Source organism: Microvirga tunisiensis (assembly GCF_009296175.1).
Taxonomy (GTDB): Bacteria; Pseudomonadota; Alphaproteobacteria; order Rhizobiales; family Beijerinckiaceae; genus Microvirga; species Microvirga tunisiensis.
Window position 1 is genome coordinate 1 of sequence record NZ_VOSK01000028.1, and the last position, 47148, is coordinate 47148.

A 47148-nucleotide genomic window follows, 5' to 3' on the forward strand; every position below is an offset into this window, starting at 1 on the left:
TGCTCAAGGGCTTCAATCAGGCTTACAACAGGAGACGTCAGCGCGTGCTGAAGGGGCGAGCACCGGATGAGGTGGTGCGCAGCCGCCTGGCCGCCGAGCCGAAGCTCGCCAACCGCCGCTACAAGCCGCCCGATTCAGACGCGTTGCCGCCCGCCCTCCAGGTCATCGCTGCCGCCAAGGAGGTCTCGCATCCAGACAACTAGGCGACGGGGGCATCGACGGTACAAACGACTCCCGTTGGTGCAAATGTAATTTCCACTTGGCCATCCAGATCGTGTGCGAGGCTGCGCTCGATAAGGCGCGATCCGAAGCCTCGTCGGCGGGGAGCGACTACGGGCGGTCCTCCGACCTCAATCCAACTCAAGGTCAGCTGGGGCGGCATAGCCCCGTTTCTCACCTTCCATGACACCTCGATCGTGCCGGTCTTGTTCGATAGAGCACCGTACTTCACCGCGTTGGTTGCCAATTCATGCAGCGCCATCGCAAGAGCGAGCGACATGCGGGGCGTTACGCGCACGTGCGGACCCTTGATGTGAAATCGGCTCTCACCCGAGATCTGATAAGGCTCAAGAGCTTTTTCGACGACTTCCACCAAGTCGGCCCCGTCCCAGCTCTCGCGGGTGAGCACGTCGTGTGCCCGGGAGAGGGCGAGAAGCCGCCTCTCCAGCGCATCGCGCGCATCCTCCTTCGTCTCCGCCGTACGCAGAGTTTGGGCCGAGATGGATTGTACGGTCGCGAGCGTGTTCTTCACCCGGTGGTTCAACTCGTCGATGAGCAAACGTTGATGCTCGGCGGCGCGCTTTTCCTTGTCGAGACCGGCTCTCAGGCGCTCCTCGCCTTGATGGAGGTCCTCCAGCCGGGCTCGTGCCTCATATTGCCTTCGACGCCCCCGCAAAGCCGACCGCGCGACGCTCACCAATGTGCCGGGGTGGAAGGGGCGCTCCAGGAAGACGACGTTGCCAAGAATCTCGGAGAGACGTGCCAGGGCTGGATTGCGTTCAATTCCTCCGCCGCGAAGAGTGAGCAACACGAAAGCAAAGTCCGACCAGGGAGGCTGTTCCGAGAGCCAGCGGGAGAGGTCCTTCAGATCCGCCGTACGCAGAGACTCATCCGTGACGAGCGCGAAGCCTGCACCCTGCGCCATTTCACGCACGAGCGCCGGCATGTCAGGGCAGACCTCCGCCGCGATCTCCACACTCCTCAGAATGTCTGCCGCGATAGTCGCGTCCCGTCCATGAGGCGCCAGGATGATCGCGCGCTCCGAATGCGGGTGGAGAATGGCGTTCATGCTCAGCGGTCTTTGAGCAGCTGCGCGCGATGGCGGTCTGCAAAAACCGGCGTGCCTCGCAGAACGCCCTGGAAGCCCTCCAGAGGCTCCCCAAGGGCAATTCCCTTGCTGGTGATGCGCATCTCGCGAATGGTGTTCTCGTGTGAGCCGAACCGCTTCTTGATGATCGAAATCGCCCGCCGGACTTGCCCGAACGCCTCGAAGTAGCGCAGCAGGATCACTGTGTCGGCGAGATAGGTGACATCGACAGGGGACTTCATGTCGCCCACGAGCCCGTGCTGGGCAACGGTCAGGAAGGTCGAGACGCCCTGGCGGTTCAGGTATTGCAGCAGCTCATGGATGTGGAGTGTCAGAAACTGCTCTTCCGGCATGGCGGCCTGATAGCCGTTGAGGCCATCGATCACGACCGTTTTCACACCGTGACGATGAATCTTGGTGCGCACCCTTTCGGTGAATTCGCCGGGCGAGAGCTCTGCTGCGTCAACCTGCTCGATAAACAGATTGCCAGCAGCGCACAGTGCATCCAGGTCGATGCCGATCAATTTGGCCCGATCGATCAGGAGGCCGAGTTCCTCGTCGAAGATGAATAAAGCCGCCTTCTCGCCGCGTCCGGCCGCAGAGACGGCGAATTGCACGGTCAGGAGGGACTTGCCGGTCCCGGCAGGTCCCATCACCAATGTGCTCGAGCCCTGCTCGACGCCGCCGCCGAGGAGTGCGTCGAGCTCGCCGATTCCACTCGTGAGGACGTCGCGGGCAAAGCCTGTCTTATGCTCGCTGGAAACGAGACGCGGAAAGACCCGGACGCCGCCTTCCACGATGTTGAAGTCATGAAACCCGCCCCGGAACGACTGGCCGCGATACTTGACCACCCGCAGGCGGCGGCGCTCGGCGCCGTAATTCGGCGTGAGCTCCTCCAGGCGCACCACCCCGTGGGCGAGGCTGTGAACGGTCTTGTCGTTCACGTCCGTGGTCAGATCGTCCAGCAGGAGAACGGTCGCGCCCTGCCTGGCGAAGTAATGCTTCATCGCCAGGATCTGGCGGCGGTAGCGCAGGGAGCTTTGCGCCAGAAGGCGAATCTCCGACAGGCTGTCGATCACGATGCGGACCGGCTTGGTCCGGTCGATCGCGTCGAATACCGCCTTGGTGGTTTCGCCAAGCTCGAGATCGGACGAGTAGAGCAGGCTCTGCTGGTGCTCATCGTCGAGGAGGCTCTCCGGAGGGACGAGTTCGAATACATGAACTCCATCGCCAATGGCCCAGCCATGAGAGGCCGCGCCGTCGCGCAGCTCCTTCTCGGTCTCGGACATGGTGATGTAGAGGCCGATTTCTCCAGATTTTGCCCCTTCGAGCAAGAATTGGAGAGCGATGGTGGTCTTGCCAGTGCCCGGGCTGCCCTCCAGAAGGTAGACGTGCCCGGGCGACAGGCCTCCCACGAGGATGTCATCGAGACCCGCAACCCCGGTCCGTGCTTTGGGGATGGCCTGAGGCTTAGCGGTCATGGGGAAGTCCAATCTCAGCCTGAAGAGCGGCCGGAAGGGTGTGAGTTGGGATCAGCCCGAGCAAACCTGAGAGCGCCTGCTCCGCATGCCAGAGGTCATGCTGCTGCTGCCGCTCCAGCCAGAAGCGGGGCATCGTGCCCGAGAGACGGGCGAGGCGGGTCGCCATTTCAGGACTAACCGCAGCCTTGCCGGCAAGAATCCGGTGGAGCGTCTGGCGGGCGATGCGAAGCTCCCGTGCAGCCTGGCTGACGGACAGGCCAAGGCCGGGCAGGACTCGGTCGCGCAGGATCCAACCCGGATGGGGCGGAGCTACCGGGAGAGCCTCTCGGGAGCAGGGCATGGTCCTTACCTTGGTTAAGCCGACTGTAGCGTTATGGGTTACAGGTCAGGAAAGACAAGGGCTCGAGCAGACCTGAGTCCGGGTTATCGGTACGGTGGCCAGAGACAGCTGAGGGCAGCTCGGTCCCCATGAACGTCTTTAGAGATGGACCGTAGCTGCGCTGGCAGGCGGGGACTCCGGAAGACCCGGCCGATTGAATTAATCCCGATGATCTTAACCGATCTGTTCGAGAATAATCGCTCTGACTTCTTCTCGGGTAAGACTGGTTTGCTGTGGCTGCCACGTCGAGATGGACTTGCGTGGCTGCTTCTTCGGCGAGGGCTGAGAGAGCACCTTTACCGGCTTTGTATAGGGAATTGTGTACATAGTGTCCTTGAGCGACTTCGGCGGCGAGCCGTGCCACTGCTGTTGATTGTTGATGAAGTCGAGTGCAGAGCAAAACGACGGATCCACCGCGTAGTTCCACGCAGCGACCAAGCTTCAAAGGTGAGGAAAGCAGGCTCGGCGCTCAATCATGAGCTTCAGAGAGCAGGCCGAACGTATCGGTTGGATTGGTACAATATGAACTACTTTCCAGAGAATTACAAGACGGAACGGGAAAATAATGACAAAACCGCGAGATGAGAGCTATTGAGGAGTGCTGCTGGCCGACACTTCACTTCCAAAAAACCAGGATCGGACATATAGTTCTGGATTATGATCGCGATTGACCTGGAAAATTACTACGCAAACATGCCTTGTATTCGCCGCAAGTGGGCGCTAGATAACCCTCTATCGACATTTGGCCGGACAATCGGGCCGTTACGCCTTGGCCTTCCAGGCGCACGTTCAGACACTCTTCCAAACATCGAGGAACCCGAGCGTGAGGTCGTGCGAAGGCACGTCCTTTGCTCACGTGCACTTCTAGCCTAACCAAGGATACTCCCATGATTACGGGCACCGTTAAGTTCTACAACGATCAAAAAGGCTTCGGCTTCATCCAGCCGGACGATGGCAGCAAGGACGTGTTCGTCCACGCCACCGCGCTCGAGCGTGCCGGCATCCGCGGCCTGCGCGAAGGCCAGAAGGTGTCCTTCGACACCGCCGAAGACCGCCGCTCCGGCAAGGTCGCCGTCAACAACATCCAGGCCGACTGAGAATGCTAAGGCACTTCACATAAGTGCAGCCTATGGAGCCGCTCCCGGGTGGGGCGGCTTTTTCTTTTCAATGGCCAACGACCCAATGGCCGGACTGGTGAGAAAACGATGTATACGTTTCGAAAAACTCCCGCCAAATCGGTGATGTTCGTGGTGGACTATGACGATGCTCGCCGCGCTTATCTCTGGATCGACAATCCAGAAAAAGCCTCCAACACGCGCATTGTCGAAATGACGGCCCGGGCCCAACAGGAGCAGGGTACCCTTCCTGAAGGCACCATCACCAGCATCAGGCGTGTCCGATAACCGGCACAGGACAGGGTTGGCAGCTTCCATAAGATCGACAGGTGACATGAAGCAAAAAGATTTCGACGAGCGGCTCCAGGCTTCTCAGAGCGCGAAGGAGGCCATGATGGCAAAGTTCCGTCAGCGGCCCGGACCCGACGACCCGGCTGTTTCCGAACGGCGGGTGGCCCGGGCTGCTTTGAGCGCGGCGCGCGACGTTCGCGTGGCTGAACGCGAGACCAAGCGCCTTGCGGACGAAGCCGACCTCGCCACGAGGCGTGAGGCCCGTGCGGCGGATCAGGCGGCGCAAGAACAGCGCGCAGCAGCCGAAAAGGAAGCGAGCGATGTCCGACTCGAGGCGGAGCGTAAGGCGGCACGCGATGCTCGTTACGCTGCCCGCAAGGCACGAAAGTAACTGTGCCTGATCCAGTCTACCCAGCCGCGAGGAGATTTACTGATGTCTCATAAGTTCAAAGTCCGACAGATGGTTCGCTTGGCGCAGCCGGGATTCTCTGACGCCAGAACGAGCGCCGCCAGCATTTACGAGGTCGTGCGGCTTATGCCGGCTGACCAGAGCGGAGAGGTTTCATACCGGATTAAATCCGGAGTGATCGAGAGAGCGGTGCGCGAGAGCGAAATTCGGAGCACATAGCCCCTCTCAAGCGCATCGTTCGTCGATCCATCAACCATATCATGGCGGAATGACGCCATCGAATATAGAAGGGACATACCTTGCAAGTTCTAGTACGCGACAACAATGTCGATCAGGCTCTCAGAGTTCTCAAGAAAAAGATGCAGCGCGAAGGAATTTTTCGCGAGATGAAAGCGCGGAAGTCTTACGAGAAGCCCTCTGAGCGAAAGACCCGCGAGAAAGCGGAAGCGGTCCGCCGCAGCCGCAAACTGGCCCGCAAGCAGGCTATCCGAGAAGGATTGATTGCAGCTCCGAAGCCCAAGCCCCGTTTCGCCGGGCCGCGCAAGCCCGCTGCAGCTCCCAATACGGGCCCGCGCACCGAGGCGACAGAGGCGAAGGTCTAGCGGGATCAGAGCATCGGAGTCGCTCTCAGGCGGACAAGCGGCGCAGCATCGATCTGGCGCCGCTTCGTGCTCTGTACTCAAGCTGATCCAGCACAGTCACTCGGCAACCTGGACTATCTGCCGAGAGCACTGGATCAATGAGTTCTCATTCCTCATTCATATGGCAACCCACTTAAAGAAGTAACTTTGCCGTGCAGCGCGTCCGTTCAACTCTGTTCGATATTCTGCTGACCATCTGGACCGGCCTCTTCGCACCCGTTTTGGCAGTCTTGTGGCTGATTGGCTCTCCTGAGCGTGGAGTCCGGCTGACCTCCCGGTTGTGGGCTCGCGGTGTCCTCGTCGGCCTTAAATGGCTTGTCGGTCTGACCTACGCCGAACGGGGTCGGCACAACATTCCCGACGAACCATGCCTGATCATCGCCAACCACCAATCGACATGGGAGACTCTGGCGTTCCTGACGCTCTTCCCGGATGTGGCGATCATCGCAAAGCGGGAACTACTCACGATACCTGTCTTCTCGTGGTTCCTCCGCAAGTCGCCAATGATCCTGATCGATCGGGAGAGCGGCTCGAAAGCGGTCCGGAAGATGATCGACGAAAGCCAGGCGGCGCTTGCCGAAGGCCGCTCCGTGCTGATCTTTCCGGAAGGCACTCGAAAGTCGGCGTCCGTGCCAATCGAATTCAAGCGCGGGGTGGAGTTGCTCTATACAAGGCTCGGCCGGGTGGTACTGCCGGTGGCTTTGAATTCGGGCCTGTTCTGGGGTCCTGATCGTGCCTATAAACGGGCCGGCACGATTTCGGTCTCCTATCTCGATCCGATCGAGCCAGGGCTCTCGGGAAGCGAATTCACCCGTAAAGCGGAGCAACTCCTCGAAACCGAGAGGAGACAATCGTGGCTGCAGGCGGCGTGAAGCAGATTGCCATTGAGTCCGACAACCATGGGTGTTGTCGGACCTGCCAATGACCAGCGCAGTCGACCGGTTGCGAGACCGCCTTTGCCGATCCGGACCTAACGATCAGTCACCAACTCGATGACGGGTTCGAGGCTTGCATAGGGTAACGTGAACTTCTCGCCCCGAAAAAGCATCGGCACATCCTGCCCGCCTGCGAAACCAGACGTCAGCTTGCTACGAACCGTGAAGGTCTCACCCGCCTTAACAGTCCCCCAGGGCTCATCGAGATGGTCGATGACGCCAAGTTCGCTCAGCTTGGCCTCCACCGTTTGCGTTCGAACATAGGAAGGCAGTTGTCGGAGGCCGCTCTCGATATCATCGCGCACGGCGGCATAAGCTGGATTTCGAACCTTGTAGCGAAGCTCCGTATCTTCGGTAAACCGCCATACGGATCCCGTGACCATCTGTTGTTGCTTGGTGGGAGATTTCTTCTCAGGAGCATCGAGTTTCTTTCCAGCCTTGGCCCGAGCGGGAGCCTCTGCTGGCTGAAGACCGGCAATCAATGCCCATTTGGTCGACCATTCGACAGCCCGGTAATCACCTTTCGTCAAACGGTCCGCAAATTCCAGAATGTCAGGGTCGATGGGGCGCTTGCTACCACTAGCGAAATACCGCAGCCGCATCTCGTCAGGGAGAAGCAGGTAGAAACTATCACTCTTGACGTCCACGTCGAAGATTCTGGCGACCTTCACCACCTGATCGCGGGTGGACGGAGCCTCTACGCCATCGCCCGTCGGGTAAACTATGGTCCCTTTCGGAACCCGGACGTAGCCGTTCACTTGGATCTCCGACATTTCAATTGGGTCTTTCTTTCGTATGAAGCAGCGCTTTCGCAAGAAGCTGCAGGCAGCTAAAAATGGGAACGGCACCCGAAGGTGCCGTTTCTGTTGCTAGGCTATCCCGAGCCCCGGATGGTTACGCCGCGAGGCGCACCGCACCCATGTCAACGTTGTCGTTGGCATTTGTGAATTTGCACTGTTAAGGCCGTAGCTCAGCCTAATCGCAGCCTAGCCTTTATCGCGCCCAGTCGAACCCATGTCGCCCCCATCACAAACACACCGGGACAGCGGCCTGATCCCAATAAAAGACCGGTCGCCCAAAACCCGCCTTGCGGCACCTGGACGGCCGGTGTGTTTGTGGTGGAGGCGGCGGGAATCGAACCCGCGTCCTAAACGCCTATTCCACTCTGCCTCTACGATCATAGTCAGGCGAACCTGACATCCTTGATATAGGCATAACCTGACCTGATTTCCAGGCTTCATTGCGATTCCGCCTCCTGTATATGTCGAGAAACCGAAGCTGCCTGTAGAATCGCCTCTGTCATTGGCTGACAAGGATGTCGTCACTGCAACGTGTAGAGATAGGCCGCGACATGCCTCGCCTCGGCTCGGGAGATGCCAGTCACGGGCATGGCCGTCTTCGGATCGATGGAGCGTGGGTTCTCGATCCATTGAATGAGAGTATCCGGTGAGTTGGTGGCGACGCCTCCGATATAGACCCGAGCCGCAAATCCCTGGAGGCTTGGCCCCACCATGCCCTGAGCTCCGGGAACACCGGGGATGTTATGGCAGCCGGCACAGCCATAGCGCTTTGCAAGGCGACGCCCGAGGTCCGGGTCGCCCATGGTGAGAGCCGTCGCGCGGATGCGGGCATCCTGGTCGAACTTTACCTGATATCCCGCATAGATGCCTGTTCCAATCAGCAGAAGCAGAATGAGCACCAGATAGACCGAGCGAGAACGGAAGCGGGTCGGTTCGGCAATGCGCATTCCCCGCAGATGAGCATCAGGATTGAAGGGAGCACGTTGTCTTGGTCTGGAGCGCAATGTGGAGCCTGCGCGCGGGACGCCAAGAAGGAGCCCTGCCGCTCCGATGGCCAGTGTGGCTGCCAATGGTAGCAGGGCCCTAGCGCGCGGCATGAGCGTGCCTTCCTCTCTGTTGCCGAGGCCCAGAACGGGCAATCCACAAGCCGGCCAGGATCAGAGCCGCTCCGGCATAGACCATCCCGGCAGGGATCCACATGAAGAGGCCGGCAAGTTGCTGATCCTCAAGCGGGGTGAGCCCCCACTCCGCAGCCTGGGAGGTCTGTATCGGATAGATCGGCCTGCGGAAGAAAGCGAGCAGGATGCCGAGGAAGCCCGTATGAAGCGAGGTAATGAACAGGTAGAACACCGACGCTCCATAGGTACGCTCCCGTCCCATGAGGAGCGCACGCCAGAACAGAAGAGCCGTCACGAAGAAACTGAGATGCTGCAGCCAGTGGATCCAGGGATCAGCCAGAGCCGCCTCGTAAAGGCCTGGAGCATGCCAGATCCAGAGTGCCACTGCATGGAGCATGGTGGCGGTCAGAGGGGTGGTGAGCCAAAGCCATGCTCTTGCGATCCAAGGCGATTGCCCCCATCCGCCAATGCGGGAGCGGACGCGCCCTGGGAGCGCCCAGACCATAGCCACCGGGCGGCCTACGATGAGAAGCGGTGCCGCGGCCGTCATGAGGATCTCATGCTCGATCATATGAGCGACGAAGAGGCGCTCGCCCAGCCAGTGGAGCGGCGTAACGAGCGCGAGGACAAGCAGGAGCCAGCCGGAGGCGAAGCACAGAGCCTGCCATATCCTGACGCCCCGTCCGATGCCGGCCCGGCTCCAGAGCTGCACTGTTCCGATCATGTACAGCGAGCCCGAAACCGCGAGAGGAACGGTGACCCATGGGTTCCAGGTCCAGGTGGTGCTTGTGTCACTCCAATGCACATGGCCCGCATGGGCCTGCGCCTCGCTGGCCCACATGAGCAGCAGCAGGACGGCGGCCGCTCTCATCGCTCGCACCCATGAAAGACGAGCCCGGCTGCACCGTGGAGCAGAATGACGACTGTAAACAGAAGTGCGATGGCGATTCCCATGAGGGACATGAAGCGGTGCGGGCGGCCCGCCCCGGTGGAGTCTGGCATCGGTGTCGGTGCCGCACTGGCATAGCCGCGCCACGACAGGAAGCCGCCAAAGAGACTCAGGGCCGCCATGGCAAGGGCGAAGATGGGAATGAGCGGCATCTGATGGGCGCAGACCCACGGCACTGCAGCGTAGTTGAACTGCGTGTCGATGAGCCATGACACCGGTCCGACATAGATGCCTGCGGATGGAACGCCTCGGGAGAGCCATGCCGCCATGATCTCACCACCACCTTGGGAACCAATAGATGACCACGTAGATCGGCAGCCATGAGGCGACGACGAAATACCAGTAGAACGCGTTGTCACCCACGTCGGAAAAGCGCTTGCCATGGCCGTGGCGGGTGAACATCAGCACCGTAAGAACAATGGTGTCACCCAGATCCGTGAGAAGGTGCAGTGTGTGCAGGCCGAGAAGGAGCCAAACCACGGATCCGTAAGCATTCTGGTCCCAGCGCACGTGAAGCGTGCCGAACTCGAACACGCGGATACCCAGCAGGGCGACGCCGATCAGGCTCATGAGCACGAGATTGCGGCGGGTTCGCGCAAGGCCCTCCCGCTCCCCATCCCTCTTGGCGCGTTGGTTCGGCCAGATGCTGATGAGCAGGAGGGTAGTAAAGATGCTCGACCAGAGGAGATCGGGCGGCGGCGCACTCAGCGGCCAGTTTCCATTGATGAAGACGAGATAGAAATACATACCCACAGCAAGGGCAAAGCCCATGCCTTCGGCCGCGGCGAAGCCCACCGTTCCCCACCAAATCGGGCTGCGTGGGCCATATGCATAGCCCGGCATCTGCCTGGCGTTCAGCACGACCCGATGCGGCAGCATGTTACTGCTAGAGTGAGAGCCCAGGGTCATCTCTCGTCCTCCATGCTTGGCTTTGGCCAGAACCAGCCCATGAGAGCGACGGCAAGCGGAATGCTGCCCCACACCAACGCCCAAGGGGTGAACATGGAGCCGACAAAGAGGATCGTCGTCGCAATCGCCGCCATGAAGGGCCAGATCGAAGGCTCGGGCGAGGTTTCCCTCAGATCCGCCCTCCCATGCGTAATCGTCGAGACGATCTGTTCCCGGTTTTCGACGCTCAATCCTGCCACGACGGGCAGGCTGTCGCGGTTGGCCCAGAGCGGCTCGCGATTCGTCACGACGGGAATGCGATCAAAGTTCTGCGGCATGGGCGGCGACGCTGTCGCCCATTCGAGTGTCCCGGCCTCCCAGGGGTTAGCGCCTGCCAAGGGACCGCGGCGAGCGCTGGACACGATGTTGTAGAGGAAGAGGACGAAACTCCCGAAAAACAGGACCGCGCCGATGGACGAGACGAGGTTCAGGTTCGCCCAGCCCATCTCCGGCAGATAGGTATAGACCCGACGCGGCATGCCCATCAGTCCCGTGATGTGCATGGGGAAGAAGGTGACGTTGAACCCGATAAAGGCGAGCCAGAAGTGCCATTTGCCCAGCCGCTCGCTCATCATGCGACCGGTGAATTTCGGGAACCAATAATACACCGCGGCGATCAGCGGAAACACGTTGCCGCCGATCAGCACATAGTGGAAATGGGCAACCACGAAGAAGGTGTCATGGACCTGGGTATCGAGCGGCACGGAGGCAAGCATGATCCCCGACAATCCGCCGGCCACGAAGATGAAGAAGAAGCCGATGATGAAGAGCAGCGGCGTGCGGAATACCGGCCGGCCGTCCCAAAGAGTCGCGATCCAGCAGAAGATCTGAATGCCGTTCGGGATGGCGATCAGCATGCTCGAGGCCGTGAAGAAGCTGGCGCCGAGTTGCGGAAGGCCGGTGGTGAACATGTGATGCACCCATAGGCCGAAGGACAGGAACCCGGTTGCGATGAGCGACAGCACGAGGGCGATGTAGCCGAAGGCCTGACGGCGGGCGAAGGTGACCACGATGGCCGATACCCAGCCTGTGGCCGGCAGAAAGATGATATAGACCTCCGGATGTCCGAAGAACCAGAACAGGTGCTGATAGAGCAGCGCGTCGCCGCCTTCCGCCGGATTGAAGAAATGCGTGCCGACGAGACGGTCCATCATCAGTGTGGCCGAGGCCGTGACCACCGCCGGCAGTGCGAAGATGATGACGAAGGAATTGACGAGTTCCGCCCAGACGAAGAGCGGAATACGATCCAGCGTCATGCCCGGCGCGCGCAGCTTGAAGACCGTCACGATGACGGAGATCGCCACCGCGATGCCCGATACTTCCGTGAAGGTGATCATCTGCGCCCAGAAGTCCGCCCGTTTGCCCGGCGAGAATTCCGGACCCGAGAGCGGAACATAGGCGAACCAACCGACATCCGGCCCGATGTTGAGCATGAAGGCGACCCAGATCATGAGGCCGCCGAAGAGATAGACGTAATACGAATAGGCATTCAGGCGGGGGAAGGCGATGTTGCGGGTGCCCACCATGAGCGGCACGAGATAGACAGCGAAGGCTTCGCCGATCGGCACGCCGAAGAGAAACATCATCGTGGTGCCGTGCATGGTGAAGAGCTGGTTGTAGAGGTCCGGCCCGATCAACCTGTTCTCGGGAAGGGCCAACTGCATGCGCATGGCAACAGCGGACAGGCCCCCTAGAAACAGGAAGATGATGGCCGTGACGATGAAGCGGCGGCCTATGATCTTATGATCCACGGTGGACAGGGTGCCGATGAGACCCTTGTCCGTGCCCCAGGTCTTGGCCAGACGAGCCGTCAGTTCAGGACCGTCCACCTGATCGTCGCGCAACTCGTCGGGGCTCGGAGGCGCATCCGCTTCGCTCTGGATGCCCGGGACACCACCACGCTCCCCTGTCGCGAGACGCGAGACTTCAGGAACGGCATCGAGGTCGTGGGATGTGATCGCCCGAGTCACTTCAACCCCTCCAGATAAGTTGCGAGAGGCTGAACCTCATCCGGTTCGAGCTGGATCGTCGGCATGTTCACCCCGGGCTTGATGCCATGAGGATCAACGATCCAGGCCGCGATGTTTCCCCGCGTCGTCTCCAGGGTCCCGGCCCCGATGTACCGCCGGCTTCCCACATGGGTGAGGTCCGGAGCGACCTTGCCGCCGGCATCCGTGCCGCGGATCTGGTGGCACATGACGCAGGGCTTGGAGAGAAGGATCTCCATGCCGCGCTGACGCTCGTCATCGTTTGGCGGAATGGCAGAAGAGATTTGGTGTTCCCGCCAGCGCTCGAAATCCTCTTTGCTCTCCGCAATCACGAGCAAACCCATATGGGCATGCTGAAGACCGCAATATTCCGCACATTGTCCGCGATACACGCCAGGACGATCCGCCTGAATCTGAATTAGGTTTTGACGCCCGGTGATCGCGTCCATCTTTCCGGTGAGGCTCGGGACCCAGAAAGAGTGGATCACATCGGATGATTCAAGCTTGATCAGCACCGGCTCGCCGACCGGAATGTGGATTTCGTTGGCCGTGGTGAAGACGCGGTTCGGCTGGGGGTCTTCGTAGGTGACCTCCCACCACCATTGCTGCCCGGTGACCAGCAGCGTCAACGCTCCGTCCTTGTGGGCGAACAGCACCTTCTGAGCCGCATAGCTTAGGCCCGTCAGGGAAACGACCGTCACAAGCGTCAGACCGATGGCAACGGAGATCGTGATGGTCATCCGCCGTTCGGTTCGGGGATCCGTCGCCAGCGGATCCGTGTCGGCGGGGCGCCTCCTGCGCAGTGCGAGGAGGAGAGTGATCATGGTCAGGACCCAGACCGTAGCCAGAACGGCGACGAAGATCCAGAACATGTCGGCAAGCGAGCGCGCCGACGGCCCATGTGCGTCGAGTGCCGATTGCCAGCCCTGACAGCCTCCGAGAGGCAGAGCGGCGAACAGTGCGAATGGGCCGACCCTTCTCATGCCCGCCTCACTGCGGCATCTGAGCGGAAGGTGGAATCTGCCCTCCGTCGATCACTTCGCCCGGGGGCCTGCGTTGCTCGGCCGGGACAGAACTCATGTCATCCCTGCGGCTCGGAGCTGCCGGCTTCGGCACATTGCGCCCCATCGAGCGGATATATGCCGCAATCTGCCAGATCTGATCGTCGGGGATCTTACCCCGGAACGACGGCATGCCGTTCGGCCGGCCCTCACGGATCGTCTGCACGATGTTCTCGATCTGCCCGCCATAGATCCAGCGATCATCCATGAGCGCGGGCCCGGAATCACCGCCCCCATTGGCATGGCAGCCGTTGCAGTTGAACCACGTGTAGAGCCGCTGACCCTGAGAGATGTGATAGGCGTTCTCCTCGTATTGCTGACCCAGCCCCGATCGTTGTTCGCTCGGGCTGCCAGGCCCGGCGGACAGAGGCGAGAGCGCAATCTTTTCGTTCGTCTCGGCTGTGACCGGATTGGAGCGGTATTCACGATCCTCCCTCTCGCAGGCGGCGAGGCTGAAAGCAGCGAGGGACAGGATCAGGAGCCATCTCATGGTACGCGCCCCGCCTGTTTCAGGCCTGTGTCAAGACGCGGAACCCCATAAGCTGCAAGGATCGCATCCACTTCCGGCAGCCGCCGGGCAAGCGCCGCATCGACCTCCTGGCGCAACGTATCATTCTCTTTCCTCACAGCCATGGATATATCGAAGATCATAGGCAGCTGCGGGCCGTCGAAGATCGGCCGCACGGGCGTCACTTTGAGCGGAACGCCCTCGCGCTCTGCGAAATAGCCGCCAAAGGGCCCCCAGACGATGGCCACATCGATCTCGCCTTTTCCTAACGCCTCGATAATTCGCGCTGGGGGGTTGGGATCGTTGTAGTCTCCATAAATCATGAATCCGCGCACGTTATCGATGATGCCACGGCGGGACAGCGCATGGGCGGGAGGCGTGTTCGAGCCATCGTCGCCGATGAGGTGAACGCCGATCTTCACCTGATGGAGAACCGGATCGTTGAAGGATTGAACGTCGGGACCGTCGGTCCGAGTCACAAAGACATACGACGAGCGGTAATAGGGCGTGGTCGTACGCACGCCTTCGAGATTGGCAGGAAGGCCCGTCACCAGATCGCAGGTCTCAGCCTTGAGCGTGTTGCGGAGGAAGCCCCGGCGCTGCGCCCACCAAGTGTAGCGAATCTCCGCATTGAGTTCTTGTGCAACCAAGGAGACGATCTTGTTCTCGAACCCCTCGCCCGCTTCATTGGAGAACGGCAGGTTGTTGGGATCGGCGCAGACGCGAAGCTCGCGCGCCTGAACGCCGCTGGCGATCACCAGCAGACCGGCAAAAGCCGCCCCCCTAAGGAAGCTTGAACACATAGAGCGTTCCTCCCTTGGTGGTGACGTTCTTGAGCTCCCGCATGGCATTGACAAACCCCTTGGCCGCCGAGCCATCACGAGGGTCGAGATCATTGGAGACGATGGCTCCAGCCCAGCCGCCGACGCCGGAGAGAATGGCGACGTATTGCTTGCCGTCAGGCCCGCGATAGGTGGTCGGTTGGCCGATGATCCCGGAATCGAGTTTGAACTGCCAGAGCACTTCGCCCGACCGGGCGTGAACGGCTTTGAACCACCCATCCATGGTGCCGTAGAAGACGACATCGCCCGCGGTTGCGAGCGCGCCGCTCCAGAGCGGAAAGCGCTCATTGATGGTCCAGAGTTCCTTGCCTTCCCTGAGGTCCCAGGCGGTGAACTCGCCCATGTGGCCACCGGGGCCGGGATACATGCGGACTTCGGCGCCCACATAAGGCGTGCCGGCGATGTAGTTCGGCTCGACACTCTCCCAATCCATACACATGTTCATGTGGGGGATGTAGAGTAGACCGGTTTTGTGGGAGAATGCGCTCGGGTTCCAGTCCTTCGCGCCAGGCGCGGTCGGGCAGATGTCGCGCACTACGCGATTGTTCACCGGCTCCTTCTCGGAATTGTACTGGATGCGCCCTGATTTGAGGTCGACGCCCGTTACGGCGGTCAAGGCATGGAACGGCTTTGCGGACAGTACCTCTCCTGTTGCCCGGTCGATGACATAGAGGAAGCCTGTCCGTCCCGGATGGACGAGCACCTTGCGGGGCTTTCCCTCCCAGTCCATGTCGAGCAGGATCAACTCGTTGATGTTATCCCAGTCATGAAGATCGTGCGGGGCTGTCTGGTAGAACCATCGGGCCTCGCCCGTATCAGCATCGCGGGCGAAGATGCCGGCGGTCCACTTGTTGTCACCGGGGCGCTGGTTGGGGTTCCAAGGACCTGGATTACCGGTCCCGTGATAGAGAAGGTTGAGATCTGGATCGTATGATAGCCATCCCCAGACCGTTCCCCCGCCCTGCTGCCAGGCATCCGCCGGCCAGGTGGTCACGCCGAGATCCTTGCCTTTGTCACTGTCGTAGAAAGGCTTGAAGTTCGGACCGATCTTCACGTCCTGGTCCGGACCGGTGTTGTACGCCTTCCAGACGCTCTGCCCGGAATTGATATCGAGAGCCTGGATCCAGCCCCTCACCCCGTACTCGCCACCCGAGATGCCGACGAACACCTTATCTTTCACGACCAAGGGTGCCATCGTCATGGTCTCACCCCGGTTGATGTCACCGAGCTTCGTCTTCCAGACCTCCTCCCCCGTCTCCGCATCCACCGCCACCACATGGGCATCCAGGGTCGTGAAGAAGATCCGACCGTTGGCAAAGGTGGGACCACGGTTGACCACGTCGCAGCAGGCCACACCCTGCGCGGCCGCGGCCGGCTTCGGGTTGTACTGCCACTTCATTGGGGCGCCGGGCTGTGTCAGGTCGAGAGCATAGAGGATGTTTGGATAGGGAGAGAGCACGTACATCGTGCCGCCGATGACGAGCGGCGCAGATTCTTGCCCTTTGTTGACCCCGGTCGAGAAAGTGAAGGCCACCTGAAGGTTTTTGACAGTCTCGGCGTTGATCTCGGACAGATCGCTGTAGCGCGTGGAAGCATAGTTCTTCTGTGGAATCGTCCATTGCCCATCCTCGGGTGCCGAGGCAAAGGACGGCGCAGAAGGCTGAGGCGGCGCCGATTGGGCCAGAATCGGGGAACTAGGCTGAAAGATCAGCGAAATGGCCAGAACGAGGGCAAGACGAGCTCCACCCAAGATAGGTTCTCCGGAACACTTGGACGCACCGCATCAGCAGCGGCTCGACTCTAACCGTTCAGCTTTTGCTATGTTCCCGAAAATGTGATCCTGACCTTAGAATCTTGTCGAAATTGAAACAGATTTGGACGATTTGGTCGTGCTGTTGTGGAATGGCGTGTCCATCGGCAAAAGAGGACAAGACAAACGCCTCTCGTAGCCGATAGGGTATCGGAAACGATACGCTGGGGTATAGCTATGGCCGGACGCGGCCTTCATCACGTCACGCTGATATCGAGCGACGCTGAGCGGAGCTGCCGCTTCTACGCGTGTTTCCTCGGAATGAGGCTCGTGAAGCGGACCGTCTCTCACGAGGATCCGGGCACATTCCACCTCTGCTTCGGGGACGAAGCCGGTCGGCCTGGCACGTTGTTCACCTTGTTTCCATGGCAGCGCGTGCCTCGTGGGAGGCGCGGGGCTTGCGAAGCATGGCAGACATCGTTCCGCATTCCATCGGGCTCTCTGGACTGGTGGTCGCGGCGCCTCAGTGAGGCAGATGTTCCCCATCGTTTGGATCAGACGGCGTTTGGCGAAAATTGCTTGACCTTTGAAGATCCGGACGGGGCAATGCTTGCTCTCGTGGAGGCAAATCCATTCACTCAGCCCGCAGTTTGGAATTCATCTGAAGTTCCGGCCGCCCATGCTCTCCAGGGACTTCACGATCTTGTGTTGAAAGTGCGCGAGGCTGATCCGCTGAGCGAGTTGTTTCGGGAGGTCCTAGGCTTTACCGAAATAGGCCGTAACGGCAAACTCGTTCGGCTCGCAACCCATGATGGAGCGGGCGGCACCATCACGCTGGACGAAACAGGGCGCCTCGCACGGGGGCAGCTTGGAGCAGGAAGCATTCATCATGTTGCAATCCGCGCGCGTGACGCTGCAGACCAGGATGCTCTGGTTCAAGCACTTCATGATCGGTACGGGATTGTCACGACGGAGCCCAAGGACCGGATCTATTACCGATCCGTCAATTTTCGATCGACCTGCGGTCTTCTCCTGGAGATTGCGACGGATGGACCGGGCGTCGACGTGGATGAGAGCTTCGAGGCGCTGGGTATGGGCTTGAAGCTGCCTTCCTCCCTTGAGGAGCGACGGGGCGAGCTTGAACTGCTCCTGCCTTCGCTGCCGATCCCGACATGCAATAGACATGTATTTGAGGAGATAACATAAGCGCCAACACCTCCGTCGTGCAGAAAGCGTGGGCTGCGGCGGGTCCAAAAAGAAGGCCACGGCTCCAATCGATTGAAGCGAGTTGACATGACAACCGTTCAGGAAAACACACAATCCGGGTTGTTCGGCCAACGGCTTGGAAACCATCTTGAGATGGTCAGTCAGAGCATTCTACACGTCTCGAAGAAGGATCGTCTTTCACTCGCCGTGACTCGGCTGACCTGTACCCGTCGGGATCGGGACAGAACAGCCTCGATCGAGCCCGAGACGGCGTTCAGTGTTACCTACAAACTGAATGACGTTGAAGAGCACGAGTTCTGGTCGGAAGGTCGCATGCGGTATGCGCGAGGCTTCGGGGCAGGGACGGTGAACGCCATCGATCTCTCGGAGGATCCCCGAAGTCGCGTCCGTGGGCCATTTGATACGTTACAATTCTACCTGCGTAAGGAGGCGTTGGACGAACTGGCCTACGAGCGCGGGGCTTCGCCTGTCTCGGCTCTGCGCTCGTCACCGGATGCTAAGGACCCAATCCTCGGCGCAATGTGCGGGTTCCTCCTGTCGACGCCGCCGGAACTGGCTCAAACCAATCAGCTTTTCGTCGATCAGATGGCGCTGAGCCTGCTGACCTACTTCGCTGAAGGTTATGGGGGCATGCATATTCCCCCGATCACTACCAGTGGCGGCCTCGCGCCATGGCAGGAGCGCCGCGCCAAGGAGATCATGCATTCTCGTCTTGCAGCTCGCCTTGCAATTGCCGATATCGCGCGTGAATGCCGTCTCACACCTAGTTATTTTGCCAAGGCCTTCCGCCGCACGACGGGAATGAGCCCGCACCAGTATTTGACACATATTCGCGTGCAAGAGGCCAAGAGCCTTCTCTTGTCCTCAACCTTGCCTTTGGCCGACATTGCACTCATCGGTGGTTTCGGAGATCAGAGCTATTTCACTCGCGTCTTCACCCGCTCCGTTGGCGCGAGCCCTGGCGTTTGGCGAAGGGCGATGCTCCGCTAACTGCATATGATGCAGACATCTGATCCCGGAACCGGCGGTAAGGTCATGCGATCGCGAAGACAGCCCTGCCAGCTATGTCCGCTGAGGTTCGGATTGCGAATCTAACGTCAAGCTCTGGCGTAGAGCGGAAGGGGAGATCGTCAGCATCTTGCACGGCGAGCAGGCCCTTGAACGACCGTTCTCATGGACTGCTTTGGACTTAGTGCCGGTATGCCGAAGATTTGACGATCAAAAACGCCGACTGAGAAAATCAACAAGGGAGCTTTTGTGCCTGTCGCTTGTCGTAAAACTCCTGAAAAGCAATGCAAGTTCGGAACTAAGTTGAAGCTTGACCGTTGATTTGGGCCATTGCTTGTCAGAGTTCGGCCATGTGTCTCAGAATTGCTTGGTTCATCCTTGGCCTGATCGTCTTAGGACCTGCGCAGGCTCAAGATGACCGCGGGCTTAGAGTCGGCCTGCTCAGGTTCGGAACCGTCGCTTGGGAGATCGATACCCTCCGCCATCACGGACTCGACAGAAAGCACGGGATCACCGTCGTGCCGATCGAGTTCGCCTCCAACGAAGCGGCCAAGGTGGCGCTGCAAGCGGGCGCGGTGGACATGATTGTCACGGACTGGCCTTGGGTTGCTCGCCAGCGGAGTGAGGGGGCTGATTTCAGTTTTGTCCCCTATTCGAGAGCCGTAGGCGCACTCATGGTGCCGACCGCTTCCAACATCGGCAGTCTCAGCGATCTCAAAGGCAAGCGGATCGGGGTTGCAGGCGGACCTCTCGACAAAAGCTGGCTGCTTCTCCGGGCCTATGCACAGAAGGAATTGGGAATCGATTTTGCGGGGGCAGTCGAGCCTGTCTTTGGAGCCCCGCCACTTCTCAACGAGGAACTGGCGCACGGTCGCATCGATGCCGTTCTCACCTATTGGCATTATGCCGCTCGCTTGGAGGCCAGCGGCGCCAGAGTTTTCCTGTCCGTCACCGACATGATCCGCTGCCTTGGTATCGATAGTCACGTGCCGATGCTCGGTTATGCCTTTCGGGAGGAGTGGGCCGAGCGTGAAGGCACCGCCGTGCAGGGCTTTATAGGGTCCTCCCGTGGCGCAAAAGCGCTACTTGCAAGCTCAAAGGAGGAATGGATCCGCCTCGCGCCCCTCATCGGGACGCACGATCCGGCGGTGCTGGGCGCGCTCCAAGCCGGATTTCGCGTTGGTACTCCGGATCGATGGTCCGAGGCCGAGCGGCAGGCGGCGTCCGATCGCTATGCTATCCTGGTCAGGATCGGAGGCGACAAGCTTGTCGGCTCGGCAAAGGTCCTCGACGTGAAGACCTTTTGGCCCCCTGTCTCCTATTGAGGCTGTCGATGCGTGCTGCTGGCGCCGAGCGCAAGGGGACATGGCAGGAGATTGCCTCTATCCTGCTGCTCCTCAGCCTATGGCAGATCGGGGCAGGGCTTGCCGAGAGCAGGCTCTTCCCTGGGCCTCTCATGGTGCTGCAGAGCCTCATGCATGAGGCCATCGGCGGGCCCTTGTTCCATCACCTCGGCATCACCCTAGCGCGGGTTGGCATCAGCTTCGTCATCGCGATGGTCGTCGGCACGGCGCTTGGAATTGCCCTCGGCCGTCTGCAATGGCTCGACCGTTGGCTCAATCCCTGGCTCGTCATCCTGCTCAACCTGCCGGCGCTCGTGGTCATCATCCTGACCTATGTCTGGCTTGGTCTGATAGAGACTGCACTTCTGGTGGCGGTGGCCCTCAACAAGATCCCCAATGTCGCTGTCACGCTTCGGGAGGGCGCGAGAGCCCTCGACCGGGACTATACGGACGTTGCGCAGGTCTACCGCTTCGGCCTCTGGACGACGCTTCGCGAAGTGATCGTCCCACAACTGGCGCCTTACCTTCTGGCTGCCGCGCGCAACGGGCTCGCACTTGTCTGGAAGATCGTTCTTGTGGTCGAACTGCTCGGACGCTCCAATGGGATCGGCTTTCAACTGCAGAGCTATTTTCAGCTCTTCGACGTGCCGCGGGTCATGGCCTATGCGGCGGCCTTCGTCCTTTGTGCTCTGCTCATCGAAATCGTGCTGTTCGCGCCGCTCGAACGCCGGTCAGGACAGTGGCGGCGATGACGATGCAGATCACGATCAAGCAAAAAGTCTATCCAGCCCAAGGAGGTGCTCCGGCTCGGGTGTTGTTCGAAAACCTGTCCTTCGATCTGGCCGATGGCGAGGTTTGTGCCATCGTAGGGCCATCCGGCATCGGCAAATCCAGCCTCCTGCAGATCGTAGCCGGGCTGGATACAGACTTCGACGGATCTATCACGGGATTGCGGCAGCCTGTCGGCTATCTCTTTCAGACGCCCCGTCTTCTCCCTTGGCGGACAGCTCGCCGGAATCTGGAGCTTGTGATTCCGGACCGACCCGGAAGAGCTGTGGAATGGCTGGCCCAGGTCGGTTTGGCTGGGTCGGAGGACGCCTATCCGCAACGGCTTTCGCTGGGGATGGCGCGACGCGTAGCCCTGGCCCGGGCACTGACGATTGAACCGAAACTACTCCTGCTGGACGAGCCCTTTGCACTTCTCGACGAGGAGACATCTCGTGAGATGCAGGATCTCGTGGCAATCCATGTCCGGAAGCTGTGTCCGACGACGCTCCTTGTCACGCATCATTGGCACGAGGCGGCTGCTCTCGCCCAGCGCGTGATCACATTGGGTGGTTCTCCGACTCGGATCGTGGATGACCGGCTTCTTCAAAGGTCGAAGGCCGCTGAATGAGGTTCATGCTGGTCCTAATCACGATGCTTCTGTCTATCCCTGCTCTAGCTGGTGAGGGTGTCGTCACCATCGCTGTCGTCACGCAGGAGCGCGACCCCGTCAAGCCGATCTCTCCGCTCGATCAGGAGATCCGGGATGAGGGTGCTGCAGGCGCACGCTTGGGGAGCACTGACAATGCGACCACGGGTCGGTTCACAGGGCAGGGTTTCAGGCTCGTCGAGCGCGTTGTGATGAAGAACGGCCAGCCGGAGGACGTCATCCGTAAACTGGTCGACGAGGGAATCAGGCTTGTCGTCTCCGATCTCGATGCGCCGCTCCTTTCGGCTGCTGCTTCTGCTCCAGAAGCGCGCGAGATTCTGCTTCTCAATACCCGCGCACCGGATGACTCGCTTCGCAACGAGTCCTGCCGCGTCAACGTGCTCCACACCATTCCGAGCCGGTCCATGCTGGCTGATGCCCTCGCCCAGTACCTGATGACGAAGCGCTGGCGGCGTTGGTTTCTTGTGATCGGCAGCACGCCCGGCGATAAACTGCAAGCCGAGGCCTTCCGCCGCGCAGCCTCGCGCTTTGGGGCCGAGGTCGCCGTCGAAAAGGAATGGACCTTCAAGCCTGGTCATGGGCGCACGGATACGGGACATGTAACACTGCAAACCGAAATTCCGGCTATGACCCAGGCTGCGGATCATGACGTGCTCGTCGTTGTGGATGAGATGAACGGGTTCGGCGAGTATGTTTCCTATCGCACGGCACGGCCCCGTCCGGTGGTTGGCACCCATGGGCTCGTCGCCACAGGCTGGAGCGCCGTGTCCGAGCAATGGGGCGCAACGCAGCTTCAGTCCCGGTTTGAGAAATCTTATGGCCGCAGGATGACTGCTGTCGATTACGCCGCCTGGGCAGCGGTCCGCGCCGTCGGCGAAGCGGCTACCCGCGCCCGCAGCAGCGATCCGGTCGAGATCATGTCGTACCTGCGAGGTCCAGACTTCATTCTGTCGGGTTTCAAGGGGCAGGGGCAGAGCTTCCGTGCCTGGGATGGGCAGATGCGCCAGCCGATCCTCATTGCGGGGCCACGGCTCCTCGTGTCCGTTTCCCCGCAGGCAGGCTATCTGCATCGCGGATCGGAACTCGATACTTTGGGGACGGACCGGGAGGAGAGCCGATGCAAATTCTAACTCTGGTTTTGCTTGGATTGGGTCTCAGCCTGCAGGCTGCTTTCGCTGAAACGGTGTATGTTTCAAACGAGCAGGACAACACGGTGTCCGTCATCGATGGAGCTACCCTGAGCCATGTCGGCACGATCCCTGTTGGGCGGCGGCCGCGGGGCATCGGACTGAGTGCCGACAAGCAAAAGCTCTATGTGGCGCTCGGCGACGATAACCGCATCGATGTGGTGGATCTGAAGACCGGAAAGGTGGAGGGATCATTGCCCTCCGGCGAGGACCCGGAGCTCTTCGTGCTGCATCCGGACGGCCGCCGGCTGTTCGTGGCTAACGAGAACGACAACCTCGTCTCCGTTCTGGATATCCCGGAGCGGCGCATCGTCAATGAAGTGGAGGTCGGCGTCGAGCCGGAGGGAATGGGGGCAAGCCCAGACGGGCGCTTCGTCGTCAATACGTCGGAGACGACGAGCATGCTCCACGTGATCGATGCCCAGACACTCGAACTCGTCGACAACGTGCTCGTCGGCACGCGCCCACGCGTAGCGCAGGTCTCGGCGGACAGCCGTCAGATCTGGGTTTCGTCCGAACTGCGCGGGACGGTGGAAGTGTTCGATGCCGAGACGCGTGAGCCCCTGGCCAAGATCGGTTTTGACGTGCCTGGCGTTCCACGTGAGCTCATCCAGGCGGTCGGAATTCAGCTGAAAGCCGACCGCTCTCGAGCCTATGTGGCGTTAGGCCCCGCGAACCGAGTCGCCGAGATCGACGCAAAGACTTTCAAGGTGCTGCGCACCTACCTCGTCGGTCAGCGGGTCTGGCACATTGCGCTCTCACCGGATGAGAGGCGCCTCTACGCGGCCAATGGCAATTCGAGCGATGTCTCGGTCATCGATATCGAAAATAGCGAGGTGGTGAAGACCATTGGCGTCGGCCGTTCACCTTGGGGGCTCGTCGTAGCGCCATGACAGCTCTTGCTATCAGGAACTTGAGCCACGGCTTCGGTGCCCGGCGAGCCCTGACCGATGTGAATCTGTCGGTCCAGCCCGGCTCCTTCGCGGTTCTCCTGGGTCCCAATGGCGCGGGCAAGACGACCCTCATCTCGCTGGCGACGGGGCTCTACAGCGCGCAGCAGGGCGACATCCACATCTTCGGACACTCGATCCGCCGTAATCCGCTGCCGGCGCTTGCGAGCCTTGGCGTGGTTTTCCAAATGCCGACCTTGGATCTGGATCTCACCGTCGACCAGAACATGACCTATCATGGCGCTCTGCACGGGCTCTCGCGCCGGGAAGCGCGGGAGCGTGCTTTTGAGGAGCTGGAACGATTCGGTGTCAATGATCGGCAAGATGATAAGGTGCGGTCTCTCTCGGGCGGCCTGCGTCGACGTGTGGAGATCGCGCGGGCGCTGCTGCGTCGACCCAAGCTCCTGATTGTCGATGAGGCTACCGCCGGTCTTGATGTTGCCGGCCGCCAACTGCTCCTGACACACGTGCGCTCCCTCTGCCGTCGCGGCTTGAGCGTACTCTGGGCCACCCATATGCTCGGCGAGGTGGAGCCCTCCGACCAGCTCATCATTTTGCATCAGGGGAATGTTCGCTGGGAAGGTGAGGCGTGTGATTTCGCACCGGATGGAGCACTCGAGGCTGCCTTTCTGAAGATCACGGGCCGATCGGCATGAAGATGCGCTACGCCTTACGCGCATTGATCGGGATCATGCGCCGGGAGATGTTGCGCTTCATCGGACAGCGCGGGCGATTTGCGGCGGCCATCGTGCGACCGCTCGTCTGGCTTGGGATCTTCGCCGTGGGTTTTCGGTCAGTGCTCGGGCTCTCGATCATCCCGCCGTACCAGACCTACATTCTGTATGAGGTCTATATCGTCCCTGGACTGGCTGGAATGATGCTGCTGTTCCACGGCATGCAAAGCTCGCTCTCCATGGTCTACGATCGGGAGATGGGGTCTATGCGGGTGCTCCTGACGGCACCATTGCCGCGCTGGTGGCTGCTCGGTGCCCGCTTGCTTGCAAATACCGTAACGGTACTACCCATGGTCTATCTGTTTCTTCTGTTTGCCCGCTTCTGGGAGGTCCGGCCCGCGGCTCTCGGCTATCTAACGGTACTGCCGGCACTCGGCATCGCCGGGCTGATGCTGGCGGCCTTCGGCCTCGCCCTCTCATCCATGATCCGTCAACTCGAGAATTTCGCAGGCGTGATGAATTTCGTCATCTTTCCGCTCTTCTTTGCCTCGACGGCGCTCTACCCCCTCTGGCGCTTGGAGGAGGTGAGTCCAAGACTTGCTGCGGTGGCTTGGCTCAACCCTTTCTCCCATGCGGTCGAGCTGATCCGCTTCGCACTCTACCTCTAGTTCGAACCGATAGCGCTCGTTGTTTGTGTCCTGGCCTTGGTTATCTTTTTCGGTCTTGCAATCTGGGGCTACGATCCAGGTCGTGGCTTCTGGGCGCGTCGGGTCGCCGAATGATCTTGAGCATACCTCGCGGAACACCGGCTTCGCCTTCCAGTTGCCTCTATCGCACAAACCTCTCTGGTGATCGACGATGACAGCGCCATCCGCCAACTCGTTACGAAAAGATATGCGCATTTTTCGGGACCCGGGTTTCCTGATCACTCTTCTCCTGATCGGCCTTCTGGCCGCGGTGGGCGCCTACATTCTCGTCCACGCCTCCAACGAATACGGCATTCCCCTTCAGAGGTATTAGCGGTGACAGGCTGAGGCTTTCAGCGTAGTTCCCTCAGGGCCAATGGCCCGATTGTTCTCCGGCAGTTCCCATCAGAACAGGATCGATCATGGCCATCAAAGCATCTCCCACTCCTGGCTCAAAGCTCATCAACCACACTGATCATGCTTTGATCCTCATCGACTTCCAGTCGCAGATGTCGTTTGCGACGAAGTCCATCGATGCTGTGAACCTTCGTAACAATGCGGCTATGATCGCTCAGGCAGCCGCCGGCTTCAAGATCCCGACGATCTTGACGACCGTTGCGGAGAAGAGCTTTTCGGGACCGATGTTCTCTGAGGTCACCGATTCCTTTCCGGGTCAGAAGCTTCTCGACCGTACGTCCATGAATACCTGGGAGGATGCCGCCGTCATCGATGAGGTGAATCGGATCGGAAAGGAGCGCCTCGTTTTTGCAGGTCTTTGGACTTCGGTCTGCATCGTCGGCCCGACGCTCTCCGCGCTCGAACAAGGCTTTGAGGTCTATGCCGTCACAGACGCATGTGGCGATGTTTCAACCGAGGCACATGAGCGCGCGGTAGAGCGCATGATCCAGGCCGGCGTCCGGCCGATGACCGCCCTGCAATATCTCCTCGAGCTCCAGCGCGATTGGGCCCGTACCGAGACTTACGACATGACGACAGGAATCGCGAAGAAGTACGGCGGTGCCTACGGCCTTGGCATCATCTACGCCAAGACCATGTTCGGCGCGAGCGAAGGCGCTCACGGCACGTCGGCCGTGGCTGCAGAATAACCATCAATTCTGGCCGATGCAGGAGCACGCCCTGCATCGTTCCATTCATCTCCCATCACCTCGACTGCCATGAACGGCAGCAGCGAGCGAAAGCCGGTTATGTCCATGTCTCATGATCGTCGTACAGTTATCGCTGGACTTGGCGCATTCGGGGCTGGCTTTGCTCTTTCCAGAAGCTTGGAGGCTCAGACGATGAATGCATCCGCCGACCTGATCCTGTTCAACGGCAGGATCACGACCCTCGATCGTCAGGCGCCCGAAGCTTCCGCATTGGCCATCCGGGATGGGCGCTTCGTCACCGTCGGAGACGAGAGGGAGGTCATGAATCTCGCCGGCCCCGAAACACGGCGCGTGGATTTGAAGGGCCGTCGGGTCATACCCGGGCTGATCGACAGTCACATGCACATCATCCGCGGCGGCCTCAACTACAACATGGAACTGCGCTGGGACGGCGTTCGCTCCCTTGCCGATGCCATGCGGATGCTCAAGGAGCAGGTGGACCGCACGCCGGCTCCGCAATGGGTCTACGTAGTCGGCGGCTTCACGGAACATCAGTTCGCCGAGAAGAGGCTGCCGACGCTCAATGAGATCAACACCGTCGCTCCCGACACGCCCGTCTTCATCCTGCATCTCTACGACCGCGCGCTGTTGAATGGCGCTGCACTGCGCGCCGTCGGCTATACGAAGGACACGCCGAACCCTCCGGGAGGTGAGATTCAGCGCGATGCGCACGGCAATCCGACAGGCCTGCTGATCGCCAAGCCCAACGCCACGATCCTTTATGCGACCCTCTCCAAAGGCCCTAAGCTCCCACCTGAATATCAGAAAAACTCTTCGCGCCACTTCATGCGGGAGGTGAACCGGCTCGGAGTGACCGGTGTCATTGATGCTGGTGGCGGATTCCAGAACTATCCAGACGATTACCAGATCATTGAGGAACTGCATCGCGAAGGCCAGCTCACGGTACGTCTCGCCTATAATCTCTTCACCCAGAAGCCAAAGGAAGAGCTGAACGACTTCGACTCCTGGGCGAAGCAGGTCAAGCCAGGCCAGGGCGACGATCTCTACCGCCACAATGGCGCCGGCGAGATGCTGGTCTACTCGGCTGCGGATTTCGAGGACTTCAAGGTCGAGCGGCCTGAGATGCCGCCCTCGATGGAGGCAGACCTCGAGCCCGTCGTTCGGCTGCTTGCCCAGAACCGCTGGCCCTGGCGGCTGCATGCCACCTATAACGAAACCATCACCGGGGCTCTCGACGTGTTCGAGAAAGTGAACAGGGACGTGCCGCTCGAAGGCCTGCACTGGTTCATCGATCACGCCGAGACCATCGACGACCGTAACATCGACCGCATCGCAGCTCTCGGCGGCGGCATCGCGGTCAAGCGCTACGGCAACAAGGCGGCGGAGCGCACGCCGCCGATCAAGCGCATGCTGGAAGCCGGCGTTCCCGTGGGCGCAGGCACCGATGCCACCCGTGTGGCCTCCTACAATCCGTGGGTGTCGCTATCCTGGCTCGTGACGGGAAAGACCCTGGGAGGGCTGACACTTTATCCTTCCGCGAACCGTCTCGATCGGGAAAGCGCTCTGCGCCTGTGGACACAAGCCAATGCCTGGTTCTCCACGGAAGAAGGCAAGAAGGGACAGATCAAAGCAGGCCAGTTGGCAGATCTGGCGGTCTTGTCCGACGATTATTTCTCCATTCCGGAAGACGCGATTCAGGACATCACGTCCGTCCTCACGCTGCTCGGCGGCAGACCGGTTCATGGGGATGCCGAGTTCAAGGATCTCGCGCCGTCGCTACCCCCGCCGATGCCGGATTGGGCGCCTGTTCGCGCCTTCGGGGGCTATCAGCAGCGCCGCGCCGGTCTTGAAGGAGATCGCAAATATGCTTTCGCGGCGGCCTGCGGCTGCGCCAACAACTGCGGGGTGCATGGCCATTCCCATGCCGGCGCTTGGGGCTCCAATCCGCCCACCTCGGACTCGCGCTCCTTCTGGGGCGCTCTCGGCTGCTCCTGCTGGGCTTTCTGAGGAACGCGCCATGATCAATATCGCCGCTCCCCGACCGATCACCCGAATGTTGGCCCTACCCGGGTTCGACTATCTGGCGCGCCTTGCTCTTGCATCCCCTTCCTGATCAGCGGCGTCGTGAAACTCACCGATTTCGCTGGAGCTGTGAACGAAATCACGGGCCTCGGCCTCGAGCCCGCCGCATTGATGGCAGCCCTCGTCATTGGCGCGCAACTCGGCGGGTCCATTCTGTTCCTCACCCGTCGCGCCTGCTGGTTCGGCGCAGGCGTCCTGGCAGTGTTCACACTCTTGGCAACCCTCCTGGCTCACCCTTTCTGGGCCTTCGAGGGACCTGATCGCGGTCGCCAGACTGCGACGTTCTTCGAGCATGTCGCCATCATGGGAGGTCTTGCTCTTGCAGCATTGCTCGCCAATGGCCGGGGCGTTCGGTCATGACGGAAACCTCGACCCGAATCGCCGGTGCGTCGGCGTCTCCGCCCCCCGGCACCTTTGCTCCTCTCCGTCACCGCCTCTTTGCGGTAATCTGGACGGCGACGGTCCTCGGCAACATCGGCACCTTCATGCGGGACGTGTCATCTGCCTGGCTCGTGACGGGAATCTCCGCCTCGCCCGCCTCCGTCGCCATGATTCAGGTGGCCGGGACGCTGCCATTTTTCCTTCTGGCCATTCCGGCCGGTGTCCTGTCCGACATCCTTGACCGGCGCCGCCTTCTCATCGTTCTCCAGATTGTTCTCGGAAGCGTAAGCTCCCTGCTCGCCATTCTGGCCTGGACGGGCGCGGTCTCGGTCGAAAGCCTCGTCGTCCTCACCTTCCTCGGCGGCGTGGGCGCCGCTTTGGCGACGCCGGCCTGGCAGGCCATCACGCCGGAACTCGTTCCCCGATCCGACCTGAAAGGCGCCGTGGCGCTCAATTCGCTCGGCATCAACATCGCGCGGTCCATCGGGCCCGCCCTGGGTGGATTTCTGCTCGCTTTTGCGGGAGCCGCTGCCGTTTACGGTCTCGACGTCCTCACCTATGTCCTCGTCGCAGGCGCTCTGCTGTGGTGGCGACGCGAAGCGGACGCGGATGACGGTCTGCGGGAGAATTTCGGCGGGGCGCTGCGCGCCGGATTGCGCTACGCCCGGGCGAGCAGGGATCTCCACCGCATCCTGTGGCGGGCCGTACTGTTCTTCGCCTTCGCCAGCGCCGTCTGGGCGCTTCTGCCCATCGTGGCGCGACAGGAGATTGGCGGGGGACCGGGCTTCTATGGCCTGTTGCTCGGCAGCGTCGGGGCAGGCGCCATCGCAGGAGCCATCCTGCTGCCGCGGACCCGCGCCCGGCTCGGACAGGATCGGCTGGTGCTCGCCGCAACACTCGTGACCGCCGGCTCGACGGCCCTTCTCGCCCTGACGAATTCCGAGATCGTCGCGATCATTGCGACCTTCGTGCTCGGGACCTCCTGGATCGCCATGCTCACCACGCTCAACAGCACCATGCAGGCGATCCTGCCGAACTGGATTCGGGGCCGGGGTCTCGCGATCTATCTCACCGCCTTCAATGGCGCGATGGCGGCAGGCAGCCTGGGCTGGGGCTTCCTGGCGCAAGAGATCGGCACGGATGCCACTCTGATCGCTGCTGGTCTCAGTCTTGTCGTGGTTGCCGTACTGGCTCGCCGCGCTCCTCTGCCGACCGGCGACGGCGATCTGACGCCGTCGCTGCACTGGCCTGAACCGGCCATGGCCGAACCCATCTCGCATGACAGGGGGCCGGTGATGGTCATGGTGACCTACCGCATCCTGCCGGCAGATCGCGCCGCCTTCCTCGCGGCTCTCGAGCGGCTCTCGGAGGAGCGCTGGCGTGACGGCGCCTCTTCGTGGGGCATTTCCGAGGATGCCGCCGATCCCGAACGCATCGTCGAGTGGTTCTTCGTCGAATCCTGGGCCGAACATCTACGTCAGCACAAGCGGATCTCGAAGGCCGACGCGGACATCCAGGCCGAAGCCCGACGATTTCACCAGGGCGCGGCCCCTCCCTTGGTTCAGCACCTCCTGGCGGTCGACAAGCCGCGACGGCAGCAACTTCAAAACAAGCAGAAGGACAGCACATCATGAGCACAATCACGACGAAGGACGGCACCAAGATCTTTTACAAGGACTGGGGAACCGGGCAGCCGATTCTGTTCTCGCACGGCTGGCCCCTCATGGCTGATGCCTGGGACGGCCAGATGCTTTTCTTCGGCCAGCAGGGCTATCGCGTCGTCGCGCATGACCGCCGCAGCCATGGCCGCTCGGACCAGACCTGGGACGGCAACCACATGGATCAGTATGCCGATGACCTGGCCGAACTGATCGAGAAGCTCGATCTCAGAAACATCATCATGATCGGCCACTCCACTGGTGGCGGCGAGGTAGCGCATTACATCGGCCGCCACGGCTCCGATCGGGTCGCGAAGGTTGTTCTCGTCGGTGCAGTGCCGCCCCTGATGCTGAAGACCGAAGCCAATCCAGAAGGCACGCCGATCGAGGTCTTCGACGGCATCCGCAAGAACACCGGCGGCGACCGCTCGCAGTTCTTCAAGGATCTCACCATTCCATTCTATGGCTTTAATCGGGACGGCGCGAAGATCAACGAGGGCTTGCGCGAATCCTTCTGGCTTCAGGGCATGATGGGCGGCATCAAGGGTGAGTATGACTGCGTCCGTGAATTCTCGGAGGTCGACTACACCGAGGACCTGAAGAAGATCGACAAGCCGACGCTCGTGATCCATGGCGATGACGACCAGATCGTTCCGATCAAAGCGTCGGCGGAAAAGACCGCGAAGATCGTTAAGGGAGCCCAGCTCAAGGTCTATCCGGGCGGCCCCCATGGCTTGGCGCAGACCGAGGCGGACAAGTTCAACGCCGACGTTCTCGCATTCATCAAAGGCTAGAATGAAGGTCTTGCTTGGATTGCTCCTTGCTCTCGGTGTCGGAATCGTGTGCGGTCTTGCTGGGCTGCCTCTTCCGGCACCTTTGGCTCTCACAGGAGCAGCCCTCGTTCTGGCCATGTCGGCCGGCTATGAGATCGTGGATCGCCTCGCGTCCCATCGCGAGGCATCCCAGCGGGGAAACTGTGGCGGGCCCGATGGCTACACAGGGGCCGCGCGTATCGCGCAGAAACGGCAGTCCGGGTGATCCATGCTGGAATTTCTTGCCGGGCTCCTGATGGCCTTTGCCATCGGAGCCTTCTGCCGCTGGTTCGACATCCCATCTCCTGCCCCGCCCAAGCTTGTCGGGGCCCTGTTGGTGGTTGCCATGACCATGGGCTTCCTGCTCACCGAACGGCTCATCGGAGTTCGGTGAGGACTGAGCTTTGGTTCGTCCTGGGCTCGGCACGCCCCATCATTGAACAATCAATGCAAGAAGACGCCTACGCACGCCATCCGTGAATCGCATCGATAAGTCGGGCTTATCGATGCGATCCGCCGGCAGAATCCTTTTGTCAAACTTTACTGTTCCACTCACTATGGCTGCCTATGGCTGCGTGTCGGCATGGCAGAGCCTGAGGGAGAACAGAATGACATCGAAGCCGTGTATCGTTCTGGGCGTGCCGGTTCAGGTGGGCGCGGGCCGCCTTGGCTGCGATATGGGGCCGAGCGCCTTTCGTACCGCCGGCCTGCTCACCGAACTGCAAAACCTCGGCTATGTTGTGGAGGACCGAGGCAACATCGTGCCTAAGCCGCTCCGGGATTTGCAGCATCCGAACACTGCCATCAAGGCTCTATCGGAAATCGTCGCCTGGACCGAGGCTATCGCCGAAGCAGCCTATCAGGCCAGCGGCGACGGTATGCCGATTTTCATCGGCGGCGACCACAGCCTCTCGGCCGGCTCGATGACCGGACTTGCCCGGCGTGCGGCGGAAGAAGACCGTGAGTTCTTCGTTCTGTGGCTCGATTCACATCCGGATTTCCATACCCTTGGCACGACCACGAGCGGCAACCTGCATGGCGTGCCGATGGCCTACGCAACAGGCCTTGACGGGTTCGCAGGTTACTTCCCCACTCTTGCCGCTCCGATCAAGCCACAGAACGTCTGCATGACGGGCATCCGCAGTGTCGATCCCGCAGAGCGCTCTGCGCTGCAAAGTGCGGGCGTGACGGTTCACGACATGCGATCCATCGACGAGAACGGCGTCGTATCGCTTCTTGATGCCTTCCTGCAGCGTGTCGCAGCGGCAGACGGTGTTCTCCATGTGAGTCTTGACGTAGACTTCCTGGATCCTGTGATAGCGCCTGGCGTCGGCACCACCGTTCCTGGCGGCGCGACCTTCCGCGAGGCACATCTCGTCATGGAAATCCTTCACGACAGCGATCTCGTGGGCAGCCTCGACCTGGTCGAACTCAACCCGTTTCTCGACGAACGCGGCCGCACGGCCCTGCTCGTGGTCGATCGTGTCGCAAGCCTCATGGGGCGGCGGGTGCTGGATCGTCCGACCCAGAGCTACCGCTATACCCCCAAGATCGGGTGAGCCCATCAAAGCCTCTTTGGCAGAGTGCCAAGGGTACCTGGACGATGTCTGAAGGCGCCAGATCATGTTTTGGCCAATCCGGCCCAACTTACGGACTGGCTTTGCATCGGGGAGATTTCTAGACAGACGAGGCTAAACGCAATAAAATTGCATTGGATGCGGAACATCAGGGATGCTGCACCCATTGGGCTCTTGGGATGTGCTGATACGCATGCCATTCCCAAGCAAATAAGCGAGGCCCATTATGACCGCTGAAAGATCAAAGGTCGTGATTGTCGGAGCGGGGTTCGGCGGGCTGACGGCGGCCCAGTCCCTGGCGTGGGCTCCTGTCGATGTGACGATCATCGACCGGCACAACTACCACTACTTCCAACCACTGCTCTATCAGGTCGCCACGGCGGCCTTGTCACCGGCTGACATCGCTTGGCCGATCCGCGGCATCCTCAGGCGGCAGACGAATGCGACGGTGCTTCTGGCCAATGTCACCGGCATCGATGCCGACGTGCGCATCATCCACGCGGGAACGGTGACTGTCCCGTATGATTATCTCGTCCTCGCGACAGGCGCCACACACTCCTATTTCGGACATCCGGAATGGGCTCCCATTGCTCCGGGGCTGAAGCAGATCGAAGACGCGACGGCCATCCGCCGAAAGATCCTTCTCGCTTTCGAGCACGCCGAGTTGACCGACGATTATGCCGAACAACGCCGTCTGCTTACCTTCGTGGTCGTGGGCGGCGGCCCGACCGGCGTCGAAATGGCCGGAGCCATAGCTGAAGTGGCCCACCATGCATTGCCGTCAGAGTTCCGGCGGATCGACACGCATGCCGCTAGAGTGATCCTGATCGAGGCGGGACCTCGCCTGCTGCCAACCTTCCCGGAGGATCTTTCGGCCTATGCCCATGAAGCGCTGGAGAGGATGGGCGTGGAGGTCAGGACCCAAGCCCGGGTCACTAACTGCGATCAGGACGGGGTCAGTCTGGAGGAGACTCGGATCGAGGCTGGCACGGTCATATGGGCCGCAGGTGTAGTGGCCTCTCCGGCCGCCGAGTGGCTCGGCGTGGACCACGACCGTGCCGGGCGGGTCAAGGTCGAGCCCAATCTGACGGTTCCCGGCAGGCCCGAGATCTTCGTGATCGGCGACACCGCGTCAGCAGTCGACGCGGCTGGAAGGGCAGCACCCGGAATTGCTCCGGCAGCCAAGCAGATGGGCCGCTATGTGGCCCACGTGATTGCCTCGAGGGTCGAAAACAGGACCTCGCCCGGACCATTCCGGTATCGCCATCAGGGCGACCTTGCCACGGTCGGGCGCAAGGCTGCCGTGGTGAAGCTCAATTCCATTCATCTTACGGGCTTCATCGGCTGGCTGTTCTGGGGCATCGCGCACGTCTACTTCCTGATCGGCCTGCGCAACCGCGCCGTCGTGGCGTTCAGCTGGCTGTGGAACTACCTGACCTATCAGCGAGGAGCACGCCTTATTGTCGATAGTCCCGACAATCAGAAGATGGCTCGGGATGAGAAGGTGCGGCCCCTGCCCACTTCCGTCGAGGCGAGCCGCGGACCCGGCCGGGATCAGCCGCGGTCAGACAGAGTGGACTGGCGATAGATCGCCGCTGGACTGATCCGGCCGGTTTCGCTTAGACGACCCGAACTAACGTCTGTTTCCGTTCGCCTCGGCAACAATCAGTCGTCCGCCCGAACCTTGAAGAGATCAGGGTATTGCCGTGGTTGGGAGCGAAGATACTGGTTCGGTGCCTTGACGGCAGCACCGAAATGCGCCGCTGCGTGCCAAGGCCAATGAGGATCGTAGAGGATCGCGCGGGCAAGAGCGATCAGATCGGCGTCACCCGTGACGAGGATGGATTCCGCCTGCACATGATCCGTAATGAGACCCACGGCGATGACGGGCATTCCGACTGATCGCAAGGAGCGGGCGAGCGGTACCTGATAACTTGGCCCCACCGGAATCTTCTGCGCTGGTGTAAGCCCGCCGCTCGAAACGTGAATCGCGCTGCACCCTCGTGCCTTGAGCGCTTTTGCGAATTCCACGGTCTCGTCGATGGTCCAACCACCTGCGGCCCAGTCCGTGCCCGACACGCGCACCGTTACCGGTCGCTCGGTCGGAAACGCGGCCCGAACGGCATCGAACACCTCAAGCGGAAAGCGCATCCGGTTTTCCAAAGAACCGCCATAGCTGTCATCACGCTGGTTGGATAACGGTGAGAGAAACTGGTGGAGCAGGTAGCCGTGAGCCACATGGATCTGAACGGCGCTGAGGCCAAGCTTTGCGGCGCGTCTCGCCGCGTCGGCAAAGGCATTCCGCACCCGCGCAAGCCCCTCCTGATCGAGTGACTTTGGAGGCACTTCGCCAGCCTCGTGGGGGATCGCTGAAGGCGCGTCCGTCTGCCAGCCATTGAGGTGATCGGGCGAAACTTGTTTGCCGCCTTTCCAGGGCACCTCCGTGGAGGCCTTGCGTCCGGCATGACTCAGTTGGATCGCGATCGGCATGTCGGACCAGCGACGGATGCCCTCCAGAACGCGTCGCATGGCTGCCTCGCATTCGTCGGAATAGAGACCCACATCCGCATAGGTGATCCTGCCTTCAGGCAGAACCGCCGTCGCCTCGATGGTCAGGAGCGCCGCGCCCGAGAGGGCAAGCTGGCCCAGATGGATCAGATGCCAGTCGTTCATGCAGCCATTCTCGGCCGAGTACTGGCACATGGGCGCTATGACGATCCGGTTGGCGAGTTCGAGATCTCCGATCCGGAACGGTGTGAAGAGTTTGGCGTGTGACATCAACTGCCTCTTCGGTTGAGGATGATTATGCCTTCGTGCGGGCTCAGTGGCTCTCAAACGCTCGTCCGGCTGAAAAGGTCTGATCCAGAATGCCCCTGGATTGATGACTCAGGAGAAGCGCAAACCTTGTCCGTCAGCCAGATAGCCGTTTTGCTGACCCATACCATTGGAACCATCATGTAAATATTTTCTGAGTGCGTTGGAGAATCATCCTAGCACTCACCGACTGCATCTGCATTCCCGTGATCTTTGATAACAGCGTGGCCGATCACCTTGCGGCGGCTGGTTTCCGATCGGAGCTCGGCGCATGAGCGGCGTCTGATCCGCTCCGAGCTTGAAACCCAGATCGCCCATGCGATGCTCGTAAACGAGGTTTACCAAGGCGACCGGGTGACCACTCGCTGTGACAGCGATGGAACAGCTAGCAGCAGAAGGTGGGGCTGGAACCGCGGCCTGAGACCCAAGGTGCAGAGCAGACTCGCAGCGAAGCGGCGGGCGACCATCACAACGCAGTCGAGGTGAAGCGAGACGCCGAGCGCGGAAGCAGCAACGAAGGACGCTCGGCTGCTGAGTAATACCCGGTCAGGGAATTGCTGACGCAGTGAGATACGGGTAGGCCGTCAATGTTGTGAGGCGGCCTGTCTCATCAAGGAGACGGGTCCAGGCGCGGCAGACCGCGTCCAACACTGCTTCATAATCGTCGAGCACGCGATGCGAGAGATAACGCTCACGCAAGTACAGCCAGACCCGCTCCACCGGGTTCAGCTGGGGTGACGCAGGCGGCAAAGGCAACAGCGTGATCGTCTCTGGCACGTGCAAGGCCCGCGCGTCGTGCCAGCCGGCCTGGTCCAGCACGAGCACCGCGTGCACGCCCGGCTCAAGCTGATGCGCGAAGTGCTTCAGAAAGATCGTCATCGCGTCGGCACTCACCCGCGGCAAGGCCAGCGCGAAGGTCTCATCTGTGCCGGGACGGCAGGCGGCGAACAGGTATAGGCTCTCGAAGCGCTGATCGACGACACTGGGCGGACGCACGCCGCGCTCATACCAGACCCGTGTCGTCCGGCCCTTCTGACCAAAGCGCGCTTCGTCCTGGCACCAGAGCTGAAGACGCGCCTCAGGATGCTCTGCCGCGACGGCCTGCAGCTTTGACGGCAACTCCTTTTTTGAACGCCGCCTGCGCGGCCGAATTGCCCTTCGGGTGCGAAGGCCGGGTCTTCTGGCGCGACAGGTTGAGCCGCTTGAGCAGGCACGAGAGCCCCCACTCGCTGTAGTGGACGCCATAAGTCCGCTCGACATGCTCGCACAGGTCGACCAGACGCCAGGCGCTCACCCCATCGCGCTCGGGCTCCGGCCCGTGCAGGACGTGGACCCTGAGCGCGGCCTGCTGACCAGGGCTGAGCTGCTCCGGGCGGCCGGTCCGGGGCCGGTCATGCAGACCGTCAGGTCCCTCGGCATTGAAGCGCTGGATGGCATCGTGCAGGGCCTGACGCTCCATGCCGGCCAGCCGTGCCGCCTCGGCCCGGGTCATCCCCTCAAGCGCATTGGCAATCGCCAGGAGGCGCAGGACAGCCCTGGGATCCCGCTCGCGGGCAGCGCGCTGGCGCAAGTCGGCTGGTGAGTAGTCCTGACAGATCGGGAGCCCGGCCATGCTGACCTCCATCAACAGCGCCACGCTCCTCAGTGAATCACGCCATGCACCTCATCGCAAATGCGAGTCAGTAATTCTCTGGATGGGTATAAGGCACGAAGCCATCTCATCCGAAGCAGCGGTAGTTCATCATGCTAAGGAGTCCTGCCGCTGATTGCCTCTCGTTCAAGCCCGTTATGCGCTGGAGGGGCCTGTTTGCAGCAGATAGGATCCTGAGCGCCAGAAGATCCTCACGGGTACATCATGCCTATGAGGCCTAATCCTCGCGGAATGCGCGGTTGAAGCTATCCATCACAGGACGCAGCAGGTAGCCGGCTGCGGTGAACTTCCCGGTCTTGATCAGGACCTCGACCGGCATGCCGGCCATCACCTCGATCCCCGGCAGCGAAGACAGCGAATCCTCGTTGAGACGGATACGCGCCGTGTAATAGGAGCGCTCGTTGGTCTTGTCGGTCATGCGATCGGCCGAGACATAGGTGAGCGTGCCCGCAACCGGCGCAACGCGGCGGTGCTTGTAGGGCATGAGCCGCACCTGGGCCGGCAGTCCAGGATGGACGACATCGATGTCGTCGGGTCTCACCTGAGCGGTGACGATGAGGCGGTCGTGCTTCGGCACGAGGTCGAGCAATGGCTGACCTTCCGCCACGACGCCCCCCGGTGTCCGGATCCGGAGATCGGTGACGACACCGTCCTCAGGCGCACGCACCTGAGTGCGGGCGAGGACGTCCGCAGCAGCCTCGGAGCGTTCGGAGAGTTGGAAGACTAGCGCCTGGACCTCACGGAGGCTCTGAGCGATCTCGGCCTCCCGATCGCTGCGCAGCTTGAGGATCTGGGCATGGGCCTCGCCTACCCCCTGCTCGGCGCGCGCCATCTCTTCCTGCGCTTGACCTTGCCGTCCATCGATCTCGGCCTGCTCTCGTTCGAGCGCCAGCTTGCGCGGCTGGGCAATGACGCCTCTGGCAACGAGCGGAGCGATGGCTTCCATCTCTCTCTTGATGATCTCTGCGCGCTTCTTGGCGGCATCGACCTGATAGCGTAGCCCGAACATCTGGCGCGAAATCTGCTGCTGCCGCTGCACCAGTACCGCGAACTGCGACTGGTAAAGCTGGCGACGGCTGTTGAAGATGCGCTCCTGACCGGCCAGCATCTCGGCGAGCGCCGGATCCTTTCCCGCCGTCTGGCGCAAGGGAAGCGGGAATTGGATGGTGTCATGTCCGTCGCGTTCGGCCAGCAGCCGTGCCTCGCGGGCTTGCGCCTCGCGCAGCTGGCCCTGAAGCGCCTGCGCGGTCGCCTTGGCCCTGGTGTCATCGAGCTGGATCAGCGGCTGGCCGCCCCTCACGGCGTCGCCGTCCTTTACCAGGATCTTGGCAATGATGCCGCCTTCCAGATGCTGCACCGTCTTGCGGCTCGTCTCAGCCTCGATCGAGCCTAATGCGATGGCAGCGCTTTCCAGCGGTGCGGTGACCGACCAGATTCCAAAGCCGCCGATGAACACGGCCACGAGCCCGAAGGCGATCGACGTCAGCCACCGGATCCGCTTGAACGGTGTGGGCGGCGGCGGCGGCAGGACATCGGACAGGTCGATGACAGGAGATGTCCTGGCCATCACGCAGCTCCCTTGTCAGCCTGCTGGCTCGGCGCGGCGATCATCGGCCCGTCATTGACCTTCGGCATACGTGCTTCCGGTTTCGACTTCGCCTGCTGTACGACTCTGATCGCGGTGCGCCCCTGAGCAATCCGCTCGGCGATCTCGCGGCGCTCGCCATAGGCGTTGACCATGCCGTTGTCGAGCACGAGTACGCTGTCGGCGACCGACAGGATGCCGAGACGCTGAGCGATGACGATGATCGTCGCACCGCGGGACTTCATCTCGTCGATGGCCCGACGCAGCGCTTCCTCGCCTTCGGGGTCGAGGCTGGCATTCGGCTCGTCGAGAACGATCAGACGCGGATCGCCGAAGAACGCGCGTGCGAGCCCCAGCTTCTGGCGTTGGCCGCCGGAGAGCCGCGCCCCGCTTTCGCCGACATGGGTGTCATAGCCCCTGGGCAGCCGCATGACGGTATCGTGGAGATCCACGAGCCGGGCGGCTGCGATCACCTCCGAGGAGCTCGCCTCGGACAGGCGGGAGATGTTCTCCGCGACGGTACCGGCAAAGAGCTCTACATCCTGCGGCAGGTAGCCGAAGTAACGATGGCCGCCAGAGGCCATCCACACACCGACATCGGCCCCGTCGAGGCGCACATGCCCCGTGGTCGGCGGCACGGTTCCGGCGATCAGGCGACCAAGCGTCGACTTGCCGGCTCCGGAGGGTCCGACGACGCCGAGCACCTTGCCGGCGCAGACCATCATCGAGAGGCGGCGCACGATGGGTTCGGTCGATCCGGGCGGCACATAGGTGAGTTGCTCCACTTCGAGGAGGCCACTCGGCGCGGGCAGTTCCATGCCTTTCACCGGCGGCGGTGCCGCCTGCATGATGCGCCGAATGCGGTCGTAAGCGAGCCGCACGTTGGTGACGGCCTTCCAGGTGCCGATCGCGCCCTCGACGGGCCCGAGCGAGCGTCCGAGCAGGATCGAGGCGGCGAAGATCGCAGCCGGGCTGACATCGTGCCGGATCACGAGGAACGAGGCGGCCGCCATCACCAGCACCTGCGCGAGAAAACGGACGAAGCGGGCCGAGGCCTGGATTGTCGAGGCGCGCGCTCCCGCCGACAGCTGAGCCGCCTTGGCGTGCGCCTGCTCGTCGGACAGGATGCGTGCCACGCCGGGCAGCATGCCCATAGCGGTGATCGCTTCCACGTTGCGCATCAGCGACTCGAAGCGGTGCTGGCTCTCAGAGGAGGCCGCAGCGGCGCGGGCGAAGGGAGCGCGCGTCACGGTCTCGTTGAGCCAAGCGAAGCCGAACAGGATAAGGGAGGCCACGATGCCGATCGCACCCAGAAGCGGATGAACCAGGGTCATGGCGAGCAGGAAGATGGGCGTCCACGGCAGGTCGAAGAGGGCCGTGCAGGCAGAACCGCCGAAGAACTGGCGCAGGGTGCCGAGGTCGCGCCATGCCTGCGCAGCTCCAGCAGGGTCGGCCCGCAGCGCCGCCTGCACGGCAGCGGTGAGAACGGGAGCCTGCAGGCGCTCTTCGAGCCAAGCCCCGACGCGGGCGAGCATCTCGCGTCGCAGGGCTTCGATGACCGCGTGGAGCGCGAGCGCAAAGATGACGATGAGGGTCAGCATGAAGAGCGTGTCGAGGCTCTGGCTCGACAGCACGTGATCGTAGACCTGCAGTAGGTAGAGCGGCATGGTCAGGGCGAGCAGATTGACGAAGAAGCTCAAGCCCGCGACGAGGGCCAGCGAGTAACGACAGAGCCGGAAGGCGTGCTCCATCTCGGTCTGATGGCGGACCTTCATCCAGTTCATGGCCATACGCAGTCTCCGGACGCGTCAGTCGGGATTGGGCGGGCGCTCGCGCTATGCTGGAGCAGGTTGCGCGAGCGCCGATCCGGGGCCGCAGGAGTGTCACGGTCCCGGATTGCCGTTTCCGGCGCTTGGCGCATCGTGCGGACCCGGTTCTCCGCGCCCAACGATGCACCGCTTGAGAGGGAGCATCGGATCAATCCCAAAAGTGGAACCCACTTTTGGGTCTGTTGCTCTACACTCCGAAGCTGTAGTCCAAATCGCCGAAGTCGAAGGTGAACGACAGGTTAGCGTCCTGCGCAGCCTCCATGATCTGGTCTACATCGACCGTCACAGCCTGGTCTTGCGTGGACGTGGCGTCGGCGTCGTTGTCCTGGTCAAAGGCGAAGTCGCCGATGTCCTGGCTGGAGGCCGCAGTCCCGCCACCGCCCTGCTCGGTGTTGGACATGGCGTTCCCGGCCGCACTCGAGTCGATATTCGCGACGGCGTCGTTATCGGCCTCGGAGTGGGCGTCGCCGCTCGTGTCGCCGCTGTTCGCGTGGGCGTTGCCGCCGACCGCGTTGCCGCCCTGCGAGTCGCCGCCTGTGGTGTCGCCACCGGTGGCTGCGCCGGTTGTTGCGCTGCCGCCCGTGGTGTCGCCGACCGTCCCTGTCCCTGCGGCGCCAGCCCCGCCGATGCCTGCGCCACCCGTGCCGTCGCCGCCGTCGGCGGAGCCAGTCGTAGCGCTACCCGACGTGCCCGTGCCGCCCGTGCCAGCGCCCGAAGTGCCGTCGCCAGTGGTCGCAGTGCCGTCGCCGCCGTCGCCGCCGTCGCCGCCTTCAGCGTAGCCGCCGTCGCCGTCACCGCCGGTACCATCGCCGCCAGTACCATCGCCGCCGGTACCCCACTTGCCGTTGCCGCCCTCGCCGTACCCGCCTTTACCGTTGCCGCCTTCCCCGTCGCCGCCCTTGGCCCAGCCGCCGTCGCCTCCATCGCCACCGTCGGCGTCGGCATAGCCCGTCTTAACCCAGCCGGAATCGCCGTCGCCGCCCTTGCCGTCGCCGGTGTCAGCGTCGCCGCTGTAGGTGTCGCCCGCCTCACCGTCGCCGCCGTAGCCCTTGCCACCGTCGCCGCCTTCGCCCTTCGCGATGCCGCCGAAGGTCGGGCCTGTCTTGGCGTCGCCGCTATAGGTGTCGCCGCCGTCGGTGTCGCCGCCCTTCGACCAGCCTCCGTACAGGTCGCCGGCCTTGGCAAAGCCGCCATTGGAGTCGTTGTCGGCGATGGCCTTGGAGTCGCCATTGGAGGTCACGTCCGAGTCAACTTTCGAATCGTTGTCCGTCGTGGTGTTCGTGAAGGCCTTGTTGTTGGCACTGGCGTCGTTGTTGGCGAGCTGGACCGGCTTGTAGTCCACCTTGCCGAAGTTGTCATTATCCTGGTCGATGTCGGATTTCTGTTTGGCGTCGGTGTCGATCTTCTGGTCCTGCCATTGATCCAGACTGTTCTTCAACTCGACATCGAGATCGAAGTCGAACCCGAATCCGCTCAGGAGTTCTGATAGGTCTGCCATTCTCGCGCTCCTCAGGTGGTTGCAGCCGTCCCGTGGAGTTCCGGGGCGGTTTGGCAGAGCTTCCCGCATGCATGGCGAGAGAGAAAGTTGCCGATTCGCATGCCGCAGAATGGGTGAGGTGAATGTTCATGTCGCCCGTTCAGGCGATGAGCGCACATCTGCAGACGTCGCATTAGCTGACGGATCAGCCGATCCAATGAGTTTGTTGATGCGGTAATCCTTTGGGGCTATGTGCGCCGCAAATCCTCTAACCTGATGATCGATACCGGAAATTCTCGATATCTCGGCATTCTCACGACCAGAGAATGGAGCTTACCCCGAAGTAGTCCCCCATCTTATAGCGCTCGATTAATCCGTGTGAATGTTGACGCGGTGAGAGGATGGAAAAGCTTCCTTTCTCATCATGCGGGAGGCGGTTATGATAATTGACTTATACAGAGTGCCTTTGAAGCTCTCCGAGATGACGCGTCAGGAGCAATAGTCCTTGCGATAAGTTCAAGGCAGGCTTGATTTGAAACAAAGCTTAGCAGTTTGTTTGTTAGAAATCGGCATGAAAAAAGGTTAAAATAAGCGTATAACTATTGTAGAATAGCCTTTGCGTATCGTTTGCGCCTTCGGCGTTAAACGCCAAGTTACGTTGTATGCCGGATCAGGGGCGGGATAGCCCTGATATTAGTGCTTGCCCGGCCTTGGTGTCCGATCGTTGCGTGAGATCAGTCGCTGTAGGAAACGCAAAAATTCTTGGGAACCCATTCAACGAGATTCGCCTCACATGAAGGAGGGTTGTGATGCATTTTTCGTATGCGACACCTGATGGTGACCCGAATGGTATGAGTTCAGAGGCTCTCGTCATCATCGATGATGAACCATTCTCGCAGGAATGCCTCGTCCACGCGATAGGCAGTGCATTCCCTCGCATGCCCGTTATCGGATTTTCAACGGTCGGTGAATTCTCCCACGCCGAGGGGACGCCGGTTGGGCTCGTACTATTGAGGGTTCAGTCGCATTCACCCTCGGGAGGTCAGCTGACGAATGAAACCAGAGGCATCCTCCAGTACCACCCCGATGTACCGATCGTCATCCTCTCCATGTGCATGAAAATCAAGGATGTGCAGGAAGCAATCGCCATGGGCGTACGCGGCATCATCCCGATGTCCACCTCATTCAAGGTGGCAGTCGCCGCTCTGCAGCTCGTGATGGTGGGCGGCACCTATTTTCCGCGTTTTGCGAATGGAGATTTGCCATTCGCCAACGGGACCAAGGATGCGCGCGACTTGGTGCCGGAAGAGCATCAACCTCTTTTTCTGCCCCATGCCAGTCAACAACCCTATTTCGCGATCGTGGAGCAAACCGGAGACATGCTGAAGACAGAGACAAACGGCGCGACAGTCATCTTTACAGCACGGGAAATGGATGTGCTGGAAGCACTCCAGAAAGGATGGTCCAACAAGTGGATCGCCCATTCCCTTAACATTTCCGAGAACACCATCAAAGTGCATATCCAGCGCATCATGCGCAAGCTGCACGCCACAAACAGAACGGAAGCGGTCTTCCGGCATCGTCAGCTCAACGGCTTGAGTTAAGGGTCGTAACCCATTCAGGTGTCGTCCGTTGGGACTAGATCGGGTTATATCGACATCGTGACGGGTCGCCGGCATTACCCGCCAGATACGTCATGCTTGGCTGAGGCAGATCGATACCGCCTGAATGGGTGACTGGCGCATCGGCGCATCCGCGCTCTACATTGTCTTGTCCATAACGGCCGCGCGAGGTCGACGCCGATGCTGTCACCCGACAGGGGAACACGCAACCTGCTCCCGCTCCTGATCGAAAAGCAGGATGAAATCGTTCAGGCGGCCGACGATGGCGGCCAGGTTCGCCAGATCTCGGATTCCGGGCTATCGACTTCCGCTTCCTCCAATCCCATCATCGACCCTGCGGTGCCTCACGTGGGGCCGATCCATCAGGACACCGGTCCATCACCTCAAGGGAGCGCAGCTCCGGCGGCACAGAACCCGGCGGCACACGCCTCCTCGTCCTCAGTCGATCTGAATAGGGCGGATGCGATTGGCGGCGACCATTCAGCCATGAAGGTCGATGACAGCGGATCGGGCACATTCTCGGCGCATGCATCTCCCTCAGGGGCTGCCTATGGGACGGGTCTCATCCCTAACGGCGTCTCGCCTCACCCGACAGATGGCGGTTTCACGAACGAAGATCGGGAGCACCCTGGACACGCCGTGGAGGAGAGGGACGCAGACTCTCCGATGTCGAACCCAGCGGCAACCGGAATTCCGCCGGAGACGGCCACGCCGCCCGGGATACTGGCCTCAGCCGGTATCCCGATTGCGGTTCCGGACAGCGACGACATCCATATCGTCCAGACCGCCTTCGTGGATCAGGACGCGGAAGTGCTTCTCAATGGCTGGATGGGCGAAAGCAAGATCCGCGTCTTCATGGACAACGATGCCGACATGGTTCAGGACGCCAACGTTGAGCTCGACATCGACGGCAACAATCGCATGTTCCTGCGTCTCGACCAATCGATGACGATCGACCAGGACACCGAAATCGACCTCGATATCTATGAGGTCGAGGGCGTCCTCTATGTCGACCTCTATCTCAAGAACGAGGTCGATATCGCACAGGATACCGAACTCGATCTGATGATGGACGGCTGGAACGGCAAGAGCCAATTCTTCGTCAACAACGATCTCGATGTCCGTCAGCACGTCGATATCGACGTGGATATTGAGGACGAGCTCGAGGAGAAGTTTGCGATCAAGGTGGCGATCGGCGTGAAGCAGGCTATCGATGCCGACCAGGATGCGGATATCGACGTCAGCTACGCCGATAGCGGTTTCGGCGTCGATGTCGATGCCATCCAGACAGCGACGATCGACCAGGACACGACGCTCAGGATCGACTTTTCTGTTGTCTAGCGCATCGTACGGAACAGCGGATCCCGTTCTTCGCCGACACGAACCTTCGGTTCGCCCGGACGATGCCCTGACAGGTGGTGCGGCGCCCCATGCCGATCATTGACTCAAGGTGGAATGGCGGGAAACAGGCGTCCGCATCACAGGAGTGGACCCGCGGCGGCGGGTCGTTGGCACCGAACTGATCGGGCACACCCTTCCCTATGAGATCGATGCAAAGACCGAGCCCGAGTTCACCCCGGCGGCCTACGGCGCATGATCGAGTTCCCGCTCATCACTCTCACGGGGTCCATCCAGCCATCGGCCCGTCCGGGTAAGGACGATCGAGCCGACGAGCCCCTCCCTAGCTCTTGAAGATAAGGCTTGACCTGACCGGTCGCCGTGTTCTCCATTTGGCCGTCGATGGCTGCCGCGCGCCCTTCATCATGCCTGAGGATCTGCATTGGACTGGGACAAGATCAGACTGTTCTACGAAGTCGTTAACGCCGGGAACTTCACCCGTGCCGGCGAGAAGCTCGGGGTCAACCAATCATCCATCAGCCGGCAGATCAGCGCCCTTGAGCATGAATTGAAGGTTCCACTCTTCCACCGGCATCCCCGCGGCCTCGTCCTGACGGAGCATGGCGACGTGCTTTTCCGGGCCGCCCAGGATATCCGCCTTCGTCTGGAGGAGACGCGTCAGCGCCTCACCGAGACCAGCGAGCGCCCTGCCGGCGATCTCAGGGTCACGGCGACTGTCGGAATCGGCGGCATCTGGCTTGCCCGGCGCATCACGGAATTTCTCGATCTCTATCCTGAGGTCCGCATCCAACTCATCCTCACCAACGATGAACTGGACCTCGCGATGCGGGAGGCGGACATCGCCATTCGCTTACGCCTGCCGGCTCAGCCCGATCTGATCCAGCGCCGCCTCTTCACCATCCAGTACCACGCTTATGCTGCCCATACCTATATCGAGCGCTTCGGGGAGCCGGAGAGCATCGACGATCTCGATCATCATTCCATCGTCAGTCTGGGAGGGGATCAGCCTTCCTTCATCCTCGGGTTGCATCGCCTGACGAATCTGGGGCGCAATCCCAAGGACCCTCGTCCCAGCCGTTTTGTGGTCAATGACAGCCTGGCGCTCCGGCAGGCCATCGAGAACGGAGCCGGGATCGGCATGGCTCCCGATTACGCGATGAGCAATAATCCACGGGTCAAGCAGGTTCTGCGCGACGAGCAGATGCCGACGCTCGACAGTTATCTCGTTTATCCCGAAGAGATGCGCTCCGTGGCGCGCGTCCAAGTCTTCCGTGAATTCCTCGTCTCCAAGGCGCAGCGCTGGGATTTTTGAATGTCCCTCGAAGCTGCAGCGAGGTCTCAACCTCATTTTCTCCACGATTCCCAGGCTAGTAGAACGTTTCCTCAAGCCCTCAGGGGATCACCCCGATGTCACGGTCCGTTCTTGCTGTTTTAGCCATTGCACTCGGCCTCCCCTTCCTGATCCTCCTGGCTCTCGTCTCTTCGGCTTCAGGGGTCAGCACGAGTGTGTTCACGCATGCGCTCGGCCTCGTGATCATGTCTGTGTTCCTGATGCTGGTCGTCTTTGAGATCAAGCGGATCGCGGATCTGCCGCCGGATGCGCATTGAAATCCGGCATCGCTTTCAAGCGAGCTTGAGGATCGAACGTCGGAACGCGATCCTCAAGTCTTCTAACTCCGATAGGAGAGGTGGTTTAAGCTGCGGCCCGTGACCGTTCCGGATGCTCCTCAGCCGTCGCTCTCTCGAGAGCCATCAGCAGAACTCCGATGTCGTCGTGAAGCAGATTGATAGCATTGCGCGCGTATTCGCGAAATTCTTGCTTGATGAATTCAGCCTCGCCATCCCACAGGCAATCTTCATACTCGGCATCGTAAAATGCACGAGCAACCAGCTCTACTTGATAATCCATTTATGCCCCGCTGCACCGTTCAGGTGGTTTGTTATCGCTTTGAACCTGAGGCGCAAATACGCATTTACATCGCCAGTCAACTGACCCGCCATCAGGACAAGGTCAGGTGTCTGGATGCGAGACCTCCTTGGCATGAGCGATGACCTGGAGGGCTGGCGGCAACGCGTCTGCATCGGGTGGCTTGTAGCGGCGGTTGGCGAGCTTCGGCTCGGCAGCCAGGCGGCTGCGCACCAC

General features: G+C 61.1%; 50 protein-coding genes, 1 other RNA gene and 3 pseudogenes. 31 read left to right on the forward strand and 23 right to left on the reverse strand.

Annotated features, from left to right (window positions below):
• A pseudogene (locus FS320_RS45890) lies at positions 1–203 on the forward strand (IS481 family transposase); the annotation flags it as partial.
• Here the strand turns inward: FS320_RS45890 and FS320_RS10330 are convergent.
• The 4 genes from FS320_RS10330 to FS320_RS10345 all read right to left on the reverse strand — a co-directional run bounded on the left by FS320_RS10330 (position 200) and on the right by FS320_RS10345 (position 3580).
• The gene (locus FS320_RS10330) at positions 200–1288 is read right to left on the reverse strand and encodes a sensor histidine kinase (RefSeq protein WP_152711387.1); all 1089 of its coding nucleotides are present in this window, start codon (positions 1286–1288) and stop codon (positions 200–202) included. The pseudogene FS320_RS45890 and the gene FS320_RS10330 sit on opposite strands and share 4 nt — an antisense overlap.
• 2 nt (positions 1289–1290) lie before the next feature.
• The gene (locus tag FS320_RS10335) at positions 1291–2787 is read right to left on the reverse strand and encodes an ATPase domain-containing protein (RefSeq protein ID WP_152711388.1); all 1497 of its coding nucleotides are present in this window, start codon (positions 2785–2787) and stop codon (positions 1291–1293) included.
• Positions 2777–3127, reverse strand: a complete 351-nt coding sequence (locus FS320_RS10340) for a HigA family addiction module antitoxin (RefSeq protein ID WP_152711389.1) — start codon at positions 3125–3127, stop codon at positions 2777–2779. The genes FS320_RS10335 and FS320_RS10340 overlap by 11 nt, the downstream gene beginning before the upstream one ends.
• 213 nt (positions 3128–3340) lie before the next feature.
• Positions 3341–3580 carry a hypothetical protein gene (locus tag FS320_RS10345; RefSeq protein ID WP_152711390.1) on the reverse strand — a complete coding sequence of 80 codons (240 nt, stop codon included), beginning with the start codon at positions 3578–3580 and terminating at the stop codon, positions 3341–3343.
• Positions 3581–4053: 473 nt separating this feature from the next.
• Here FS320_RS10345 and FS320_RS10350 point away from each other — a divergent pair, with 473 nt between their 5' ends.
• The 6 genes from FS320_RS10350 to FS320_RS10375 all read left to right on the forward strand — a co-directional run bounded on the left by FS320_RS10350 (position 4054) and on the right by FS320_RS10375 (position 6494).
• Complete coding sequence (locus FS320_RS10350) at positions 4054–4263, forward strand: cold-shock protein (protein WP_152711391.1); 210 nt, start codon at positions 4054–4056, stop codon at positions 4261–4263.
• Between the two features lie 108 nt (positions 4264–4371).
• Entirely contained in the window at positions 4372–4569 is a 198-nt protein-coding gene (locus FS320_RS10355; protein WP_152711392.1) for a hypothetical protein, read from the forward strand.
• A gap of 46 nt (positions 4570–4615) precedes the next feature.
• The gene (locus FS320_RS10360; protein WP_152711393.1) at positions 4616–4963 is read left to right on the forward strand and encodes a DUF6481 family protein; all 348 of its coding nucleotides are present in this window, start codon (positions 4616–4618) and stop codon (positions 4961–4963) included.
• Between the two features lie 42 nt (positions 4964–5005).
• Entirely contained in the window at positions 5006–5200 is a 195-nt protein-coding gene (locus tag FS320_RS47735; RefSeq protein WP_152711394.1) for a hypothetical protein, read from the forward strand.
• 80 nt (positions 5201–5280) lie between these two features.
• Positions 5281–5583 carry a 30S ribosomal protein S21 gene (gene rpsU, locus FS320_RS10370; RefSeq protein ID WP_152711395.1) on the forward strand — a complete coding sequence of 101 codons (303 nt, stop codon included), beginning with the start codon at positions 5281–5283 and terminating at the stop codon, positions 5581–5583.
• 191 nt (positions 5584–5774) lie between these two features.
• On the forward strand, positions 5775–6494 hold the full coding sequence (locus tag FS320_RS10375) for a 1-acyl-sn-glycerol-3-phosphate acyltransferase (RefSeq protein WP_162002923.1): 720 nt from the start codon (positions 5775–5777) through the stop codon (positions 6492–6494).
• A 98-nt stretch (positions 6495–6592) separates the two neighbouring features.
• On the opposite strand, the gene FS320_RS10380 is transcribed toward FS320_RS10375, so the two are convergent.
• The 11 genes from FS320_RS10380 to FS320_RS10430 form a co-directional block, all read right to left on the reverse strand.
• On the reverse strand, positions 6593–7315 hold the full coding sequence (locus tag FS320_RS10380; protein ID WP_152711396.1) for a hypothetical protein: 723 nt from the start codon (positions 7313–7315) through the stop codon (positions 6593–6595).
• Positions 7316–7409: 94 nt separating this feature from the next.
• Positions 7410–7794: a transfer-messenger RNA gene (gene ssrA, locus FS320_RS10385) on the reverse strand.
• A gap of 84 nt (positions 7795–7878) precedes the next feature.
• Positions 7879–8454 (reverse strand): c-type cytochrome, encoded by a 576-nt coding sequence (locus FS320_RS10390; RefSeq protein ID WP_338105313.1) that lies wholly within the window; start codon positions 8452–8454, stop codon positions 7879–7881.
• On the reverse strand, positions 8441–9346 hold the full coding sequence (locus FS320_RS10395) for a cytochrome c oxidase assembly protein (protein ID WP_152711397.1): 906 nt from the start codon (positions 9344–9346) through the stop codon (positions 8441–8443). Before FS320_RS10395 ends, FS320_RS10390 begins: the two co-directional genes overlap by 14 nt.
• Positions 9343–9693, reverse strand: coding sequence for a hypothetical protein (locus tag FS320_RS10400; protein ID WP_152711398.1), 351 nt, complete (start codon positions 9691–9693; stop codon positions 9343–9345). The genes FS320_RS10395 and FS320_RS10400 overlap by 4 nt, the downstream gene beginning before the upstream one ends.
• 4 nt (positions 9694–9697) lie before the next feature.
• Positions 9698–10333 carry a cytochrome c oxidase subunit 3 gene (locus FS320_RS10405; protein WP_152711399.1) on the reverse strand — a complete coding sequence of 212 codons (636 nt, stop codon included), beginning with the start codon at positions 10331–10333 and terminating at the stop codon, positions 9698–9700.
• The gene (ctaD, locus tag FS320_RS10410; RefSeq protein ID WP_162002925.1) at positions 10330–12255 is read right to left on the reverse strand and encodes a cytochrome c oxidase subunit I; all 1926 of its coding nucleotides are present in this window, start codon (positions 12253–12255) and stop codon (positions 10330–10332) included. The genes FS320_RS10405 and ctaD overlap by 4 nt, the downstream gene beginning before the upstream one ends.
• Before the next feature lie 83 nt (positions 12256–12338).
• Positions 12339–13343, reverse strand: coding sequence for a cytochrome c oxidase subunit II (coxB, locus tag FS320_RS10415; RefSeq protein WP_152711400.1), 1005 nt, complete (start codon positions 13341–13343; stop codon positions 12339–12341).
• Positions 13344–13350: 7 nt separating this feature from the next.
• The gene (locus FS320_RS10420; RefSeq protein ID WP_152711401.1) at positions 13351–13911 is read right to left on the reverse strand and encodes a c-type cytochrome; all 561 of its coding nucleotides are present in this window, start codon (positions 13909–13911) and stop codon (positions 13351–13353) included.
• A complete protein-coding gene (locus FS320_RS10425) occupies positions 13908–14732 on the reverse strand; it encodes a substrate-binding domain-containing protein (RefSeq protein WP_152711402.1) in 825 nt (274 codons plus the stop codon). Before FS320_RS10425 ends, FS320_RS10420 begins: the two co-directional genes overlap by 4 nt.
• Entirely contained in the window at positions 14713–16521 is a 1809-nt protein-coding gene (locus FS320_RS10430) for a methanol/ethanol family PQQ-dependent dehydrogenase (protein ID WP_152711403.1), read from the reverse strand. The genes FS320_RS10425 and FS320_RS10430 overlap by 20 nt, the downstream gene beginning before the upstream one ends.
• 237 nt (positions 16522–16758) lie before the next feature.
• Here FS320_RS10430 and FS320_RS50180 point away from each other — a divergent pair, with 237 nt between their 5' ends.
• From FS320_RS50180 to FS320_RS10520, 19 genes and pseudogenes are all read left to right on the forward strand, one after another.
• The gene (locus FS320_RS50180; protein ID WP_152711404.1) at positions 16759–17727 is read left to right on the forward strand and encodes a VOC family protein; all 969 of its coding nucleotides are present in this window, start codon (positions 16759–16761) and stop codon (positions 17725–17727) included.
• A gap of 87 nt (positions 17728–17814) precedes the next feature.
• The gene (locus FS320_RS10440) at positions 17815–18738 is read left to right on the forward strand and encodes a helix-turn-helix domain-containing protein (RefSeq protein ID WP_152711405.1); all 924 of its coding nucleotides are present in this window, start codon (positions 17815–17817) and stop codon (positions 18736–18738) included.
• Positions 18739–19106: 368 nt separating this feature from the next.
• Complete coding sequence (locus FS320_RS10445) at positions 19107–20081, forward strand: ABC transporter substrate-binding protein (RefSeq protein WP_152711406.1); 975 nt, start codon at positions 19107–19109, stop codon at positions 20079–20081.
• An 8-nt stretch (positions 20082–20089) separates the two neighbouring features.
• Positions 20090–20851 carry an ABC transporter permease gene (locus FS320_RS10450; RefSeq protein ID WP_152711407.1) on the forward strand — a complete coding sequence of 254 codons (762 nt, stop codon included), beginning with the start codon at positions 20090–20092 and terminating at the stop codon, positions 20849–20851.
• Positions 20848–21495: an ABC transporter ATP-binding protein gene (locus FS320_RS10455; RefSeq protein WP_152711408.1), complete on the forward strand. Its 648-nt coding sequence runs from the start codon at positions 20848–20850 to the stop codon at positions 21493–21495. Before FS320_RS10450 ends, FS320_RS10455 begins: the two co-directional genes overlap by 4 nt.
• Positions 21496–21500: 5 nt before the next feature.
• Positions 21501–22664, forward strand: coding sequence for an ABC transporter substrate-binding protein (locus FS320_RS10460; protein WP_244627069.1), 1164 nt, complete (start codon positions 21501–21503; stop codon positions 22662–22664).
• Entirely contained in the window at positions 22652–23614 is a 963-nt protein-coding gene (locus FS320_RS10465; RefSeq protein ID WP_152711410.1) for a PQQ-dependent catabolism-associated beta-propeller protein, read from the forward strand. Before FS320_RS10460 ends, FS320_RS10465 begins: the two co-directional genes overlap by 13 nt.
• Positions 23611–24327, forward strand: coding sequence for an ABC transporter ATP-binding protein (locus FS320_RS10470; protein ID WP_152711411.1), 717 nt, complete (start codon positions 23611–23613; stop codon positions 24325–24327). The genes FS320_RS10465 and FS320_RS10470 overlap by 4 nt, the downstream gene beginning before the upstream one ends.
• Positions 24324–25127, forward strand: a pseudogene (locus FS320_RS10475) (ABC transporter permease). The gene FS320_RS10470 and the pseudogene FS320_RS10475 overlap by 4 nt, the downstream one beginning before the upstream one ends.
• 112 nt (positions 25128–25239) lie before the next feature.
• Positions 25240–25365 (forward strand): hypothetical protein, encoded by a 126-nt coding sequence (locus FS320_RS49715; protein WP_274597159.1) that lies wholly within the window; start codon positions 25240–25242, stop codon positions 25363–25365.
• 94 nt (positions 25366–25459) lie between these two features.
• The gene (locus FS320_RS10480; protein WP_162002926.1) at positions 25460–26137 is read left to right on the forward strand and encodes an isochorismatase family protein; all 678 of its coding nucleotides are present in this window, start codon (positions 25460–25462) and stop codon (positions 26135–26137) included.
• Between the two features lie 99 nt (positions 26138–26236).
• A complete protein-coding gene (locus tag FS320_RS10485; RefSeq protein ID WP_202882845.1) occupies positions 26237–28165 on the forward strand; it encodes an amidohydrolase in 1929 nt (642 codons plus the stop codon).
• A 117-nt stretch (positions 28166–28282) separates the two neighbouring features.
• Positions 28283–28600, forward strand: a complete 318-nt coding sequence (locus FS320_RS10490; protein WP_202882846.1) for a DoxX family membrane protein — start codon at positions 28283–28285, stop codon at positions 28598–28600.
• On the forward strand, positions 28597–30255 hold the full coding sequence (locus tag FS320_RS10495; protein WP_152711414.1) for an MFS transporter: 1659 nt from the start codon (positions 28597–28599) through the stop codon (positions 30253–30255). The genes FS320_RS10490 and FS320_RS10495 overlap by 4 nt, the downstream gene beginning before the upstream one ends.
• A complete protein-coding gene (locus FS320_RS10500; RefSeq protein WP_152711415.1) occupies positions 30252–31073 on the forward strand; it encodes an alpha/beta fold hydrolase in 822 nt (273 codons plus the stop codon). Before FS320_RS10495 ends, FS320_RS10500 begins: the two co-directional genes overlap by 4 nt.
• Position 31074: 1 nt before the next feature.
• Positions 31075–31317 carry a DUF1427 family protein gene (locus tag FS320_RS10505; RefSeq protein WP_152711416.1) on the forward strand — a complete coding sequence of 81 codons (243 nt, stop codon included), beginning with the start codon at positions 31075–31077 and terminating at the stop codon, positions 31315–31317.
• 3 nt (positions 31318–31320) lie between these two features.
• On the forward strand, positions 31321–31485 hold the full coding sequence (locus FS320_RS10510) for a DUF1427 family protein (protein WP_152711417.1): 165 nt from the start codon (positions 31321–31323) through the stop codon (positions 31483–31485).
• A gap of 214 nt (positions 31486–31699) precedes the next feature.
• A complete protein-coding gene (gene rocF / locus FS320_RS10515; RefSeq protein WP_152711418.1) occupies positions 31700–32650 on the forward strand; it encodes an arginase in 951 nt (316 codons plus the stop codon).
• Positions 32651–32894: 244 nt separating this feature from the next.
• Positions 32895–34256 carry an NAD(P)/FAD-dependent oxidoreductase gene (locus FS320_RS10520; protein WP_152711419.1) on the forward strand — a complete coding sequence of 454 codons (1362 nt, stop codon included), beginning with the start codon at positions 32895–32897 and terminating at the stop codon, positions 34254–34256.
• Positions 34257–34333: 77 nt separating this feature from the next.
• Here the strand turns inward: FS320_RS10520 and FS320_RS10525 are convergent, their stop codons facing one another.
• The 6 genes from FS320_RS10525 to FS320_RS10550 form a co-directional block, all read right to left on the reverse strand.
• Complete coding sequence (locus FS320_RS10525; RefSeq protein WP_152711420.1) at positions 34334–35446, reverse strand: NADH:flavin oxidoreductase/NADH oxidase; 1113 nt, start codon at positions 35444–35446, stop codon at positions 34334–34336.
• 582 nt (positions 35447–36028) lie between these two features.
• Positions 36029–36601: an IS630 family transposase gene (locus tag FS320_RS10530; protein ID WP_152711421.1), complete on the reverse strand. Its 573-nt coding sequence runs from the start codon at positions 36599–36601 to the stop codon at positions 36029–36031.
• A complete protein-coding gene (locus tag FS320_RS10535) occupies positions 36561–37094 on the reverse strand; it encodes a winged helix-turn-helix domain-containing protein (protein ID WP_162002924.1) in 534 nt (177 codons plus the stop codon). Before FS320_RS10535 ends, FS320_RS10530 begins: the two co-directional genes overlap by 41 nt.
• Positions 37095–37350: 256 nt before the next feature.
• Complete coding sequence (locus tag FS320_RS10540) at positions 37351–38700, reverse strand: HlyD family type I secretion periplasmic adaptor subunit (protein ID WP_152711423.1); 1350 nt, start codon at positions 38698–38700, stop codon at positions 37351–37353.
• Entirely contained in the window at positions 38700–40508 is a 1809-nt protein-coding gene (locus FS320_RS10545) for a type I secretion system permease/ATPase (protein ID WP_244627070.1), read from the reverse strand. The genes FS320_RS10540 and FS320_RS10545 overlap by 1 nt, the downstream gene beginning before the upstream one ends.
• Before the next feature lie 226 nt (positions 40509–40734).
• Positions 40735–42045, reverse strand: a complete 1311-nt coding sequence (locus FS320_RS10550; protein WP_152711424.1) for a hypothetical protein — start codon at positions 42043–42045, stop codon at positions 40735–40737.
• A gap of 788 nt (positions 42046–42833) precedes the next feature.
• Between FS320_RS10550 and FS320_RS10555 the strand changes: the two genes are divergently transcribed.
• From FS320_RS10555 to FS320_RS10570, 5 genes are all read left to right on the forward strand, one after another.
• Positions 42834–43628, forward strand: coding sequence for a response regulator transcription factor (locus tag FS320_RS10555; RefSeq protein ID WP_152711425.1), 795 nt, complete (start codon positions 42834–42836; stop codon positions 43626–43628).
• Positions 43629–43826: 198 nt separating this feature from the next.
• Positions 43827–44987, forward strand: coding sequence for a hypothetical protein (locus FS320_RS10560; RefSeq protein ID WP_152711426.1), 1161 nt, complete (start codon positions 43827–43829; stop codon positions 44985–44987).
• Positions 44988–45096: 109 nt separating this feature from the next.
• On the forward strand, positions 45097–45243 hold the full coding sequence (locus FS320_RS45120; protein WP_153885297.1) for a hypothetical protein: 147 nt from the start codon (positions 45097–45099) through the stop codon (positions 45241–45243).
• 183 nt (positions 45244–45426) lie between these two features.
• A complete protein-coding gene (locus tag FS320_RS10565) occupies positions 45427–46317 on the forward strand; it encodes a LysR family transcriptional regulator (RefSeq protein ID WP_152711427.1) in 891 nt (296 codons plus the stop codon).
• A gap of 95 nt (positions 46318–46412) precedes the next feature.
• Complete coding sequence (locus FS320_RS10570; protein WP_152711428.1) at positions 46413–46613, forward strand: hypothetical protein; 201 nt, start codon at positions 46413–46415, stop codon at positions 46611–46613.
• A gap of 85 nt (positions 46614–46698) precedes the next feature.
• On the opposite strand, the gene FS320_RS10575 is transcribed toward FS320_RS10570, so the two are convergent.
• On the reverse strand, positions 46699–46914 hold the full coding sequence (locus FS320_RS10575) for a hypothetical protein (protein WP_152711429.1): 216 nt from the start codon (positions 46912–46914) through the stop codon (positions 46699–46701).
• 102 nt (positions 46915–47016) lie between these two features.
• Positions 47017–47148, reverse strand: a pseudogene (locus tag FS320_RS50690) (IS481 family transposase); the annotation flags it as partial.

Bases quoted from the DNA above. Each gene is read 5' to 3' on its own strand.
- FS320_RS10330 (WP_152711387.1), bottom strand. From the start codon at position 1,288: ATGAACGCCATTCTCCACCCGCATTCGGAGCGCGCGATCATCCTGGCG.
- FS320_RS10335 (WP_152711388.1), bottom strand. From the start codon at position 2,787: ATGACCGCTAAGCCTCAGGCCATCCCCAAAGCACGGACCGGGGTTGCG.
- FS320_RS10340 (WP_152711389.1), bottom strand. From the start codon at position 3,127: ATGCCCTGCTCCCGAGAGGCTCTCCCGGTAGCTCCGCCCCATCCGGGT.
- FS320_RS10350 (WP_152711391.1), top strand. From the start codon at position 4,054: ATGATTACGGGCACCGTTAAGTTCTACAACGATCAAAAAGGCTTCGGC.
- FS320_RS10355 (WP_152711392.1), top strand. From the start codon at position 4,372: ATGTATACGTTTCGAAAAACTCCCGCCAAATCGGTGATGTTCGTGGTG.
- FS320_RS10360 (WP_152711393.1), top strand. From the start codon at position 4,616: ATGAAGCAAAAAGATTTCGACGAGCGGCTCCAGGCTTCTCAGAGCGCG.
- FS320_RS47735 (WP_152711394.1), top strand. From the start codon at position 5,006: ATGTCTCATAAGTTCAAAGTCCGACAGATGGTTCGCTTGGCGCAGCCG.
- FS320_RS10390 (WP_338105313.1), bottom strand. From the start codon at position 8,454: ATGCCGCGCGCTAGGGCCCTGCTACCATTGGCAGCCACACTGGCCATC.
- FS320_RS10395 (WP_152711397.1), bottom strand. From the start codon at position 9,346: ATGAGAGCGGCCGCCGTCCTGCTGCTGCTCATGTGGGCCAGCGAGGCG.
- FS320_RS10400 (WP_152711398.1), bottom strand. From the start codon at position 9,693: ATGGCGGCATGGCTCTCCCGAGGCGTTCCATCCGCAGGCATCTATGTC.
- FS320_RS10405 (WP_152711399.1), bottom strand. From the start codon at position 10,333: ATGACCCTGGGCTCTCACTCTAGCAGTAACATGCTGCCGCATCGGGTC.
- coxB (WP_152711400.1), bottom strand. From the start codon at position 13,343: ATGAGAAGGGTCGGCCCATTCGCACTGTTCGCCGCTCTGCCTCTCGGA.
- FS320_RS10420 (WP_152711401.1), bottom strand. From the start codon at position 13,911: ATGAGATGGCTCCTGATCCTGTCCCTCGCTGCTTTCAGCCTCGCCGCC.
- FS320_RS10425 (WP_152711402.1), bottom strand. From the start codon at position 14,732: ATGTGTTCAAGCTTCCTTAGGGGGGCGGCTTTTGCCGGTCTGCTGGTG.
- FS320_RS50180 (WP_152711404.1), top strand. From the start codon at position 16,759: ATGGCCGGACGCGGCCTTCATCACGTCACGCTGATATCGAGCGACGCT.
- FS320_RS10440 (WP_152711405.1), top strand. From the start codon at position 17,815: ATGACAACCGTTCAGGAAAACACACAATCCGGGTTGTTCGGCCAACGG.
- FS320_RS10445 (WP_152711406.1), top strand. From the start codon at position 19,107: ATGTGTCTCAGAATTGCTTGGTTCATCCTTGGCCTGATCGTCTTAGGA.
- FS320_RS10450 (WP_152711407.1), top strand. From the start codon at position 20,090: ATGCGTGCTGCTGGCGCCGAGCGCAAGGGGACATGGCAGGAGATTGCC.
- FS320_RS10455 (WP_152711408.1), top strand. From the start codon at position 20,848: ATGACGATGCAGATCACGATCAAGCAAAAAGTCTATCCAGCCCAAGGA.
- FS320_RS10460 (WP_244627069.1), top strand. From the start codon at position 21,501: ATGCTGGTCCTAATCACGATGCTTCTGTCTATCCCTGCTCTAGCTGGT.
- FS320_RS10465 (WP_152711410.1), top strand. From the start codon at position 22,652: ATGCAAATTCTAACTCTGGTTTTGCTTGGATTGGGTCTCAGCCTGCAG.
- FS320_RS10470 (WP_152711411.1), top strand. From the start codon at position 23,611: ATGACAGCTCTTGCTATCAGGAACTTGAGCCACGGCTTCGGTGCCCGG.
- FS320_RS49715 (WP_274597159.1), top strand. From the start codon at position 25,240: ATGCGCATTTTTCGGGACCCGGGTTTCCTGATCACTCTTCTCCTGATC.
- FS320_RS10485 (WP_202882845.1), top strand. From the start codon at position 26,237: ATGTCCATGTCTCATGATCGTCGTACAGTTATCGCTGGACTTGGCGCA.
- FS320_RS10495 (WP_152711414.1), top strand. From the start codon at position 28,597: ATGACGGAAACCTCGACCCGAATCGCCGGTGCGTCGGCGTCTCCGCCC.
- FS320_RS10500 (WP_152711415.1), top strand. From the start codon at position 30,252: ATGAGCACAATCACGACGAAGGACGGCACCAAGATCTTTTACAAGGAC.
- FS320_RS10505 (WP_152711416.1), top strand. From the start codon at position 31,075: ATGAAGGTCTTGCTTGGATTGCTCCTTGCTCTCGGTGTCGGAATCGTG.
- FS320_RS10510 (WP_152711417.1), top strand. From the start codon at position 31,321: ATGCTGGAATTTCTTGCCGGGCTCCTGATGGCCTTTGCCATCGGAGCC.
- rocF (WP_152711418.1), top strand. From the start codon at position 31,700: ATGACATCGAAGCCGTGTATCGTTCTGGGCGTGCCGGTTCAGGTGGGC.
- FS320_RS10520 (WP_152711419.1), top strand. From the start codon at position 32,895: ATGACCGCTGAAAGATCAAAGGTCGTGATTGTCGGAGCGGGGTTCGGC.
- FS320_RS10525 (WP_152711420.1), bottom strand. From the start codon at position 35,446: ATGTCACACGCCAAACTCTTCACACCGTTCCGGATCGGAGATCTCGAA.
- FS320_RS10535 (WP_162002924.1), bottom strand. From the start codon at position 37,094: ATGGCCGGGCTCCCGATCTGTCAGGACTACTCACCAGCCGACTTGCGC.
- FS320_RS10540 (WP_152711423.1), bottom strand. From the start codon at position 38,700: ATGGCCAGGACATCTCCTGTCATCGACCTGTCCGATGTCCTGCCGCCG.
- FS320_RS10545 (WP_244627070.1), bottom strand. From the start codon at position 40,508: ATGGCCATGAACTGGATGAAGGTCCGCCATCAGACCGAGATGGAGCAC.
- FS320_RS10550 (WP_152711424.1), bottom strand. From the start codon at position 42,045: ATGGCAGACCTATCAGAACTCCTGAGCGGATTCGGGTTCGACTTCGAT.
- FS320_RS10555 (WP_152711425.1), top strand. From the start codon at position 42,834: ATGCATTTTTCGTATGCGACACCTGATGGTGACCCGAATGGTATGAGT.
- FS320_RS10560 (WP_152711426.1), top strand. From the start codon at position 43,827: ATGCTGTCACCCGACAGGGGAACACGCAACCTGCTCCCGCTCCTGATC.
- FS320_RS10570 (WP_152711428.1), top strand. From the start codon at position 46,413: ATGTCACGGTCCGTTCTTGCTGTTTTAGCCATTGCACTCGGCCTCCCC.
- FS320_RS10575 (WP_152711429.1), bottom strand. From the start codon at position 46,914: ATGGATTATCAAGTAGAGCTGGTTGCTCGTGCATTTTACGATGCCGAG.